The sequence below is a fragment of the Vibrio phycocola genome (assembly GCF_054404255.1).
Map to the genome: position 1 here is coordinate 173015 of NZ_JBTAMQ010000009.1, position 57671 is coordinate 230685.

Annotated in this window: 54 protein-coding genes (2 of these 54 running past the window's edge); 24 read left to right on the top strand and 30 right to left on the bottom strand. The window is 42.2% G+C overall.

Annotation, left to right across the window (positions count from 1 at the left end):
• From pfkA to ACXJY6_RS13745, 3 genes are all read right to left on the bottom strand, one after another.
• A protein-coding gene (gene pfkA / locus ACXJY6_RS13735; RefSeq protein ID WP_458768666.1) for a 6-phosphofructokinase crosses the window boundary here: on the bottom strand, nt 1-18 show its 5' end (the start). The gene continues 945 nt to the left of window position 1, outside the view; the window shows 18 of its 963 coding nt (coding positions 1-18); the start codon lies at nt 16-18; the stop codon falls past the left edge of the window.
• A 252-nt stretch (nt 19-270) separates the two neighbouring features.
• Nucleotides 271-1188, bottom strand: a complete 918-nt coding sequence (gene fieF / locus ACXJY6_RS13740; protein ID WP_456051594.1) for a CDF family cation-efflux transporter FieF — start codon at nt 1186-1188, stop codon at nt 271-273.
• Nucleotides 1189-1361: 173 nt separating this feature from the next.
• Entirely contained in the window at nt 1362-1868 is a 507-nt protein-coding gene (locus tag ACXJY6_RS13745; protein ID WP_458768667.1) for a CpxP family protein, read from the bottom strand.
• A gap of 196 nt (nt 1869-2064) precedes the next feature.
• Between ACXJY6_RS13745 and ACXJY6_RS13750 the strand changes: the two genes are divergently transcribed.
• The 3 genes from ACXJY6_RS13750 to trmL all read left to right on the top strand — a co-directional run bounded on the left by ACXJY6_RS13750 (nt 2065) and on the right by trmL (nt 4717).
• Nucleotides 2065-2751 (top strand): response regulator, encoded by a 687-nt coding sequence (locus ACXJY6_RS13750; protein ID WP_456051592.1) that lies wholly within the window; start codon nt 2065-2067, stop codon nt 2749-2751.
• Nucleotides 2751-4163 (top strand): envelope stress sensor histidine kinase CpxA, encoded by a 1413-nt coding sequence (cpxA, locus tag ACXJY6_RS13755; RefSeq protein WP_458768668.1) that lies wholly within the window; start codon nt 2751-2753, stop codon nt 4161-4163. Before ACXJY6_RS13750 ends, cpxA begins: the two co-directional genes overlap by 1 nt.
• Nucleotides 4164-4240: 77 nt before the next feature.
• Nucleotides 4241-4717, top strand: coding sequence for a tRNA (uridine(34)/cytosine(34)/5-carboxymethylaminomethyluridine(34)-2'-O)-methyltransferase TrmL (gene trmL, locus ACXJY6_RS13760; protein ID WP_458768689.1), 477 nt, complete (start codon nt 4241-4243; stop codon nt 4715-4717).
• 36 nt (nt 4718-4753) lie between these two features.
• Here the strand turns inward: trmL and ACXJY6_RS13765 are convergent, their stop codons facing one another.
• On the bottom strand, nt 4754-5242 hold the full coding sequence (locus tag ACXJY6_RS13765; RefSeq protein ID WP_458768690.1) for an FxsA family protein: 489 nt from the start codon (nt 5240-5242) through the stop codon (nt 4754-4756).
• Between the two features lie 325 nt (nt 5243-5567).
• On the opposite strand from ACXJY6_RS13765, the gene ACXJY6_RS13770 reads away from it, so the two are divergent.
• The 4 genes from ACXJY6_RS13770 (at nt 5568) to ACXJY6_RS13785 (ending at nt 10359) form a co-directional block, all read left to right on the top strand.
• Nucleotides 5568-7361, top strand: a complete 1794-nt coding sequence (locus ACXJY6_RS13770) for a protein-disulfide reductase DsbD (RefSeq protein WP_458768669.1) — start codon at nt 5568-5570, stop codon at nt 7359-7361.
• 125 nt (nt 7362-7486) lie between these two features.
• Nucleotides 7487-8116: a response regulator gene (locus ACXJY6_RS13775; RefSeq protein WP_456051588.1), complete on the top strand. Its 630-nt coding sequence runs from the start codon at nt 7487-7489 to the stop codon at nt 8114-8116.
• Nucleotides 8117-8376: 260 nt separating this feature from the next.
• Entirely contained in the window at nt 8377-8643 is a 267-nt protein-coding gene (locus ACXJY6_RS13780; protein WP_456051587.1) for a DUF4212 domain-containing protein, read from the top strand.
• A 12-nt stretch (nt 8644-8655) separates the two neighbouring features.
• Entirely contained in the window at nt 8656-10359 is a 1704-nt protein-coding gene (locus tag ACXJY6_RS13785) for a sodium:solute symporter family protein (protein WP_456051586.1), read from the top strand.
• A 103-nt stretch (nt 10360-10462) separates the two neighbouring features.
• On the opposite strand, the gene ACXJY6_RS13790 is transcribed toward ACXJY6_RS13785, so the two are convergent.
• The gene (locus ACXJY6_RS13790) at nt 10463-11131 is read right to left on the bottom strand and encodes a 7-cyano-7-deazaguanine/7-aminomethyl-7-deazaguanine transporter (protein WP_456051585.1); all 669 of its coding nucleotides are present in this window, start codon (nt 11129-11131) and stop codon (nt 10463-10465) included.
• A 314-nt stretch (nt 11132-11445) separates the two neighbouring features.
• Here ACXJY6_RS13790 and gmk point away from each other — a divergent pair, with 314 nt between their 5' ends.
• The 5 genes from gmk (at nt 11446) to recG (ending at nt 17599) form a co-directional block, all read left to right on the top strand.
• A complete protein-coding gene (gene gmk, locus ACXJY6_RS13795; RefSeq protein ID WP_456051764.1) occupies nt 11446-12066 on the top strand; it encodes a guanylate kinase in 621 nt (206 codons plus the stop codon).
• A 112-nt stretch (nt 12067-12178) separates the two neighbouring features.
• The gene (gene rpoZ / locus ACXJY6_RS13800; protein WP_456051584.1) at nt 12179-12451 is read left to right on the top strand and encodes a DNA-directed RNA polymerase subunit omega; all 273 of its coding nucleotides are present in this window, start codon (nt 12179-12181) and stop codon (nt 12449-12451) included.
• Between the two features lie 56 nt (nt 12452-12507).
• On the top strand, nt 12508-14622 hold the full coding sequence (gene spoT / locus ACXJY6_RS13805; protein ID WP_456051583.1) for a bifunctional GTP diphosphokinase/guanosine-3',5'-bis pyrophosphate 3'-pyrophosphohydrolase: 2115 nt from the start codon (nt 12508-12510) through the stop codon (nt 14620-14622).
• A gap of 130 nt (nt 14623-14752) precedes the next feature.
• Nucleotides 14753-15439, top strand: coding sequence for a tRNA (guanosine(18)-2'-O)-methyltransferase TrmH (trmH, locus tag ACXJY6_RS13810; protein ID WP_458768670.1), 687 nt, complete (start codon nt 14753-14755; stop codon nt 15437-15439).
• A 78-nt stretch (nt 15440-15517) separates the two neighbouring features.
• Nucleotides 15518-17599: an ATP-dependent DNA helicase RecG gene (recG, locus tag ACXJY6_RS13815; protein WP_458768671.1), complete on the top strand. Its 2082-nt coding sequence runs from the start codon at nt 15518-15520 to the stop codon at nt 17597-17599.
• A gap of 1 nt (nt 17600) precedes the next feature.
• On the opposite strand, the gene envZ is transcribed toward recG, so the two are convergent.
• From envZ to ACXJY6_RS13840, 5 genes are all read right to left on the bottom strand, one after another.
• Nucleotides 17601-18908 (bottom strand): two-component system sensor histidine kinase EnvZ, encoded by a 1308-nt coding sequence (gene envZ / locus ACXJY6_RS13820; protein WP_456051580.1) that lies wholly within the window; start codon nt 18906-18908, stop codon nt 17601-17603.
• 53 nt (nt 18909-18961) lie between these two features.
• Complete coding sequence (gene ompR, locus ACXJY6_RS13825) at nt 18962-19681, bottom strand: osmolarity response regulator transcription factor OmpR (protein WP_456051579.1); 720 nt, start codon at nt 19679-19681, stop codon at nt 18962-18964.
• A 232-nt stretch (nt 19682-19913) separates the two neighbouring features.
• Nucleotides 19914-21107 carry an amino acid aminotransferase gene (locus tag ACXJY6_RS13830; protein ID WP_458768672.1) on the bottom strand — a complete coding sequence of 398 codons (1194 nt, stop codon included), beginning with the start codon at nt 21105-21107 and terminating at the stop codon, nt 19914-19916.
• A 14-nt stretch (nt 21108-21121) separates the two neighbouring features.
• Nucleotides 21122-21745 carry a YitT family protein gene (locus ACXJY6_RS13835; RefSeq protein WP_458768673.1) on the bottom strand — a complete coding sequence of 208 codons (624 nt, stop codon included), beginning with the start codon at nt 21743-21745 and terminating at the stop codon, nt 21122-21124.
• Nucleotides 21746-21945: 200 nt separating this feature from the next.
• Nucleotides 21946-22404 (bottom strand): Lrp/AsnC family transcriptional regulator, encoded by a 459-nt coding sequence (locus ACXJY6_RS13840; protein WP_456051576.1) that lies wholly within the window; start codon nt 22402-22404, stop codon nt 21946-21948.
• Between the two features lie 243 nt (nt 22405-22647).
• Between ACXJY6_RS13840 and ACXJY6_RS13845 the strand changes: the two genes are divergently transcribed.
• Nucleotides 22648-24597, top strand: coding sequence for a HAMP domain-containing methyl-accepting chemotaxis protein (locus tag ACXJY6_RS13845; RefSeq protein ID WP_458768674.1), 1950 nt, complete (start codon nt 22648-22650; stop codon nt 24595-24597).
• Between the two features lie 394 nt (nt 24598-24991).
• Here the strand turns inward: ACXJY6_RS13845 and ACXJY6_RS13850 are convergent, their stop codons facing one another.
• Nucleotides 24992-26872: a methyl-accepting chemotaxis protein gene (locus tag ACXJY6_RS13850; RefSeq protein WP_458768675.1), complete on the bottom strand. Its 1881-nt coding sequence runs from the start codon at nt 26870-26872 to the stop codon at nt 24992-24994.
• A 340-nt stretch (nt 26873-27212) separates the two neighbouring features.
• Complete coding sequence (gene greB / locus ACXJY6_RS13855; RefSeq protein ID WP_456051573.1) at nt 27213-27692, bottom strand: transcription elongation factor GreB; 480 nt, start codon at nt 27690-27692, stop codon at nt 27213-27215.
• A gap of 496 nt (nt 27693-28188) precedes the next feature.
• On the opposite strand from greB, the gene ACXJY6_RS13860 reads away from it, so the two are divergent.
• Entirely contained in the window at nt 28189-30513 is a 2325-nt protein-coding gene (locus tag ACXJY6_RS13860) for a Tex family protein (protein WP_458768676.1), read from the top strand.
• A 52-nt stretch (nt 30514-30565) separates the two neighbouring features.
• Here the strand turns inward: ACXJY6_RS13860 and ACXJY6_RS13865 are convergent, their stop codons facing one another.
• Both ACXJY6_RS13865 and bioH read right to left on the bottom strand, forming a co-directional pair.
• Nucleotides 30566-31036, bottom strand: a complete 471-nt coding sequence (locus ACXJY6_RS13865) for an ATP-dependent Lon protease (protein WP_456051571.1) — start codon at nt 31034-31036, stop codon at nt 30566-30568.
• A gap of 158 nt (nt 31037-31194) precedes the next feature.
• Nucleotides 31195-31953 carry a pimeloyl-ACP methyl ester esterase BioH gene (bioH, locus tag ACXJY6_RS13870; RefSeq protein WP_458768691.1) on the bottom strand — a complete coding sequence of 253 codons (759 nt, stop codon included), beginning with the start codon at nt 31951-31953 and terminating at the stop codon, nt 31195-31197.
• 94 nt (nt 31954-32047) lie between these two features.
• Between bioH and ACXJY6_RS13875 the strand changes: the two genes are divergently transcribed.
• The 4 genes from ACXJY6_RS13875 to cysQ all read left to right on the top strand — a co-directional run bounded on the left by ACXJY6_RS13875 (nt 32048) and on the right by cysQ (nt 34966).
• Complete coding sequence (locus ACXJY6_RS13875) at nt 32048-32755, top strand: phosphoribosyltransferase family protein (protein WP_456051569.1); 708 nt, start codon at nt 32048-32050, stop codon at nt 32753-32755.
• Nucleotides 32756-32848: 93 nt separating this feature from the next.
• Entirely contained in the window at nt 32849-33436 is a 588-nt protein-coding gene (gene nfuA, locus ACXJY6_RS13880; protein ID WP_456051568.1) for a Fe-S biogenesis protein NfuA, read from the top strand.
• Between the two features lie 137 nt (nt 33437-33573).
• Nucleotides 33574-34119 (top strand): ADP compounds hydrolase NudE, encoded by a 546-nt coding sequence (gene nudE, locus ACXJY6_RS13885; protein WP_458768677.1) that lies wholly within the window; start codon nt 33574-33576, stop codon nt 34117-34119.
• Between the two features lie 25 nt (nt 34120-34144).
• Complete coding sequence (cysQ, locus tag ACXJY6_RS13890) at nt 34145-34966, top strand: 3'(2'),5'-bisphosphate nucleotidase CysQ (protein WP_456051566.1); 822 nt, start codon at nt 34145-34147, stop codon at nt 34964-34966.
• Between the two features lie 45 nt (nt 34967-35011).
• On the opposite strand, the gene ACXJY6_RS13895 is transcribed toward cysQ, so the two are convergent.
• The 12 genes from ACXJY6_RS13895 to gspC are packed head-to-tail and all read right to left on the bottom strand — an operon-like array spanning nt 35012 to nt 46256.
• Nucleotides 35012-35773: a type II secretion system protein N gene (locus ACXJY6_RS13895; protein WP_456051565.1), complete on the bottom strand. Its 762-nt coding sequence runs from the start codon at nt 35771-35773 to the stop codon at nt 35012-35014.
• Between the two features lie 9 nt (nt 35774-35782).
• Nucleotides 35783-36271, bottom strand: coding sequence for a type II secretion system protein M (gene gspM, locus ACXJY6_RS13900; protein ID WP_456051564.1), 489 nt, complete (start codon nt 36269-36271; stop codon nt 35783-35785).
• A 2-nt stretch (nt 36272-36273) separates the two neighbouring features.
• Entirely contained in the window at nt 36274-37479 is a 1206-nt protein-coding gene (gene gspL, locus ACXJY6_RS13905) for a type II secretion system protein GspL (protein WP_458768678.1), read from the bottom strand.
• Nucleotides 37448-38470: a type II secretion system minor pseudopilin GspK gene (gene gspK, locus ACXJY6_RS13910; RefSeq protein ID WP_456051562.1), complete on the bottom strand. Its 1023-nt coding sequence runs from the start codon at nt 38468-38470 to the stop codon at nt 37448-37450. The genes gspL and gspK overlap by 32 nt, the downstream gene beginning before the upstream one ends.
• Nucleotides 38467-39126 (bottom strand): type II secretion system minor pseudopilin GspJ, encoded by a 660-nt coding sequence (gene gspJ, locus ACXJY6_RS13915; protein WP_456051561.1) that lies wholly within the window; start codon nt 39124-39126, stop codon nt 38467-38469. The genes gspK and gspJ overlap by 4 nt, the downstream gene beginning before the upstream one ends.
• A complete protein-coding gene (gene gspI, locus ACXJY6_RS13920; protein WP_456051560.1) occupies nt 39123-39479 on the bottom strand; it encodes a type II secretion system minor pseudopilin GspI in 357 nt (118 codons plus the stop codon). The genes gspJ and gspI overlap by 4 nt, the downstream gene beginning before the upstream one ends.
• Entirely contained in the window at nt 39472-40056 is a 585-nt protein-coding gene (gene gspH / locus ACXJY6_RS13925; protein WP_456051559.1) for a type II secretion system minor pseudopilin GspH, read from the bottom strand. Before gspH ends, gspI begins: the two co-directional genes overlap by 8 nt.
• Nucleotides 40057-40080: 24 nt before the next feature.
• Complete coding sequence (gene gspG / locus ACXJY6_RS13930; protein ID WP_458768679.1) at nt 40081-40518, bottom strand: type II secretion system major pseudopilin GspG; 438 nt, start codon at nt 40516-40518, stop codon at nt 40081-40083.
• Between the two features lie 36 nt (nt 40519-40554).
• Nucleotides 40555-41772, bottom strand: a complete 1218-nt coding sequence (gene gspF, locus ACXJY6_RS13935) for a type II secretion system inner membrane protein GspF (protein WP_456051557.1) — start codon at nt 41770-41772, stop codon at nt 40555-40557.
• Nucleotides 41772-43244 carry a type II secretion system ATPase GspE gene (gene gspE, locus ACXJY6_RS13940; protein WP_456051556.1) on the bottom strand — a complete coding sequence of 491 codons (1473 nt, stop codon included), beginning with the start codon at nt 43242-43244 and terminating at the stop codon, nt 41772-41774. Before gspE ends, gspF begins: the two co-directional genes overlap by 1 nt.
• The gene (gene gspD / locus ACXJY6_RS13945) at nt 43244-45271 is read right to left on the bottom strand and encodes a type II secretion system secretin GspD (RefSeq protein ID WP_456051555.1); all 2028 of its coding nucleotides are present in this window, start codon (nt 45269-45271) and stop codon (nt 43244-43246) included. The genes gspE and gspD overlap by 1 nt, the downstream gene beginning before the upstream one ends.
• A gap of 40 nt (nt 45272-45311) precedes the next feature.
• On the bottom strand, nt 45312-46256 hold the full coding sequence (gene gspC, locus ACXJY6_RS13950; protein WP_456051554.1) for a type II secretion system protein GspC: 945 nt from the start codon (nt 46254-46256) through the stop codon (nt 45312-45314).
• A 200-nt stretch (nt 46257-46456) separates the two neighbouring features.
• Here gspC and hslR point away from each other — a divergent pair, with 200 nt between their 5' ends.
• The 4 genes from hslR (at nt 46457) to ACXJY6_RS13970 (ending at nt 51692) form a co-directional block, all read left to right on the top strand.
• Nucleotides 46457-46843 (top strand): ribosome-associated heat shock protein Hsp15, encoded by a 387-nt coding sequence (hslR, locus tag ACXJY6_RS13955; RefSeq protein ID WP_456051553.1) that lies wholly within the window; start codon nt 46457-46459, stop codon nt 46841-46843.
• Nucleotides 46844-46865: 22 nt separating this feature from the next.
• Nucleotides 46866-47741 (top strand): Hsp33 family molecular chaperone HslO, encoded by an 876-nt coding sequence (hslO, locus tag ACXJY6_RS13960; protein ID WP_458768680.1) that lies wholly within the window; start codon nt 46866-46868, stop codon nt 47739-47741.
• A 345-nt stretch (nt 47742-48086) separates the two neighbouring features.
• Entirely contained in the window at nt 48087-49715 is a 1629-nt protein-coding gene (gene pckA / locus ACXJY6_RS13965) for a phosphoenolpyruvate carboxykinase (ATP) (protein ID WP_458768681.1), read from the top strand.
• Between the two features lie 117 nt (nt 49716-49832).
• Complete coding sequence (locus ACXJY6_RS13970) at nt 49833-51692, top strand: AsmA family protein (RefSeq protein ID WP_458768682.1); 1860 nt, start codon at nt 49833-49835, stop codon at nt 51690-51692.
• Here ACXJY6_RS13970 and ACXJY6_RS13975 read toward each other — a convergent pair.
• From ACXJY6_RS13975 to ACXJY6_RS13985, 3 genes are read right to left on the bottom strand one after another with little or no spacing between them, the layout of a single operon-like run.
• Nucleotides 51682-52599 carry a bifunctional GNAT family N-acetyltransferase/hotdog fold thioesterase gene (locus ACXJY6_RS13975; RefSeq protein WP_456051549.1) on the bottom strand — a complete coding sequence of 306 codons (918 nt, stop codon included), beginning with the start codon at nt 52597-52599 and terminating at the stop codon, nt 51682-51684. The two genes, ACXJY6_RS13970 and ACXJY6_RS13975, sit on opposite strands and share 11 nt — an antisense overlap.
• A 42-nt stretch (nt 52600-52641) precedes the next feature.
• Complete coding sequence (gene dtd / locus ACXJY6_RS13980) at nt 52642-53076, bottom strand: D-aminoacyl-tRNA deacylase (RefSeq protein ID WP_456051548.1); 435 nt, start codon at nt 53074-53076, stop codon at nt 52642-52644.
• The gene (locus ACXJY6_RS13985) at nt 53051-53965 is read right to left on the bottom strand and encodes a virulence factor BrkB family protein (protein ID WP_458768683.1); all 915 of its coding nucleotides are present in this window, start codon (nt 53963-53965) and stop codon (nt 53051-53053) included. Before ACXJY6_RS13985 ends, dtd begins: the two co-directional genes overlap by 26 nt.
• A 169-nt stretch (nt 53966-54134) precedes the next feature.
• On the opposite strand from ACXJY6_RS13985, the gene ACXJY6_RS13990 reads away from it, so the two are divergent.
• A complete protein-coding gene (locus ACXJY6_RS13990) occupies nt 54135-54776 on the top strand; it encodes a DUF2959 domain-containing protein (protein WP_458768684.1) in 642 nt (213 codons plus the stop codon).
• 116 nt (nt 54777-54892) lie between these two features.
• Here the strand turns inward: ACXJY6_RS13990 and typA are convergent, their stop codons facing one another.
• A complete protein-coding gene (typA, locus tag ACXJY6_RS13995; RefSeq protein ID WP_456051544.1) occupies nt 54893-56722 on the bottom strand; it encodes a translational GTPase TypA in 1830 nt (609 codons plus the stop codon).
• Nucleotides 56723-57249: 527 nt separating this feature from the next.
• On the opposite strand from typA, the gene glnA reads away from it, so the two are divergent.
• Nucleotides 57250-57671: the 5' end (the start) of a glutamate--ammonia ligase gene (gene glnA, locus ACXJY6_RS14000; RefSeq protein WP_458768685.1), read on the top strand. 988 nt of this gene lie beyond the right edge of the window; only the first 422 of its 1410 coding nucleotides appear in the window; its start codon is at nt 57250-57252; the stop codon falls past the right edge of the window.

Genomic DNA, 57671 nt, shown 5'->3' on the forward strand with positions numbered 1-57671 from the left:
CCCGATTTTCTTAATCATGCTCACCCTCGATTTTGGGAAACCCAAAAAAAATAATAATTTTTTATCTACTCGTTGGTTGCAAACGAGTGGAGAACTATCCTGTTCATTCGCGTATGTTACCTTGCTAGAGCAGAATTTCCACTCTTATTTCGCATCGATGAATAAGTTCTCAATTTGGAACGAAGTATGGCAATATTATAGTAGGTTTTTGTTGATTCATATCAGAAATCGGGGCTATTTCTGATAAAAAAGACAATGAGCAGAACTTAATTAAGCTTTTGGCTCATTAAGTTCAACAGCTCTTTCGGGGCCCAAAATAACTGAATAAGGGTCGTGATGCACCAAGACATCAGAACTTGGGAAGCGTTCTAGGAGTAAATTTTCTACTTCTTCGGAAATATCATGCGCTTCAATTAACGGCATATCGTCGTCGAGCTCTAAATGCATTTGAATAAACCGAACAGGGCCTGATAATCGAGTTCTTAAATCATGAACACCAAGAACTTTATCTACGGATAAGCAAATTTGACGAATCTCCGCTATCTCCTCATCTGGCAGTTTTTTATCAAGCAGTACATTAACCGCTTCTTTAGCCATATCATAAGCGCTATAGAGGATATAAATACCAATCCCCATGGCAAAAACCGCATCAGCTTGACCAATTCCTACCCAGCTTAAACAAAGTGCAACCATGATAGCTGCATTCATATAGAGGTCAGTCTGGTAATGCAAAGAGTCTGCAGCTATCGCCTGACTACCGGTTTGTTTAACGACCTTCTTTTGAAATATAACTAACCCACCAGTCAAAAGTATGGCAATCATACTTACGCCAACACCGAACTCAGGTGAGGTTAACTCCTGGGGGCGAAAAAATCGTTCAACACCATTCAACATCAAGAAAACGGCGGAACCAGAAATAAACATAGCTTGAGCTAACGCGGCGATAGACTCTGCCTTACCATGTCCAAAAGCATGCTCACGATCAGCAGGTTGTAATGAATAGCGTACGACAATTAAATTGACCACTGATGCGGCGATATCAAGCATAGAGTCAACTAAAGAAGCGAGCATACTTACTGACCCTGTAAACCACCAAGCCACTACTTTTATAATCAATAGCAAAGAGGCAACCACCGTGGCTGTCCATGCCGCCAATGTCACCAAACGACCGTATTCATTCTGATTCATTTTTGAATTCCTTTTATATTTCGAACCATTATAGAAAGATCTACAGCACAACTTCATCAATTAATTGGTAAAAAAAACGAATTAAATTAACTCATTGATCAAGCTCAATAAAAACAAAAAGCAGCCACTCGGGCTGCTTAATATCGGTCACTTCTTACATTCGGGATTCAACGTTAGTTTGAACCTTTATTACCTTTATGTTTATGTCCGCCTTTTTTACCGTCCATATCGCAGCTGCCCATCTGATCTTGTTGCAGCTCTACAAGTTTTTCTTTCTGTTCGGGCGTTAAAATACTCATCATTTCAAAACGTTTTTTCAACTGTTCAACTCGTTTTTCAGCTTGGTCATCTACCATTTTTTTAGCAAGCTCTTGGGCAGCAGCTTCATCAAAGTCCGCCGCCATTACGATTTGCTTCTCTTGCGCACGCATTGCTTGCATCTCAGCTTGTCGTTCATTGCGATCTTTTGCCATATTGTCACGGCCCGCTTTACGAAGCTCGTCCATTTTTGCTTGTTGTTCAGATGTCAAATCAAGCTTTTTCATTAATGACTTCTCGGAACCATGTCTGCAGTTATCATCACGCCCTTCTTTACCTCCACCTTTTGCCATTACCGCAGTAGTGCTAAGTAGAATAGGAAGAACTGTTGCGCCTAGGATTACTTTTGTCATCTTTTTCATTTTGAATTCCTCAATTGTCATTATGTATTCTGTTTGCACGTTATCGTTATTGATTAGCGTATGGACTTAGAATACATAACACTGAGTCAAGCAACGTATAGCCATCGTAAACTTTCGTAAAGAGCAGAAAAAAGGTCAGTTTCACATTCGGTTTATGCGTAAACTAAGGGCATAAAGAAACACTAGGAGCGAGTCAATGCCGAATATATTACTTATAGATGATGACATCGAACTCACTTCGTTATTAAAAGAAGTCCTCTCTTTTGAAGGCTTCGAGGTAACGGAAGCGAATGACGGTGAAGCTGGATTAGCCGCTTTCAACGAGAGCATTGATCTGATTCTACTCGATGTCATGATGCCGAAACTAAATGGAATGGAAACATTAAAACGCCTGCGTGAGTTTTCCCACGTTCCCGTCCTGATGCTCACAGCAAAAGGAGAAGAGATTGACCGAGTCATTGGGTTAGAACTTGGAGCGGACGATTATCTACCTAAGCCGTTTAGTGATCGTGAGCTCATGGCAAGAATTCGAGCAATACTGCGTCGCTCTCAAGCTCTTGGAACAACGAAGCCATCGGATACTTTCGAATATCAAGAGATAAAGCTTCATCCTGGTAAACAAGAAGCCTATTTTAATGGCGAACTTCTGGACCTCACCACAACCGAATTTGCACTGCTTAGCCACTTTGTTAAAAACCCGGGGGAAACCCTAACGAAAGAGGCGCTCAGTCTGGATGTTTTGGGAAAACGTTTAGCGGCTTTTGACCGAGCCATCGATATGCATGTATCGAACCTGCGAAAAAAACTCCCTGAACGCGCTGATGGTAAACCTAGAATCAAAACTCTGCGTGGCCGTGGTTATATGATGATTTTGGAGGACTAATGACAATTATGTCGAGGCTCAACAGTCTTAATGGACGTATTTTCGCGATCTTCTGGCTCACGATTTGTATTGTTTTAGTTTCTGCTATCTACTTTACTCATCTCGACCCTCGTAAATCTCGCCCACTCGCTCAACATAAAATTGAGCGGTTAGAGTCGATCAAATACAGACTTGAGGAGCGCTTTAAAGGGGAGAATTTATCCACCATTACAGATCAACTCAACCTATCACTGCAAAAACGCCACAATAATGATGAAAGACCAAAAGACAAAGACCGACCAAGAGTCGTACTCTATTTAGCCAACGAACATGGGCAGATCATAAATAGCGTCGATAATAATGACTTCAAACTGCGTTTTATTCGCAACTTTATCACTAGTATCGATGATGTTAACCATCCTCAAGAACGACAGTATGGAAAGTACCAAATAACGGGTCCAGTTAAATTAAACCTAGCAGGTCAACCATTAACCCTTTACTCAAGTGCAAGAGGGAATGAACCATCGGTATTGTTGATTGGATTATTCGATCATCCAATTAGCTTATTTCTGACAATGATGCTCGTGAGTACTCCTTTTCTACTTTGGCTTTCGTGGGCCTTAAGTCAACCAGCGAAACGACTGGCTAGTGCTGCACAACGAGTAGCTCAAGGTGAGTTCCAAGTAGATGAAAAACTCGAGCAAGGTCCTAATGAGTTTCGTCAGGCTGGACGCAGTTTCAATCAAATGGTTGAGGCGGTAAATGGCATGATTTCGGGACAACAGCGCCTACTCTCTGATATTTCTCATGAACTGAGATCCCCTCTTACTCGCTTACGCATGGCCAATGGGTTAGCAAAACGTAAAACGGGTGAATCATCTGAGCTAGAACGCATTGATACCGAAGCACAACGCCTCGAGCAGATGATTGGCGAGCTACTCGAGCTTTCACGAATGCAAGTAAACAGTCATAGTGTTCGAGAAGAACAACCACTTGGCAGTTTATGGCAAGAGATGTTAGAAGATGCAGAATTTGAAGCCGAGCAAAGAAACAAGAAACTTAGCTTCTCACCTGTTCCAGATCGCATTATCTCAGGCACGCCAAAATTGTTAATGAGCGCGGTTGAGAATATTGTTCGCAACGCTATCTATTATGGGAAAGATCAAATCGTGGTTAATCTTGAGGCAAAAGAGAACACGATTCAGATATCTGTTGATGACAATGGTGAAGGCGTTCCCGAGACGGAACTTGACCAGATATTTCGTCCATTTTACCGCGTCTCTACCGCTCGAGATCGCCACAGTGGTGGAACGGGGCTAGGGCTTACGATAACCGAAAGCGCTGTCCGTCAACATAGTGGAACAATCACGGCCAATCGCAGTCACCTTGGCGGCTTGAAAGTCACCATGACGCTTCCAATAAAACCCGAGTAATTCAGTGCCAACTTGTGCTCAACAGGTTGGCACCTTTATACTTCGCTCTAATCTTTCTTCAATAGACATTAATGCCCATGTTTGATATCGCTTTATATGAGCCAGAAATTGCCCCAAATACCGGAAATATTATCCGCTTATGCGCGAATTGCGGCGCGAACCTCCATCTAATTGAACCGTTAGGGTTTGATTTAACAGAGAAGAAGGTGCGTAGAGCTGGCTTGGATTATCACGATTTAGCACGCGTCACTCGCCACGCAAACTATCAAGCATTTATCGAGCATTTAGAGCAGCGGGAACAAGACTATCGTCTCTTTGCCTGCACTACAAAAACCACAGGTCATCATGTCGATGCACGTTTCCAACAAGGAGATGTGTTGTTATTTGGCCCTGAGACTCGAGGGCTTCCAGCAGATGTGATTGAAAGTTTGCCGATGGAACAGCGAATTCGGATTCCGATGATGGCCGATGCGAGGAGTTTAAATCTCTCTAATGCGGTGGCAATTATTGCGTATGAAGCGTGGAGACAATTCGATTTTAATGGTTCGCTTTAACGAACCATTATTTTATTTCAGGGTTGTAGTAGGGATCTATTTGAGGCGATGTTGAGGATCATCATCGTCGTCATTTTTGCGCTCGTACTCTCCATCAAAGGTGTTACCGCCTGCATTTTGCTCAAAGCCTGAAGTTCTATGAGATTGAAAGCCGGATTGGAAATTCGTTCTCACTACCATTTTTGTCATTAAGTATTTTGCAATGTGGGCACGTGGAACAGGAAGCAGAACCAACATTCCCGCCAAATCAGTCATAAATCCTGGTGTTAACAATAACACGCCAGCCACTGCTAACATTACCCCTTCCAAGATTTGTTGAGCGGGTAATTCGCCTTGCTGCATGCGCTGTTGAACAGACATAAGTGTCATTAAGCCTTGGCTTCGAACTAATGATGCACCAGCAAACGCGGTAATAAGAACTAACGCAATCGTCGGCCATAAACCAAGAAAGCCACCGACCTGAATAAACAACGCAATCTCAATAATCGGGACAGCAATAAATGCGAGTAATAGAATAGGAAACACGTTCACCTCCAAATTTGTCTGCATTGAGTGTACCGCAAACCGTTTGCCTTGCGAATTAGATTACATAACTTTACTTGGGTTGTAACAATTTTAGCCTTCGCGATACTCACCAATAATATATGGAACTTATATACCCAAGTGACCTCTAAATGCAGGATTCAGAACAAGCTCATAAAATGACACACTTTAGTTATCCCACAAGGTGAGCAAATCATCACATTACACATTTTTGCGTTATGATACGCGTTCAAGTTGGTTAGTTCATTAAATGAGTTAATAAGGGAAACAACTTGTCACTGTTATTAAATGATTGGAAAAGGGTCATATGCGAACACTGTTAACCTTATTACTCAGCGTATATTGTTTTACATTGCCTGTTTGGGCTGCTTTCGAGAATACCAACAATGCTGACTTCTCTAATCAAACCAATCAATTTGTGCCTGTTGATCAAGCATTTCCGTTCGAGTATGAACAAACTAAAAATCAATTAAGCTTAGGTTGGCAAATCAAGCCCGGCTATTACCTCTATCAAGATCGTTTCGCGATTAAAGGTGAAGGTATAGACATCAGTTATACTTTGCCAAAAGGAATCGACTATCACGATCAGTACTTTGGCGATGTTGTCATCTACACCGAGCCTCTTCTATTTAATGCTCAGCTCAACTCTGTTCCAAATGATGCGACGCTTACAATCGAATATCAAGGGTGTGCCAAAGCTGGCTTATGTTACCCGCCAGAGCGTAAGATAATTCAAATTTCAGCAGTGACTCCTGAGAGTGATTCTGACTTGTCACAACTAACGCAGCCCGTAACTCAAAAAAAGAGCGAGCAACAAGGCTTTGCGGATTCACTTAACGATCACTCTTGGGCACTGTTGCTGTTTTTTGTTCTCGGAATCGGCCTTGCTTTCACACCTTGTGTTCTTCCGATGTACCCAATCATTACCAGTATTGTCCTTGGTTCTAAGTCTCTCACAAAAACTAAAGCGCTATGGCTCTCGTTTATCTACGTTCAGGGAATGGCAATAACCTATTCAATATTAGGATTGGTAGTTGCATCGGCTGGGTTAAAATTCCAAGCATTGCTGCAAAGCCCAGTCATTTTAATTGGTATATCACTCCTCTTTGTGGCTCTATCTTTATCGATGTTTGGCCTTTTCACCTTGCAGATGCCAAGCAGTATTCAAGTTCGCCTCTCAAATTGGAGCGCTAAACGTCAAGGTGGTGAGTCAATCAGTGTCTTTATCATGGGCGCGATTTCTGGCTTAATTTGCTCTCCTTGCACAACGGCTCCCCTTTCTGGTGCCTTGCTTTATGTGGCGCAGTCTGGTGATCTCGTTACCGGCGCTTCTGCTCTCTACTTACTCTCCTTAGGTATGGGCATTCCACTGATTATCGTCGCAGTATTTGGTCAACATCTGCTTCCTCGTTCAGGTGAATGGATGGATAAAGTAAAAACCGTGTTTGGCTTTGTACTTCTCGCGGCGCCTATTTTCCTTATCGAGAGGATTACCCCAACCTGGGTATCTGCATCACTCTGGTCTCTGCTTGGGTTAAGTGCGTTTGGCTGGCTTTATTGGCAGAAAAATCGCCTTCCTTTTGGTGGTTGGAAACAAACCGCATTGGGCGTTATTGCAGTACTCGGCATTATCGCATCAATCAAACCTATCTTGCCGTTTTTCATTGAGCCAGAATCGACATCCGTTGAACATCAATCATCTGCTCTCGCACCCTCTTTGGTGAGTTTCGTTTCAATAAAAACCATTGATGATTTACAGCGCGAGCTTGCGTTGGCGAAACAAAATCAACAACCGGTGATGCTGGATCTCTATGCAGATTGGTGTGTTGCATGTAAAGAGTTCGAGCACAAAACCTTTGCCGATAACGCAGTGGCAAAAGAGCTCGAAAACGTTCTCCTCCTGCAAGCTGATGTGACTAAAAACCAACCAGAAGATTTCGATTTACTCGCATCTTTAAAGGTACTTGGCTTACCAACAATCATATTTTGGGATGCTGAAGGGAAACAAATAGATGCTGCTCGTATTACAGGATTTATGGATGCTCCAAACTTTATCGAGCATATACAACAAGTTTTACCTGTCCAACCATCTTCTGATTAACTCAATTATGGAAAAATTGAGGGCGAAAAGGGGATAGAGTTCAGACTTTTTAGCCAACCCTATTGTCGGAAGCACTATCTAGGACAATACTTTAGTTAAACAAAATGTTAAAAGTGTAAAAACAAATGGATTCGAACTACACCATTATCATTGCTGATGATCATCCGCTCTTTCGTAATGCACTATTTCAATCGGTGCACATGGCGATCAGTGGCGCTAATTTATTAGAAGCCGATTCATTGGCTGCGTTGCTCGATCTCTTAACAAAAGATGCCGATCCTGATTTATTACTCCTCGATCTCAAAATGCCAGGTGCTAACGGGATGTCTGGGTTGATTCAGCTGCGAAATGAATATCCTGATCTTCCTATTGTTGTTATCTCAGCCAGTGAAGAAACCTCTGTCGTATCTCAAGTAAAACGTCACGGTGCGTTTGGGTTTATTCCAAAATCAAGTGATATGCGCACATTAATCAGCGCACTGAACCAAGTTCTTGCGGGTGACCCTTATTTCCCTGAAGGATTAAATGACATTAACGATGATGGCAACGATCTATCGGAGAAAATAGCCTCCCTAACCCCGCAGCAATATAAAGTGCTAAATATGCTGTCCGATGGACTGCTCAACAAACAAATTGCGTATGAACTGAATGTATCTGAAGCGACCATTAAAGCTCATATGACCGCTATTTTTCGCAAATTAGGGGTTAACAACCGAACCCAAGCCGTTATTCTATTAAATGGAATGCATGAGTAGTCTTTTGCTACTCATCATTTCCCCTACAACTCTCCTTATTTATTAAATAGATCATTTTATTTACATTATACTTTTGGCTAATAGGTAATATTATCTACCTCTCATCTTTCTCCTAAAATACCACCCAACAAATTAAACCACTGATTTATATAAATTTTAATTCAAGACTAAAGTTGGACAGATATTAGCCAACTAGGTTGGTATTCTTGTTTGGTAACATTCAGTTAACAAACAAATAACAAAAACGAAAGGAGACAGCCATGTCCTTCGAGTCAACCGAAAAGGCGCAGGCCTACTGGAAAGAGAACCTAAGCACTATGGGTACCCTACTCTCAATCTGGTTCATCGTATCTTATGGAGCAGGAATTCTATTTGTAGACGCTTTGAATAACATCCACTTAGGTGGTTTTAAACTAGGCTTTTGGTTTTCACAACAAGGTGCAATCTACACCTTTGTCGTGCTGATCTTTGTTTACGTTTGGCGTATGAACGCGCTAGACAAAAAATATAACGTACAAGAAGATTAAGAGGCGTAGCGAATGGATATTCAAACTTGGACCTTTATTCTCGTCGGCATTACCTTCGCTCTCTATATAGGGATTGCGATATGGGCACGTGCCGGCTCAACGAGTGAATTCTATGTTGCCGGTGGTGGTGTACACCCAGTTGCGAATGGAATGGCAACCGCTGCTGACTGGATGTCTGCGGCATCATTTATTTCGATGGCAGGTATCATCTCATTTATTGGTTATGATGGTGGTGTTTACCTAATGGGTTGGACCGGTGGGTACGTGTTACTTGCTCTTTGTTTAGCACCTTATCTGCGTAAGTTTGGCCAGTTTACGGTGCCAGATTTCATCGGTGAGCGTTACTACTCAAAAACAGCTCGTATGGTAGCGGTATTCTGTGCAATTTTCGTATCGTTTACTTATGTAGCTGGCCAAATGCGTGGCGTCGGTGTTGTATTCTCTCGTTTCCTTGAGGTTGACATCAACTTAGGCATTATCATTGGTATGGGTATCGTGTTCTTCTACGCGGTTCTTGGTGGCATGAAAGGCATCACTTATACGCAGGTTGCGCAATTCTGTGTTCTCATTTTCGCCTTCCTTGTTCCAGCGATCTTTACTTCAATCATGATGACGGGCAATCCATTACCACAAATAGGTATGGGTTCAACCATATCAGGTTCTGATGTCTACTTACTTGATAAGCTTGATGGATTAACAGAGGAACTCGGATTTACCGCCTATACCGAAGGTAATAAGAGCATGGTCGATGTATTCTTCATCTGTGCAGCTCTAATGGTAGGTACTGCGGGTCTTCCACATGTAATCATTCGTTTCTTCACTGTACCTAAAGTGCGTGACGCGCGTATCTCTGCAGGTTGGGCACTACTATTTATCTCTTTGCTATACACAACAGCACCAGGTGTTGCGGCGTTTGCTCGAGTAAATATGATTGAAACCATCAATGGTCCAGATATGCAAGGTGTCGCCGCTGAGGAAGCACCAAGCTGGTATAAAAACTGGGAAAGCACTGGTCTAGTTGGTTGGGAAGATAAGAACGGCGACGGCAAAATGTTCTACTCTGGCGATGATCGCAACGAGATGAGTATTAACCGTGACATTATCGTACTTGCCTCCCCTGAGTTGGCTCAACTTCCAAACTGGGTAGTTGCATTGCTTGCTGCTGGTGGCCTTGCTGCTGCACTATCTACCGCTGCTGGTCTACTACTGGTTATCTCAACGTCGATTTCACATGACTTGTTGAAGAAAGGCTTCAGACCTAATATGACCGATAAGCAAGAGTTGCTTGCAGCTCGACTTGCAGCCATGGTGGCCATCGTTGGTGCTGGTTATTTAGGTATCAACCCTCCTGGCTTCGTAGCACAGGTAGTGGCCTTCGCCTTCGGATTAGCGGCAGCATCGTTCTTCCCGGCAATCATCCTTGGTATTTTCTACAAGAAGATGAATAAAGAAGGGGCTATCGCAGGTATGTTGGCAGGTATTGCCTTCACCGCAAGTTACATCATCTACTTCAAGTTCATTAACCCAGCTGCAAGCACACCAGATAACTGGTGGTTTGGTATCAGCCCTGAAGGCATCGGTACACTGGGTATGTGTCTAAACTTTGTTGTCTCAATTGTTGTCAACAAGTTCACAGCTGAAGTACCAGAAGATGTGCAAGATATGGTGGAATCGATTCGTTTCCCTAAAGGTGCTGGAGAAGCTCACGATCACTAAGTCACTTATTCTTAAGTAACTAACGAGCTTTAACAGAAACAACAAAGCCCAAGTAAGAGATTTCTTACTTGGGCTTTTTATTGTTCTCTAAATAGTATGACTCTTAGTTTACGCCAGCAACTTTAAAATCTGCGTTCGTCGAGGTGATCTTTTTAACCAAATAATTAAGCAACACACCATAGATTGGAACAAATAAACCAATGCTGATGACCACTTTAAATCCAAAATCAACCCACGCGATTTCTTGCCAATTCGCCGCCATAAATGGATCGGGACTTTGATAAAAAGCAATAGCAAAAAACGCAAGTGTGTCTATCGCATTGCCGAAAAAAGTGGAACATAACGGTGCAATCCACCACTGTTTCATTTGGCGCAAACGGTTAAACACGTGCACATCTAAAATCTGCCCTAACATGTAAGCCATAAAGCTTGCGACAGCAATACGAGCAACAAACCAATTCATTTCAGATAAGGCAGCAAATCCTTGGAATTGAGCTTCGTAAAAAATGACCGACAAAACATACGACACAACCAGAGCCGGTAACATAACGAAGAAAATGATCTTTCTTGCCAATTGAGCACCAAAAATACGTACCGTTAAATCCGTTGCTAAGAAAACGAAAGGAAAAGTAAATGCACCCCATGTGGTATGAAAACCAAACACGGTAAAGGGGACTTGAACCAGATAGTTACTAGAGGTAATCACAACAATGTGAAATAAAACGAGATAGCTTAAAGCTTTGCGCATTTGTACGGAGGTAAAACTAGACATATTGTACCTTTTTAGTTTGATTTGGGGGTGAGGGAACCCAAATGTATAAAGAGTGTTAAGTATAATTTTGATGTCTAAACATCGAGGGCAGCGATTATACGTATTTCTTTTGCGTATGCAACGGATTCACAAAACATAATAAATTGGACAAATCCATTATTCTCACCCTAGTTTAATCCCTAATGTGCTTGAGAAGATCATCAAGATCATGCTACTCTTCGCGTCCATTTTTCCACCAATAGGTTGGGGAAATCATATTTTTTCGTCAAACCTTCTTTTGACATTCATCCAATTAGCATTGTGGAAGAGAAATGATAGGTAAAGGTACTCTTTATATTGTCTCTGCTCCTAGTGGCGCAGGTAAATCGAGCTTAATTGCAGCATTATTGGAAACCAATCCAACATACGCAATGAAAGTCTCTGTCTCTCACACCACGCGTGGCCCACGCCCAGGTGAAGAAGATGGCGTTCACTACCACTTTGTTGAAAAGGCAAACTTTGAAGCCTTAATCGAGAAAGGTGAATTTCTTGAATACGCAGAAGTATTCGGAAATTACTATGGTACATCGCGAGCTTGGATTGAAGAAAACTTGGAGAAAGGGATAGATATCTTTTTGGACATAGACTGGCAAGGTGCGCAACAAATTCGCCCACAAATGCCGTTAGCAAAAAGTGTCTTTATTTTACCGCCTTCAAAAGAAGAGTTAGAACGCCGACTAAATGCTCGTGGGCAAGATAATGAAGAAGTGATAGCCAAACGAATGAGTGAAGCTCAATCTGAGATATCGCACTATTCTGAATACGATTATGTCATTGTAAATGATGATTTTGATGTCGCATTAATGGACTTCAAAGCTATTATTCGAGCTGAACGTGTTCAACAAAGTAAGCAAGCTGCTAAATACAGCAGCATGATTAATGAACTTCTACGCTAATTAATTAGTCGTAAGAGGTTTTCCGATAGAGTCTACACCTAGTCACACATAGAGTTAGGTTGTATACTTTCTATTCATACATTGAAATATTGATAAATTATTTGGAGTTCTCATGGCACGCGTAACTGTTCAAGACGCCGTTGAAAAAGTTGGCAACCGCTTCGATCTCGTTCTTATTGCGGCTCGCCGCGCTCGTCAAATGCAAACTGGCGGTAAAGATTCTCTAGTGCCAGAAGAGAACGATAAGCCTACGGTTATTGCTCTTCGTGAAATTGAAGATGGTCTAATTACAAAAGATGTATTAGATGCTCGCGAACGCCAAGAGCAACAAGAGCAAGAAGCAGCAGAATTAGCCGCGGTTAGCAGTATTACTCATACCCGCTAACTTTTAGCTAATTTACAGCTAACAAGAATAACACGACGATTTTACGGGCCTAGAATTTGTATCTATTTGATAGTCTCAAAGAGGTCGCCCAAGAATACTTAACAGAGCCTCAAATTGAGGCTCTGCGTCACTCTTACGTAGTTGCACGAGATGCACACGAAGGGCAGACACGTTCAAGTGGTGAACCTTACATTATCCATCCAGTTGCGGTAGCTAGAATTCTTGCAGAAATGCGTTTAGATCTAGAGACTCTACAGGCAGCTCTGCTTCATGACGTCATTGAGGATACGCAAGTCAGCAAAGCCTCTCTTGAAACTCAATTTGGCAGTGCGGTTGCTGAATTGGTTGATGGTGTTTCAAAGCTCGATAAACTCAAATTTCGTGACCGTAAAGAAGCACAAGCAGAAAACTTTCGCAAAATGGTTCTTGCGATGGTTCAAGACATCCGTGTTATTTTAATCAAGCTCTCTGACCGTACCCATAACATGCGTACGCTTGGTGCCTTACGTCCAGATAAACGACGACGTATCGCACGAGAAACTCTTGAGATCTATGCACCATTAGCCCACCGACTGGGTATCCATAATATCAAGTCCGAGCTTGAAGAGTTAGGTTTTGAAGCACTTTATCCGAATCGCTTTCGTGTCTTAAAAAATGTCGTAAAATCCGCTCGCGGAAATCGCCGAGAAATTATCCAACGTATCCATGACGATCTTGAAGGTCGTTTGGTTGACTTTGGTCTCGATGCCCGAGTCTATGGACGCGAGAAAAACCTCTACTCCATCTACAAAAAAATGAAAACAAAAGAACAGCGTTTCCATACCATTATGGATATTTACGCGTTCCGCATTATTGTAGATTCTGCCGACAGTTGCTATCGCGCCCTTGGCCAAGTTCACGGTCTTTTTAAGCCTCGTCCGGGACGTATGAAAGATTATATCGCGGTACCGAAAGCCAATGGCTATCAATCGATCCATACTTCAATGGTTGGGCCTCATGGTGTCCCTGTTGAAGTACAGATTCGTACCGAAGATATGGATCAGATGGCGGATAAAGGAATTGCGGCCCATTGGTCGTATAAAACCAACGGTGAGCGAACAGGCACAACAGCACAAGTGAAAGCACAACGTTGGATGCAAAGTTTACTAGAACTTCAACAAAGTGCGGGAACTTCGTTCGAGTTTATCGAAAACGTTAAGTCTGATCTCTTTCCCGACGAAATTTACGTCTTTACACCGAAAGGACGTATTGTTGAACTGCCTGCTGATGCAACCGCCGTCGACTTTGCGTATGCAGTACATACCGATGTTGGTAACACCTGTGTTGGTGCTCGTGTCGATCGCAACCCATACCCTCTGAGCAAAGCACTGAAAAATGGCCAAACTGTAGAAATTATAAGTGCTCCAGGTGCACGCCCTAATGCGGCTTGGCTCAACTACGTTGTGACCTCTCGAGCCAGAACTAAGATTCGCCAAGTATTGAAAACAATGCGCCGAGAAGAATCGATAAGTTTAGGTCGTCGTTTATTAAATCATGCTCTTGGCGAACTATCGGTAAACGATATCGCTGAAGATACCATCCATATGGTTCTTACTGATCTTAAACTAGAGAGCGTTGACGATTTACTAGCATCGATTGGTCTTGGTGAATTAATGAGTATCGTCATTGCCCGACGCTTACTCGGTAACGACGAAGGCATCGTTGTACAGGATAATGGCTCACCTAAACGTAAGCTTCCGATACGTGGCGCTGAAGGTATTCTTCTTAACTTTGCCAACTGTTGTCACCCGATCCCTGATGATCATATCGTTGCTCATATTTCTCCAGGTAAAGGGCTTGTCGTCCACCGTGAAACATGCGCCAATGTTCGAGGCTATCAACGCGAACCTGATAAATATATGGCCGTTGAATGGTCAGATGATTACGACCAAGAATTTATCACCGAACTGTCTGTTGATATGATGAATAATCAAGGCGCCTTGGCGTCATTAACTAATGTGATATCCAAAACAGGTTCGAATATTCACGGACTTTCTACCGAAGAGAAAGACGGTCGTCTGTACACCATATCGGTATTACTTTCGACTAAAGATCGAGTGCACTTGGCTAAGATTATGAAAAGAATAAAGACAATGCCTCAAGCGCTAAAGGTAAAACGGAAGAGAAGTTAATAACGACGTTGGGAGAAATCTCAAATCATATTAATGCTAACAATATATTGTAAGCCCTTGATATAAAACGGTATCAAGGGCTTATATTTTAACTAACTCAATTAAATGAAACGTCATTGCTGCCACTGTTATGAATATTGAACGCTACAATCGTATCCAAGAAGTACTAAAAGCTCGCCAAGCTGACCTTACTCTGTGTTTAGAGGAAGTCCACAAACCCAATAATGTATCGGCAATAGTTCGTACTGCCGATGCTGTCGGTCTTCATAAAATCCACGCAGTTTGGCCAAATGGAAAAATGAAAACGTTAACTCATACCTCTGCAGGCGCTCGAAATTGGGTAGAAGTTGAGACCTATGAAGATACAGGCTCTGCGTTAACGGAGCTTAAGCAACAAAATATGCAGCTATTGGTGACCAACTTATCGGACACCGCAGTCGACTTTCGAGACATTGATTACACCAAACCCACAGCGGTGATCCTTGGCGGAGAAAAATTTGGCGTATCAAAACAAGCGTTAGAAATGGCTGATCAAGATATCATTATACCTATGGTTGGTATGGTTCAATCACTCAATGTTTCGGTAGCTAGCGCGCTGATCCTTTATGAAGCACAGCGCCAACGTCAACTTGCTGGAATGTATCAACAAGAGAAAAGCCCACTCAGTGATGAAGAGATCAACCGAATTTTATTTGAACGCGGCCATCCAGTACTCGCTAATGTTGCCAAGAAGAAAGGCCTACCTTTTCCCTTGCTCGACCAAGAAGGGCAAATCATTGCAAGCCCAGAATGGTGGAGTGCGATGCAGAGCAAATAACTCACTAAAAAGTCCTGTACAAAAAAACAGTTAAGTGCTTGAATAATTGCTACACCTATACGCTACAAGAGTCCGATTATGTCCCAACTGCTTTCTGCTGTCCCACTAACCTCTTTAGCTGGAGTTGGGGCTAAAGTCGCTGAAAAGCTAGCAAAAATCGGACTAAATTCGGTGCAAGACTTACTCTTTCACCTACCACTACGTTATGAAGATCGTACTCGCGTTTACCCTATTGCGAAGCTCCACCCTGGAATGTGGGGAGCAGCGCAAGGAAAGGTCATGGCCGTCGATACTCTGTTTGGGCGACGCAAAATGCTCGCCGTGAAAATTAGTGATGGAAATGGCTCACTCACGTTACGGTTTTTTAACTTTAATGCGGGAATGAAAAACAACTTTAGCGAAGGTAAAACGGTTCACGCCTACGGTGAAATTAAACGAGGTATGGGTGGGTTAGAAATTATTCATCCAGATTACAAGTTTCAGACCCAAGATAAGGCGGTTTCTGAAACGCCGACAACCTTGACGGCAGTTTATCCCACCACGGAAGGATTACGCCAAATAACGTTACGTAACCTGACTGATCAAGCTCTAACCCTTTTGCAAAAGTCGGCAGTACGAGAACTCATTCCAGAAGGGTTGCAACCGAATCAACTCACCCTAGAGCAAGCGCTCGCGATCATTCATCATCCACCTGCAACAATTGATCTAGAATTGTTTGACCAAGGGCGCCATCCAGCACAATTGCGCTTAATTACCGAAGAACTGCTCGCTCAGAATCTCTCGATGCTTGCGGTACGCAGTCAGGGACATCAGGATACCGCCAAAGCACTGCCCTGTTCTAAAAATCTCAAAGCTTCATTTTTGCAGCAGCTTCCTTTTAGTCCAACTAATGCTCAAAATCGTGTGTCTAAAGAAATCGAACACGACCTTCAACAACCTCACCCAATGATGCGTTTAGTTCAAGGAGATGTCGGTTCTGGTAAAACCCTTGTTGCGGCATTGGCAGCACTCAATGCGCTTGAACAAGGTCACCAAGTCGCGCTCATGGCACCAACTGAATTGCTTGCCGAGCAACATGCTTTAAACTTTTCAACATGGCTTGAACCACTTGGCATAAAAGTAGGTTGGTTAGCAGGGAAACTAAAAGGGAAAGCTCGCGATGCTTCGTTAACCGATATTGCAAGTGGCGAAGCGCAAATGGTGGTGGGAACTCATGCGCTATTTCAAGAGCAGGTTGAATTCAACCAATTGGCTCTGGTTATTATTGATGAACAACACCGATTTGGGGTCCACCAGCGACTGGAGCTTAGAGAAAAAGGGGCCAAGCAAGGCTACTATCCTCATCAATTAATTATGACCGCGACTCCGATACCTAGAACGTTAGCAATGACCGCCTATGCCGATCTCGATACCTCTATTATTGATGAACTCCCACCGGGACGCACCCCAATCCAAACCGTGGCAATTCCAGACACTAAGCGTGATGACATTGTAGAGCGAATTCGCCGAGCTTGTCTTGACGAAGGCAAACAAGTCTACTGGGTTTGTACCTTAATCGATGAATCAGAAGTCTTAGAAGCTCAAGCAGCCGAAGAAATCGCTCAAGAATTACGAACTCGTTTACCTGAAATACACATTGGACTGGTTCATGGCCGAATGAAATCGAAAGAAAAACAAGAGGTAATGAGTCAATTTAAAGCGAATCAACTGCAACTGCTGGTCGCAACTACGGTTATTGAAGTTGGAGTAGATGTCCCTAATGCAAGCTTAATGGTTATCGAAAACCCTGAGCGCTTGGGGTTAGCTCAACTTCATCAATTACGGGGTCGAGTCGGTCGAGGCTCCGTCGCCAGCCACTGTGTATTGCTCTACCATGCACCATTATCAAAAACCGCACAAAAACGATTAGGGGTACTGCGAGAAAGTAATGACGGATTTGTTATCGCTCAGCGCGATCTTGAGATTCGTGGCCCCGGTGAACTGCTTGGCACCAAACAAACAGGGCTGGCTGATTTTAAGATCGCCGATCTGGTTCGCGACCAACGTCTGATTCCCGATGTTCAAAAGCTGTCGCATCACATTCATCAGCAATACCCCGAACAGGCAAAAGCGATTATCGAACGTTGGCTAGGCAATCGCGACCTCTACGCTAAAGCATAACCTACCGCTTTTCTTTAGTAGGAAAACTCAGTTGTACTTTTAACCCGCCCGCACTGCGATTAGTAAGTGTAATTGCTCCATGATGCTGACCTACGATCCGCTTTACTATTGCTAAACCTAGACCGGTTCCTTCACTGCCACGCGCAGTATCACCTCGGGTAAATGGTTGGAATACTTTTCTGATCTGGCTTGCTTCAATCCCGGGCCCATTATCTTCTACCGTCACCCAAACCAATTCATTATCAGCGGTTATTCCGGTGGACACTTTCACCCAACCGTTTCCATATCGAATCGCATTGATGACAATATTGGTTACGGCGCGTTTTATCGCGATCGAGTTTCCGCATACCACTCTAAGCGACTTCGCCAATTCGGTTTCAATCTCTATCTCATAACCGCCTTCAGCACTCGAGACCTCATTAACGATCTCATTGATATTAACATCTTCAAAAGATTGGCTATCCAATGGCTTTAAGAAATCCATAAACTGGCTGATGATTTCGTTACATTCTTCCGTATCGCTATTTATACCTTCCGCAAGATAGTCGTCTTGTGGTGACATCATCTCTGTGGCTAAACGGATTCTCGTCAGTGGCGTTCGTAAATCATGACTAATACCAGCCATCAATAATGCTCGATCTTCCTCTAGCTCTTGGATCCCTTTTGCCATTTGATTGAAAGCACTGGTCACAGAGCGAATATCTGAAGAACCTTTCTCTTGAACAGGTTGTGGGTTTTCTCCCCGACCGACTGCGTTTGCTGCTCTTTCCAGTGCTTTTAATGGTCTATTCTGTAATCGTATAAATAACCAGCCTCCAAAGATAATCAGCAGAGACATTAATAAGCTATTGCGAAATAAAGGAGCAAAGTCTTCTTCTTGCAATTCAGACAACGGAATTCGAATCAATGTGTCTGGTACCGCCTCCATTTTAAGCCATAGCACGTAACTTTCCTTCCCGAGATAAAGACGAACATCTGTTGGAGTCTCTAGCTCTCTCGTCATCTGTTCACTCATCAAACTAATACTAATACCGTGTTCGTACTCTTTTGAAAATTCACTTTTATCAGAATGAACTGTCACTCCTAGTTTTGCCAACATCTTCTGTCGCATAGGAGCATATAGCTCTTGCTCATTGGTATCAGGATCATCGAGCATAAAACTAATTTCATGACCAATAATCTTATTAACCTGCTGGAGGCTCGGCAACAACGCATAATTGTAAACGGCGTAGTAGGAATACACCTGATTTGCGATCAGCAAAATCAAAAACAGCACAATGGTCTGAGTAAAAGAACTACGAACTCGCATACTGGACTCACAATGATAAAAAAAGCTCCTGATAGTCAGGAGCTCAATATAAGTTAAACAGACTCACCATCAGGAACAAAAACATAACCGAGTCCCCATACGGTTTGAATATAACGAGGTTTACTTGGATCAATCTCCAACATACGTCGCAAACGAGATACCTGAACATCGATAGAACGTTCCATCGCAGAATACTCCCGCCCTCTTGCCATATTCATCAGTTTATCCCGAGACATAGGTTCACGTGGGTTACTAACTAGGGTTTTCAATACCGCAAATTCACCGGACGTTAATGGCATCGGTTCATCACCGCGGAACATTTCTCGTGTCCCAAGATTTAGTTTAAACTCGCCAAACTCCACGACTGACTCTTCAGCACTTGGCGCTCCAGGAGCCTCGATGACTTGGCGACGCAATACGGCTTTAATTCGAGCAAGTAACTCACGAGGGTTAAACGGCTTCGGTAGATAGTCATCCGCTCCGACTTCTAACCCAACAATCCGGTCAATTTCATCCCCTTTTGCCGTTAACATTAAAATAGGGAGATTATTATTCGCATTGCGTAAACGGCGACAAATCGACAATCCATCTTCACCTGGCAACATTAAATCTAGAACCATTAAATGAAAGTTCTCCCGAGTGAGTAAACGATCCATCTGCTCACTATTCGCAACACTGCGTACCTGGAACCCTTGCTCAGATAAATAACGCTCCAATAAAGAACGCAATCGAACATCATCATCAACGACTAAGATTTTGGCATTATCAACCATGGTTAACCTCATTGAATTTAGGTTTGGATTTCTCGACAACTCACAGTATAACGCACTTCGTATGCATCGTGATTCGTCAGATCGACATTATGATACGACTGTAACATTACCGAGAACACTCTACCCAAAATAATTGTTAATGAGTATTTCTCTATTGTTTCCGTAAATAAAGGGCAAAAAAATAGCAAGCGAATAAGAACCCGCTTGCTATCCATTGTCTCGAACAGGAGAACTAAATTACGGCGAAAGCCTGCGCCACTTTATCAACGTTCTGATAATTTAATCCAGCCAGGCACATACGGCCACTGGCGATTAGATAAATGCCATGCACATCTCGTAGCTCATCCACTTGCTGCTCGCTAAAACCGGTGTAGCTAAACATCCCTTTTTGGTCGACAATAAAATCAAAATTCTTTGTCGGAGCTAACTGCTTCAACTGCTGATGCAAATGTTGACGCATACTGCGAATTCGCATTCGCATCTCTTCTAGCTCGTCCATCCATTGTTGGATTAATTCATCATCATTAAGCACTTTAGATACCAACATCGCACCGTGCTTAGCTGGGCTAGAATAATTACGACGAACCGTCGCTTTTAACTGTCCTAGAATTCGCGTCGCCATCTCTTCGTTTTCACACACAAACGAAAGCCCACCGACACGTTCCCCATAGAGTGAGAATGTCTTCGAAAAAGAGTTTGCGGCAAGGAAAGAGATTTTGTTACGTTTCGCCAATTCAGCAATCACATAAGCGTCTCGCTCAATATCATCACCAAACCCTTGATACGCCATATCAAAGAAAGGAATTAACTCATTTTTCTCTAGGACTTCAATGACCGAATCCCATTGTTCATTAGTTAAATCAACCCCTGTTGGGTTATGACAACAGGGGTGGAGCAATACAATATCTTGTTTTGGAAGAGCAGATAGTGCACTTAACATACCGTCAAAATCGAGTGAACAGGTTGTCGAATCGAAATACGGGTAATTCCCGACTTCAAAGCCAGCACCAGAAAATATCGCAATATGGTTTTCCCAAGTTGGATTGCTCACCCAGACTTTTGAATTTGGGAAATAATAATTAAGAAAATCAGCGCCAATCATAAGCGCACCAGAACCACCCAGTGTTTGAATGGTCGCAACTCGGTTTTCCTTCAATGCGTCATGGTCTGCTCCAAAAACTAACCGTTGCACTGCAGTACGATAAGGCGCTAAGCCTTCCATTGGTAAATAGAGACAAGGCTCATTTGAGGCATTAAAAAGCTGTTGATCAGCTTGTTGTACGCATTCCAAGGTCGGGATCTTTCCCGCTTTATCATAATAAAGGCCGATACTAAGGTTTACTTTATCAGCACGCTCATCACCGATAAAAGTTTCCATCAGCGATAAAATTGGGTCGCCAGCGTACGAGGTAACATGACTAAACACTAAATTTTCTCCTGTTAAACGCTATATCGGTCGCTTCTATGATTCAGTGCGATAATAAGATTCAGCACCAAACCACAAACGATTGAAAGTAATAACTTATCTGGTGTCACGACGGAGAGTGAAATCAACATAATCGTGACATCGACTCCCATTAACAACCATCCTGCTTTTATACCGAATCTATCTTGTAAGTAAAGCGCAAGAATATTAAACCCACCTAAACTGGCTTTATGGCGAAACAAAATGATAAACCCAACACCAAATAAAAATGCGCCAAAGATAGCCGCATAAATAGGGTCTAGATGCTGAATGTCGATGAATTGGCCGTGCAATTTCGAGAATGTTGACACCAAAAATACCGCGGCAAACGTTTTTAAGGCAAATCCCCACCCCATACGTCGAATCGCAAAATAGTAAAAAGGCAAGTTTATCAAGAAGAAAACAATGCCAAATTCAATGCCTGTCTTATAGTGAAAAAATAGTGATAATCCAGCGGTTCCGCCCGTTAACAATCCTGCTTGCTTAAGAAACACAACCCCAAACGCGACAATGCTGGTCCCCATGAGTAGCGCCATTGCATCTTCAAACCAACGATGCTTTGGTATCACTTTTTCTTCTGTTAATGCCGTATCGGACATAACTCTTAATCCTATCGTAATTATTTATATCGACTCAATTATCACATAACGCTTATTTTGTGCAATCATATCACTATAAATATAAATATCATGCAAAAAATAACAAAAATCGCTAAAAACAAGCACGAGAGATATAAGAAGGATAAAAACAAAAAAATCCCCAAGAGTGGGGACTTTCTAAAATTCGTAGCTAAGGTGCTCTAAGACGTCACAATGCCATTTTCTTTTATGCGTTCTAAAACAATCGATGTTTTAATATGAGAAATAAGCTTAGTTTGAAACAAGCGAGATATCAGTTCATTAAGACTAGCAAGGTCTGCCACCACCATTTTCAAAGAATAGTCGGCATCACCTGTCGTCTTATACGCATCAATGATCGTCGGTTCAGTTGATACCATGTCATGAAACTTCGAAGAATTGATTTCTTCATGGCTCGATAATTTCACTTCAACCGTCGCCATAATTTCTTGTTTCAGAGCTTTTGGCGCGAGGCGAGCATGATACCCAAGTATCAATTGTTGCTGCTCGAGACTAATACGGCGTCGTGAACATTGCGATGGCGACAAGCCGACTAAATCACTTAACTCTTGATTGGTCAAACGTCCATTCTCATGCAAGAGCGTAAGAATTTTCACATCGTACTCATCGATATTAGACATAGATTCCACTTCCTTTGATGATAATGACGAATTCTAACAAACAAGTATTTCTCTTGCCTGAAACTTTTCAGTCCCTACCTTTATTTTTTGAGGCCAAAATATCAATCCGAAAATACTTGCCAATATATTCATGATCCATATCAATTATTATTTAACTATCCAGTAATTAAAAAACAAGGCTCATATATGCACGTTATATTTTTAAATGTCATTGGCTAAAAATAAAAATAGGTCACAACCATCATGTTTAATAATTTAAAACTCGCAAAAAAAATCGGCTTAGGATTTGCGCTCGTTTTAGTACTCTTAACTGCCGTTGCATTTGTCGGAATCTCAGGTCTAGACAAAGCTGACCAGGGAATGAACACCTATCGTTCATCGGTGACAGATACCGATTTAATGAGTCTTGTTCAGGCTGACATGTTAATGGTACGTTTAGCAGTCAAAGGGTTTCTTGATAGCGCAAATGAGAGTGATGTTACGCTCTACAAAACGCACCTTTCCAAGTTGCAACAACACTTGAGTACGAGTGAATCTCAAATAACAAACCCCGAACGAAAAAATATTATTACCACAATCAGCCGTTCCATTTCAAACTATGATACTGCCTTTTTAGAGGTCATTACCAAAGCTTACAAGATCGATGAAATTTATAACCAAAGCTTGGTCCCTCATGGAGAACAGATGCGAATAGCGGTGAATGGTCTGATTACCAAACTAGGTGATAGTAGCAATCATTCAGCTCTACTCGACACCATTGAACTACAGCGTCAAATGTTGGTAGGCCGACTCTTTGTTGTAAAATATTACGAATCAAATAAAGAATCCGATTACCTTACTGCAATTGAAAATATAGACGATGCAGTAACCGCACAGCTAAGTGTTCTATCTAGAAAAATTTACAATCCCGATAACAAGGCTCTACTCAATACCTTTAGTCAAAATCAAAAAAATTATGTCAACGATATGGCCAACATTTATCAAGTGGTCAATCAACGCAATGCACTAGTTACCGAACAACTGATTGTCCTTGGTCCTCAAGTTGCGGAATTAGCTAAGCAAGTAAAAGCGATGGTATTAACCGAGCAAAACACATTGGGGGATGATCTAAAAGCACTTATCCATCAAAATATGCTCTATTCAATGACTCTTTCTGCTATTGCAATTGTCCTTGGCATAGGAGTATCGGTGTTTCTTGCTCGACGAATCACTCAACCAATCAGTCAAGCGGTTGGGCTTGCCAATCAACTAGCCGACGGCGATCTCACTATAAAAGTTCCTCCTCACTCAAAAGATGAAACCGGCATGTTACTGGATGCCGTAGACAACACGGCAAATAAACTGCGCGCTATGATAGGCACTATTTCTCAATCGAGTATGGAACTGGCTTCAGCCTCTGACGAACTGGCTGTCGTAACAGAGCAATCATCAAAAGGCATTATGCAGCAAGAAACCGAAAGTGACTTGGTTGCAACCGCAATGAACGAGATGGCAACAACAGTTCATGATGTGGCAAATAATGCGAGTAAAGCCTCTGAAGCTGCGACTCAAGCCGACCAGGAATCTATGGCAGGGTCAAACGTTGTTAACCTCACGATTCAATCAATTAATGAATTACACGACAACGTGAATAACTCATCAAGCAAGTTACAAGAAGTTGAAAAGCAAGTCGAAAATATCAGCAACATTCTTAATGTGATTAAAGAAATTGCAGACCAAACCAATCTACTTGCACTTAACGCTGCGATTGAAGCCGCACGAGCAGGTGAACAAGGTCGGGGCTTTGCGGTGGTCGCGGATGAAGTACGCTCACTTGCTGCTCGTACTCAAACTTCCACCGGAGAGATTCAGCAAATCATTACCCAACTCCAAACTGGCACAAAATTGACTGTTGAAGCAATGACGGAAGGAAAGGCTCATGCATTGACCTGTGTTGACCGAGCTGAGCAAACCAATGAAGCACTATCAGCCATAACAAATGCGATCTCACTGATCAATGAGATGAACTTCCAAATCGCGAGTGCTTCTGAACAACAAAGCACGGTTGCTGAAACCATTAACCAGAACGTCGAAAATGTTAGACGCATAGCACAAGAAAATGCCGCTGGAGCAAGCCAAACGCTCAGCTCTAGCCGAGAAATCGCCCAACTGGCGGATAATTTGAACCAGATGGTTGTCCAGTTCAAAGTGTAATTTTATCGATATTGTCTAAAGCTCCAACTAAGTAGCATAAAAGCCAGCGAACTTGCTGGCTTTTTATTGAATGTACTAATGACAACGAACAGTCTTTATCACTATTATTCTCTTGTTAACCTTATGAGCTATTTTAAGTAAGAAGTTACTGCTGTCTGTCGAGTTCAAGGCTAATTGATTTACTCTCCCCTTCGCAACGCTACTGCCCTACTGCTGTTTCGATATATCAGGCCACTGAACGTTATCTACATCTACGCGTTTTAATGACATTCAGGCCTTATTTTTCTGACTCATTCCTATCAACCTTAGAACGAAAAAAAAGCTTTACCGACCATTGGGTAAAGCTTTCTATATAATTAATGTCCAGATCTAGCAGTTACCCGCAACGATTAAATCAACCAGAGCTGAGTTTGAACAGCGCGGTGATACTTGAAAGTCTTTCAACCACTTGAGTCAGATCTTTGGTTGAACGCTCGGTACTATCGGCACCTTCATTAGTTGTCTTTGCAAGTTCATTCACTTCAACAATCGACTGGTTAATTTCTTGAGCAACCGCCGACTGCTCCTCAGAAGCGGTCGCAATTTGCAGATTCGATGCCTGAATTTCTTCTACTGACGTTAAAACGGCAGTAATGGCATCGTTTGCTTGAGAAGCGTGCTCAATAGTTTCTTGAGTATTTTCTAAACTACACGTCATAGATTGAACCGCAGTCTCCGCAACCTGTTGTAAAGTAGTAATCGTGTTGTCAATTTGTCCAACACTGTCTTGAGTTCTACTTGCCAATTGGCGAACTTCATCTGCCACAACAGCGAATCCACGTCCTTGTTCACCAGCTCGGGCTGCTTCAATCGCTGCATTAAGAGCAAGAAGGTTGGTTTGATCGGCAATATCTCGAATGACTTTTAAGACATCAGAGACATTGACCACTTCAGTCTTCAGATTATTAATCTCACCAGAGACTGAACTGATATCACTACCTAACTTTTGAATACTTTGAGACGTCAAATCCGTAATATTTGCTCCCTCCTTCGCTTGGCTCAATGCCATATCAGCTAAAGTAGAGGCTTGTTGAGCATTCCTAGAGACCTCGTCAACCGTTGAAACCATCTCGCTCATTGCGGTTGCAGTCATTTCCATTTGGGATATTTGGTTATCTGAGCTTTGCTTCGTAACATCAACCAAAGACTTAAGCTGTTGTGATGTTGTATCAACTGAAGATGACTCTCGATTAATATCCCCCACCATAGCTTTTAACCCTTCGAGCATCATCACGGTTGATGCATAAATACCTGTGGCATTTGCTGATCCCGCGGTTTCGACAGTTAAATCACGATCGGCAATTCGCTCAATGATTCCTTGGATCTGCTGAGGCTCGCCTCCAATTGGTTTATAAATTAATTTAACGATAATTGTATAAACTAAGAATAAACTAATAGTGATGAAAATTACGGCAATGAAGCTCGATTCTTTTAACATATCTAAACTAGGCGCAAGGATGATAGAGCGATCCTCATACGTGTATACATTAATACCGTACTGAGAAGCACTTTGCTTTGTAGCAACATAGGCGGAGTCATCATCTAGCTGATACTCAATGTAGTCACCACTAAAGTTTTTGTACATGGGTCTAATCTGGTAAAAGTCCTTCCCTAGATATTCTTCACTTTGAGCATAAAGCACTTTTGCTGAAGAGTCGGTCACAAATACTTGTCCATCAGCAACATTTCCTAGCACTAACTGCTTAAAGGTATCAGAAGTGATATCAAGGCCAATAATAGCCACCACTTCTCCTTGGCGCATAATTGGTACAACATACGACGAGACAAGCTTTTTTAAAGTCTCATCATAATAAGGAGGGATAATTGTGAATTTTTTATTTTGTGCGGGCCCTGCATACCAAGAGGCCGTTGTATCAACACCGGAACCAATGACATCATCACTCCTCACTTCATTCCCGGAAGAGGCAACGAGATAAGTTAAAAAACCATTGCTAGATGTTGTTAGCGCTTTAAGTTGAGTCATCACCATCTCTGGGTTCGAAATCACCCCATCTTCAATAGTGACAATATCCCCGAGCATTTTAAGCTTGAATTCAACACCGCTAATATACTGATCAATTTGACTTGATACCGAAATACCTTGTTGCTTTCGAATATCAACCGCTTCTTTGTAATTGAATGCTTTAAACGCAAGATAGCTTTGCAGCACAATAACGACAACAAGTAAAAACAGCAAACCGCCAATTAGACTCGTCAATAATTTTTTTAAGCTCATATTTTTCAATACAGTACCCTCGTACCCAAAAGTTAAAGCTCATCATTTGACAGGTTCGATAATCGATCGAACTATCAAAAACTCGCTTTAATGTACATAATCACTTCGTCTATAAACTATAGGATGTGAATGGGTATTTTTCTGTTTAGAAATAACATTTATTTTTAACAGAATAAGATAATCTTGCTTACCTTAATGATTCATAGAGTGAATTATGCTAGTAGTAACTAAGAGCAGGCAACTTCGGCTTAGAGAACTGGTTCAATGGATTTTGGGCTGAGATACAATAGAGAATAAAGGTATCGAGAGGTTCGTTTTCTAGAAAGCCGAATCATCGGCTTTATGTTTGACAATATTCAATTGAGTTAATGAACCATTCTTTTTCTCCGTCAGGTGTCATTACAGTAAACTCATCGTCGACTTCTTTCTTTAGCAATGCTCTTGCCATCGGCGAATCAATAGAAATGTAGTCTTTTGCATCGCCATAAATCTCTTCAGGGCCAACGATACGAAATTTTTTACTATCACCAGCATCATTTTCGATCTCTACCCATGCTCCAAAAAACACTTTACCCTCTTGCTGAGGTGAATAATCGACAATAGTCACCTCCGGTAAGAATTTTCTTAAAAACCGAACGCGCCGGTCTATTTGTCTGAGTAAACGCTTATTAAATGTGTAATCTGCATTCTCTGAACGATCGCCTAAACCTGCAGCCCAAGTAACTATTTTTGTTATTTCTGGACGTTTTTCATTCCATAAATAGTCATGTTCTGCTTTTAATTTGTCGTAGCCTTCTCGGGTTATCAGCTTGGTTTTCACGTCAACTATCCAACTTATCTATAAGAACTGTAATGTCTTTTTAACCTATTCTACCGCTAAACTGACTTATTTGTATCGGATAAGACTATACTGCTAATTTGCCTAAGCCCCAATTGATTACAATATATAAGTCTGGTGAAGAAGAGCGCATCATTTTTGGGTAGAAAGAAACGATTTTTTTCAAATAAAATAATAAGATACTAGATATTATGAGGGAATCACATAGAATTGTGGTCACGTTCTTTTTGAACACAATGCAATAGTATGACAATTTTCTCGGACGAATATCAATACACTAATCACTACCTTGCCAACAGTGGTAGAAAGGTTAAAAAGATGACGAGTTTACCGTTATGATGCCTAAAGATGAGAGAATGGTGTGTGAATACCATTTTTTACAAAACAGTACACACCAGAATAAACCTCAGTAATTATCCCCTAATAACAATTCGATGATCGTCAATACAATCATCGAATTAAACAAGAGAAACCAAGAATGAGCCAAGCTATCACCACACTAATTGCCAATGAACTCAACGTGCGCCTAGAGCAAGTCACCGCGGCTGTTGGCCTAATTGATGATGGTAATACCGTTCCTTTTATCGCTCGTTATCGGAAGGAAGTCACTGGTGGCTTAGATGATACACAGTTGCGTAATTTAGACAGTCGTCTCTCCTACCTGCGAGAGCTGGACGAACGTCGTCAAACTATCCTTAAGTCAATTGATGAACAAGGCAAACTCACAACCGAGCTCACTAAAGATATAGAAAACGCCGACAGTAAAACACGCCTTGAAGATCTCTATCTACCCTACAAACCCAAACGCCGAACCAAAGGGCAAATCGCAATAGAAGCGGGACTCGAACCACTTGCCGATCGTTTGTGGGAACAAGCTGATTGTGAACCCGAAGCTGAAGCTCAGAAATACCTCAATAGCGAACATAACATCAATGACACCAAAGCCGCGCTAGATGGTGCTCGAGTCATCATCATGGAGCGCATCGCTGAAGATGCAAACTTGCTAGAAAAGGTTCGCCATCATTTAAATCGCAATGCACATATTGTGTCACGAGTGATTACAGGGAAAGAGCAAGCCGGTGAAAAGTTCAAAGATTACTTTGAGCATCAAGAGCCAATCAGCAAAGCACCATCACATCGTGCTTTAGCGATGCTGCGAGGTCGCAACGAAGGGTTTCTATCGATAAACCTCAATGCTGATCCCGCTCAAGATGAAGGAATACGAGAGTCTTATTGCGAAACCATTATTGCACAACATTACGGCCTGCATTTAAGTCAAGCGCCTGCTGACAAATGGCGTAAGCAAGTGATCAGTTGGGCATGGCGAATCAAGGTTTCAATGCACATGGAAACCGAATTAATGGGCTTGCTAAAAGAGCGTTCTGAAATCGAAGCAATTGACGTTTTTGCCACCAACCTAAAAGACTTATTAATGGCCGCCCCTGCTGGACCACGCGCAACATTAGGGCTCGACCCTGGTTTGCGTACCGGTTGTAAGATAGCGGTCGTTGATGCCACAGGTAAGGTATTGGACACCGGTGTTATTTACCCTCATCAGCCACAAAAGCAATACGATCGCTCAATGCAAATCATTGATTCCCTTATCCGCAAACACAACGTAGATTTAATCGCGATTGGTAACGGTACCGCCTCACGTGAAAGCGATAACTTTGCAGCAGATTTAATTAAACGCGGCAACTTAAAGGTTCAAAAAGTAGTTGTTAGCGAAGCGGGTGCATCGGTATACTCCGCTTCAGAGTTAGCTGCAAACGAATTCCCTGATATGGATGTGTCACTCCGTGGCGCGGTTTCGATTGCTCGCCGCTTACAAGATCCACTTGCTGAATTGGTTAAGATTGATCCGAAGTCGATTGGTGTTGGCCAATACCAGCACGACGTCAATCAATCCATGCTAGCAAAGCGTCTCGATGCGATTGTTGAAGACTGTGTTAACGCCGTGGGTGTCGATGTAAACACCGCTTCTGCAGCACTTCTAACGCGCGTTGCAGGGCTTTCCACTGTGTTGGCGCAAAATATCGTTAACTACCGTGATGAGAATGGTCGATTTAATTCACGCACTACGTTGAAGAAAGTCGCTCGCTTAGGGCCAAAAGCTTTTGAGCAGTGTGCCGGTTTCCTTCGGATCATGGGTGGAAAAAACCCTTTAGATGCCTCAGCAGTGCACCCAGAAGCCTACCCGGTTGTGAAATCTATTGCGGAAAAGAATCAGAAAAAAATTGATACGTTAATCGGCAACAGTGACTTTCTGAGAAATTTAAAAGCTGTCGATTACACTGATGACAATTTCGGTATTCCAACCATCAGCGACATCATCAAGGAACTCGACAAACCCGGGCGCGATCCTCGTCCAGAATTCAAAACCGCTACTTTTGCAGAAGGTGTCACCGAAGTGTCTGATCTTGAGGTAGGAATGGTTTTGGAAGGTGTTGTATCTAACGTCGCCAACTTTGGTGCATTTATTGACATCGGCGTCCACCAAGATGGTTTAGTTCATATCTCGGCACTTACCGACCATTACGTCTCAGACCCACGAGAAGTGGTCAAAGCGGGAGACATTGTTAAGGTGAAAGTGATGGAAGTGGATGCGCAGCGCAAACGAATTAGCCTGACGATGCGGCTAAGTGATGAACCTGGACAAGAGTCTCGATCTCGCTCTAGCGCGCCAAAGGAACATCGCCAAAACTCTCAAAGAAGCTCTCAACAGAAGCCTCGATCCACACCAGCAGAAAATGGCGCTATGGGTGGTGCATTTGCAGCCGCTTTTGCCAAAGCCAAGCGATAAAAAACCCACCAGCGTTATTGGGTGGGTTAGCAAAATGTGCTTGTCGTTGTCTTTATAAAACGGCAAGCACCTCTGATGGAGTATGAGGACATACTGCTTGACCATAGTGATATTTAATCACTGTCCGACGACGGGCCATTCGCCCCTGCGTGATCGCTTCATCAATAATGTGCTTAGGAAGTCGAAACCGAATCGTATAACCAGTACCTTGCTCTTCACTGTAAGAAGAAAGCGCTAATAAATCGAACAGTCGATCCAATTCACTTTTTTCAACTTGCTGCTCAGAGGTAGCAATATCAGCGTCACCCTCAATATCATACTCAGGATGTTCAGCGGGATCCCACGCGGCACTTTTACGTCGTTTATCTTCTGGTTTTACCTTACGTTCTGCATTGGTTTTCTGCAATTGAGTTGTCGGAGCAATTGGTTCGCGAGTTCGATTATCTCGGGCAGCTTGTTCTGTTTGCACATTAACAGAAGGCGCAATAAGTGGCACACTCATATTATTTGCTGACACAATCATAATCGGAACCTCCTCGACACCCTACCTAGACTTCTAACAAATCACACAGAAACGCTAGAGTAAATACTATATCGACCCATGATTGTTTAATTTTAGTCCTAATTGTCTATTTTTTCCTCACCCAGGTGGCATTTCAGCTTCATGATACAAAAACGCCTCTAGCGACAAAACTGAAGTACCTGCTGGCAAAACTCTTCACCCTCGGTAATAAAAGGGGCGTGAGAGGAGCCAGTGAAAATATATTTATGACTCGCGCTCGCCAGAGAATCCATATCACTGGCGACTTTAATCGGGACTAACCCATCTAAACGGCCATAGAGCCGAAGAAATGGCACTGATATTTCCATTAATTTTGGGCGAAGATCTTCTTCTGCCAACAACGATAACCCTGCGACTAACGACTTTAAATTCGGTTCCGGACGAGAGAGTACCGCTTGTTTTAACGATTTTACATCTTGCCTAGCGGTAGGACTCCCCATTGCTTGCAACGCCATAAAACGCTCAATTGTTAATTGGAAGTCACTCAGTAACTGATCCGTAAAATCAATCAAAACCTGCGACTGAATACCACGCCACGGTTTATCTGCTGAAAACTTAGGTGAACTCGCAACCGTGATTAATTTACTCACATATTCCTTGTGGTACAGCGCCATATACGTTGCCACTAATCCACCCAATGACCACCCAATCCAGATCGCATTCTTTGGCGCTAGTTCAATAAGTTGCGACGCTATCTCTTCCAGTGTTTCTGCATCACAATGCGCACTATGCCCATAGCCGGGTAGGTCCACTACATGAACTCGGTGATGGTCTTGTAACTGCTCAACCGTTTTATTCCAAACTGCGCCGTTCATCCCCCAACCATGGACAAGGACAATATCGCTTCCATTACCGGATACTTGCCAATGTAATTTTATCTGCTTGCTCGAATTTTCTACCACTTTTTGCCAACCCTAAACATCGTATCAACTGAGACACTGGAGTGTATTAACCTGAAAAAACCAATTTGCTATGTTAGCCGAGAAACTAAAAAATGCCATCACTCCTTATCTGCACCGATTATGTAACACCTGTGAATTACCACTCAATCTAGATGAAGAAGTATGGTGCAACTACTGCAGTCGTCACTTCCTTTTTCCGCCATGCTGCCAATGCTGTGGTTTACCATTACCCAAAAGCCAACCTCATTGTGGCGAGTGTCTCTCCCACCCTCCCAATTGGCAACGCCTATACTGCTTAGGTGATTATCAATTCCCTATAAGTCAGGAAATACACAAGATAAAATATCAACGACAAGATTGGCGTCTGCCTCGCTTGGTTAATAAGCTCGTACCAATCATTGACGACATACCTGAAATGATAACTTCAGTTCCACTTCATTGGCGACGTCGGTGGCATCGTGGCTTTAATCAAAGTGAATTAATGGCCAGTCGAATGGCAAGCCAGTTAAATACCCATTATCAACCAAATATATTCAAGCGTATAAAAGCCACGCCGTTCCAAAGAGGCTTAAATCGTCGTCAACGGCAACAAAATATGAAACGCGCTTTTGTCTTACAACCCCACCAACTCCGTTCATGTGAACATATTGCGATTTGCGACGATGTGGTCACCACGGGAAGTACGGTCAATCAATTGTGCAATTTGCTATTGGATGCTGGTATCAAGCGAGTAGATATCTATTGCTTATGTCGAACTGCGAGTAACGGACTTGATTAACACTTTCTAATTCAGATAGAGAAAGAACTGGATTCATATCGCCACAAGAGTAAAATAACCGCAATAGCCTACATAAATACTCAGGTACTCGTCGTGTCAAATTCAATTACAATTACTGAAAATGCTCAAGAACATTTTTCTAAACTACTCGCACAACAACCGGATGGCACCAATATCCGAGTGTTTGTCGTGAACCCAGGAACTCCAAACGCAGAATGTGGTGTTTCATATTGCCCAACCGATGCGGTTGAAGCTACAGATACTGAAATCACTTATGATGCTTTTTCTGCTTACATAGATGAACTCAGTCTTCCATTTCTAGAAGATGCAATGATTGACTATGTCACCGATAAAATGGGTTCTCAACTTACACTTAAAGCGCCAAATGCAAAAATGCGTAAAGTGTCAGATGATGCATCCTTGATGGAGCGACTTGAGTATGCAATTCAGACTCAAGTTAACCCACAATTAGCCAGCCATGGTGGTCACATCGAATTAATCGACATCACCGAAGATGGTATCGCATTGATCCAATTTGGCGGCGGTTGTAACGGATGTTCGATGGTTGATGTAACGTTAAAAGATGGTGTTGAAAAAGAACTCCTGGCTCAATTTGAAGGTGAATTAACCGCTGTTCGTGATGCAACAGAACATGCTCGTGGTGATCATTCGTTCTATTAATCTTTCTCACTTTACATAATCGAGTGTTTAACATTCGATTATGTAACCTTTAATTACATAACTCTCTGTACAAAACTTTCCAATCCCACGTTTTTTTTCATATAGTTAGAGTAACGTTAAAGCTTAGGGAAGCGGCCATGTCGATCAAAAAAAATCCTGAGATTCTAAATATTCAAACGGTTGCTTCATCGCAACTTTTTTCCATCGAAGCAATGGATTTACGCTTTTCCAATGGTGAACAACGAACCTATGAAAGAATGAAACCTAGTGGACGAAATGCCGTCATGATGGTGCCTATTACTTCACAAGGTGATCTGCTTTTAGTGCGAGAGTATGCAGCCGGTACTGAGCGCTATGAACTGGGCTTTCCCAAAGGCCTCATTGACGCTGGTGAATCCCCTGAGCAAGCTGCAAATCGAGAACTCAAAGAAGAAGTTGGCTTTGGCAGTCATCAATTAACATTTCTAAAAGAAGTCGTTCTAGCCCCCTCATACTTTTCCAGTCGTATGACTCTATTCATTGCTCAAGATCTTTACCCAGAACAACTGGAAGGTGACGAACCCGAGCCTCTAGAGCTGGTACGTTGGCCACTATCACAAGCCGAAGAATTGCTTACTCATCTCGACTTTTGCGAAGCTCGAACGATTTTAGCGCTCATGCTGACTCTACGTCATTTGCAATAAAAAATAATAATAAAGGAAAGCAACCATGACAAAAGACTTATCTTCGTTACTCCCTGAAGTCATTGAGATTGCTCGAGAAGCCGGGGCTGTAATCCTAGAACACTATCAAAACCGTACCTACGATGCTTTCATAAAAGATGATTCGACCCCCGTAACTTGCGCTGATATTGCCGCACATCACGTCATCTATGATCGACTCTCAGCCCTTACACCTGATATTCCAGTGTTGTCTGAAGAAGCCGCCGATATCAGCCTAGAGAAACGTTCTCAATGGTCGACATATTGGTTAGTCGACCCACTAGATGGAACTCAAGAGTTTATTGCTCGTAGCGGCGATTTTGCGACCATTATTGCATTAGTTCAAGATAACCACCCTGTTATGGGCGTCGTTTTTGGCCCAACGTCGGGCGTCACTTATTATGCTTATCAAGGGTATGGCGCATGGAAAATTTTAGAGAACAATGAAAAGTTTGAAATTGGAATCCATCAGCACCAATCATTAAAGCAGCCTATCTCGATTGCTACTAGTCGTCGCCAGAATATCAACTCAATCACGAGTCGCTTAAGTACAAATTGGGATTATGATTTAGTGCCGCTGGGATCCGCAGCGTTGAAAGCTTGTTTGGTCGCAGAAGGAGCCGCAGATTGCTACCTAAGACTTGGACCAACAGGTGAGTGGGATACCGCCGCAACCCAATGCATTGTTGAAGCTGCAGGTGGGCAAATTCTAAGCACGGAACTTGCCGCTCTTTCGTACAATTTACGAGAGTCGTTAGAGAATCCGAATTTTATCGTTCTTGGTGATAAAAGCTTACCTTGGGATGAGATTTTAGTCGATAAACGCTAATTCCAACTCACTCAATAATAACCCTCATTTAATGCATTAAGTGGACTACCAACGTCCACTTAATTTTATTGGGTAACGATTATTCTCATCAGGCTCAATCAACCAAGTAAGTTGTGGCATAAATTCTAGAGGAAACTCGGTATTTGGATGAAGCCAACCAGATACAGAGTACTGATTTGGTGCCGTTAGACGTACATTGAACTCACTGCTTACTTGTTCACTCTCTTGTTTCGGTTGAGCTATCAATTGATTCTGGTCACAACTCAACTCAGCGCTAACCCCACCAAGTAACAGCGGTGTCGACATAATAGAAAGGTGGGTATTTTGCCAGTTTGCCTCTCCGATTAATTCGCGACAAAAGCCTGAGCCGTCATGCTGGTATTCATCCAAGAACAGCGATAGATTTCCCGCAATTTCGACGGGTATCTCGGGTGAAATATAAGGAGAAAGTTCGGAAACGGGGAGCAATACTGAAAACTGTTTGAGGTGTAACGTAGACAGTGATAACCCGATCAAGCCTTTACCACGTATTTGAGTTGTGCTTTGCTCACCAAAACGCACATCAGCCCCAAGCTGCCCAAGGAGTAAACTGCTCGGTTTTGCTTGCCACCTAACTTTCCCTAAGTCGATTGAGTTAACCGTCATACGATCAACCTGGCCGTGTAGCAAAGTTCCGCTCACACCATGCAAAGTGACATTAGTCGGCAATCGAGCCCAATGTATCAATGTCGTGGCCGGCATATGGACAACCGCACTTAACAAGCCAACAATCAATAAACATATAAATACTAACAGCTTAGTTTTCACTACCTACCCTTATCGAAATTGAAGCCGGCGAACGTCAACCATTCCAGGCTTATCTGATCGCTCAATATCTAAAGCAACGACTTGAATGCCAAAATTACGATCTAACGTATTAATCCAATCAAGTAACGTGTCAAACCGAAGTGGCTCTACCCACACTTGCAGTTCTTGATCTCGAGGTTGAATTCGGATCAAAGAGATGTTTAATTTCTTACTTGATGCAGCAATTACCTGATTTAATGGCTCTTGACTCGTACTTTCAATCCCTTTTTCTTTTCTTAACGACTCAATCCTATTTGATTGTGTCATCACGGTTTGAAGGACCGATTTTTCTCGTTCGAGTGCTTGCTTACTCGAAACAAGACTTTGATTCATCGGTTGCCAAAAACCAAAAACAAACAGAACCAATAGCCCAAGTCCTGCCAGTGTCCCCACTAACCATCTCTCACGGCTAGAAATTTGAGACCACCAAGAGCGTAGCCTAACCATAGTGTCTTTCATGATTATTGCCCTCGCTTCAATGTAAATGAGCCAAGTACTAACTCACCATTTCGATTTAAAGGCCCAGATTCAACATCAAAGTCTGTACTTAACTTATTTTTTGCTTGTTCAAAATGTTGAAAATCAACACCTTGAAGGTCAATTCGAATCTCACCACGACTTTCATCATAGTTCAGACGATTCAGTTGAATTCCATCTATTTCGGATATTTGTTTACTCAACTCATCAAGTAATACCAAAATACTATTTTGACTATTTCCACCACTTAAACGTGCAACTTCGTTATCCAATTGCCCCGTCAGATAACTCAATGTTGGAATACGTTGTTTATCAGGAAAAACCGAACGAAAAATACGTTCACTCTCTGCACGAATTGACATGCGTTCTGTTTTTTGCGATTGAACCGTAAAGATAATTTGAGCGCAATAGAGAGCGAATAAAAACACACTAGCAAATAACACTTTTCGCCATACGTTCCATCGAGCACTGCCGCCTTTTTTTAATTTAAACTCACCGCTAAGCAGGGTAAAACGTGAAGCCATAGCGCCTTGGCTAAGTAACACTTCAGGACTTTCAATAACCAACCTCTGCCAATCATCAACTCCAACGATGTTATCCGCCGAATTGGGACTAAGCAAAGTCACAGCTCGCTGATTTGGCTGCCAGTCAGTCTGAATAACACTGCTTAGCCAAGAATCTTCGAGGACATAAGCCGCATTCATTCCATCTCGAACAAGCCACTGTTGCTGCCAAGCCATTAACATAACGCTATCCGAGTCTGGTAACACCAGCACATCAGGAATAACACGAGCTACATCCACGTTATTCTCACGACACAGTTGGCATAAATCACGTAACCACTGAGCATCAATCCCAGAAACTAAGGCTTTATTTCCCTGCTTATGTAGAACCGTTAGGTGGAGCGATTCAATATCTTGTGCGATGTCTTCTTCAACCAAAAATGGCAACATTTTATCTAAATGACGCCCGCTCCCTTTCGGCAGTTCAATCTGCTTCAGCATAAGATCAGCCGAATCGATTAATATCAACGCATTAAGCGATAAGGCATGTTCTGGTAAATCAGGAAGATCATACCAAGTCGGTAATTCTCCTGATTCTATATTTCGCTGTTCAGACTCACTCCAGATCCACCACGGAGCACTCGCTCCTTCTTGGTTACTGATCCGGATGATCAGAGTGTTGTTCACGCATTCCTCCAAATTGGCGGCGAACCACCCAAGTATTCGATTCATCTGGACTGTAAAATAGCGTCCGTATACGTACTTGTGACTTTTCTACAGTCACAGCTGCGTCCAGTTCGTAATAGTTGCTCACGACGTCTAAATATCTTTCTGCGTCATCTAACGTCGATTCATCAATAGATGCTATTTGAGACTCAGTATAAAAGCTTTCAACATCAGCCCAACCATCATAAGGACGAGATGAAATTAACGTTTCTGCATTAGACAAACTTAAATAAGGACTAAACAATGCAACCAACAATGGCGCTTGCTGCTCTGATAACGTATTAATATTAAGAAGCCAGTCTGTTGTTGGTAATGCACAAACAACGGATTTCATCGCTGTCAAAGCAGGGCTCGTCATTTGCTGTACTGCTCTCAATTCACTCGTATCAGCAATCTCACCATCTGGGGGTAAATAACTGGGAGTAAGCGATTCATAGTAACTGTCTTCGACACCATCGGTCACATCAACGTTGTCATCACTATCAAGATACTCACTTAACGATCCCGCTATCACTTCCGCTTCATAATTATCAAGCTCTTGTAAGTCTAGCAAACGAGAAAAAACATCAATAAGAAAAGTGCGCTCACTCCCATCACTGGTTAAAGCGGCATTTGCAAACACATTCATATTAAAACAAGCTTGGCGATCATAAATTCGCCCGACGACCGTACCATAATCCAATGGATAGATTTGTTCCTCAGAGGCCCAAGCCTGACTCAAGTTTGTGGTATCACTATCATCTTCAAAACTCTGTTTTATCACCACTTTGGCGAGTGATTCGACGCCAATAGCATACCAATAAGCTTGCTGATAGTGTTCTCGTTGAGTTGCTCGCTGGAATTGAGTAAATACATTTTCAGCAATAACAGCGGCTAGCGACACCATTAATGACAATGCCAACAAAACAATAATTAATGCAACACCAGACTGTTTACGGGGACCTTTCATCATTCAAGCTCACCGTCTTCTTCCTCTGGCTGCTCAGGCAACAAGTATATGCGACTGATCTCACCAAAGTCCTCGAGTTCCAGCTTTAATGCAATTCCTTCTGGCAATGCACTTTCAACTTCCCAATTATCTAACCACTGATCTTGATAATAAAATTTTGCCGACATCGAAATGACACCATCGAGCAATGGAGATACCACTCCATTATCACCAGCGGCTGTATCCGGATAGCGCCACCACACTCTTTGCAATTGTTTGTTTACAATTTTATACCCAACTTTAACGACTTCACCGCGTGGGAACTGATAATTTGGGTTTGACCAACCTAAGCGGGTAAATAGTATCCCCTTACTGTCAGAGTCAAATAAATAATCTTGCCACAACAGCCAATATTCACTGGCGCTGCCACCATTATTCCGGAATGGACGTCGGGCCATTTGGCGAAAATCCGCATCCATAATCAATATTGCTTTTTGTAATTGATTGAGTCGAGATGTGGATTCACGAGTCATTAATTCACTTCGCTGAACCTGATTGAGAACTTGATATACCCCGAAACTCAGCCCGACAAATATAACCAAAGAAACCATCACTTCAATCAAAGTGAAACCTCGTTGAGACCGAGAAGCGCTGAATGATGATTTAGAATATTTCATCATTGTGGTTCCTGATAGGTTCGAACAGAGATAAGAGGCTCTCCGCCTTCTTTACGAGAGACCTCGACATCGAACGCTGCCAATAAACTGCTTTCCGTTTCGACTGGTTTTAGTGTCCAGTACCAAGTCACGCCAGCTAACTCTTCTTTGCCTGACTTAGTCTCTACTGTTGCCCCAGAGAGCATAACCAAAGCTATTTGATTATCTGCTACCCAACTAGCAAAACTCTTCTCTTCCATATAGGAGATCGAATCAACTTGCTGACTGACCGCTTTAATAACACTTAATGATGCCGTTGCGAATATCGCCAAAGCCAGCATCACTTCTAAAAGTGTCATGCCTCGATGTTTATTCATCAGAGACCTCGGAAATCGCCGTCAGCTTTAACGTTCCATTTTCCGAAACATGAGTAATCCAACCACTACTTTTATTATTTTTTTCCTCAAAACGTAAGGAGAACGCCGTGATCTCACCACTCGACATAATTAGGATCTGTGGGTCAAATTTAGGTTCTTCATCACTTTCCTTCTCTTCTTCAAATAAAGAGGTATCACTATCGAATGATTGAGGAATATATAGACGGTCGTTGTCTTTCCAGACACCAGAGGCGAGAGAAAAATCGAGAACAACATTATCGGCGATGGCGATTTCACTCTTCATTTTTGCCCACTCAAGAGGCTTCCAACCTGACTGAGTCATCCCAAGAAGTGTTAACTTATCTTGTTCAGCACTGACTTGAACCGCAAACTCTTGACCACTAAGCAATGCTTCATCTTGTATTAACGAGATCCGATGGTACAACTGGCGAGCTTGTTGCTCTGCTTCATCTTGAGCAGATGCAGGTATACTGATAACGACGACAAACGAAGTTAGGGCAATGATGGCTAAAACTAATAGCACCTCAATTAATGTAAAGCCCTGTTGAGATTTCATATTATCGTCGCTCGATTCACTGAATTAATTAATGTCCAATAAATTCCAGTTCCCTATATCTTTACTGGATTCTTCGCCACCTTCTTCCCCATCAGCGCCTAATGTAAAGATATCAATCACACCATGATTGCCAGGGCTAATATATTGATACTCACGTCCCCATGGGTCATTTGGAAGGCGCTTAATATAGCCCCCTTCACGGTATTTACGAGGTTCTGGATTATTTGGTTTTGTTACTAGAGCTTCTAAGCCTTGGTCTGTGCTTGGGTAAACGCTATTGTCGAGCTTATACATATCAAGCGCATTTTCGATCGCAACAATATCGGCTAACGCTTTATCCTGATCGGCACTCTCTTTATTCCCCAACACATTTGGCAGTACAAAGGTAGCGAGTAGGGCCAGAATCGCCATTACAGCCATCACTTCGATTAACGTAAAGCCCGTTTGTTTATTTCTTTTCATATTAAATCCAACCTCAAAAAAACGACTCTCGCTCAATTAGCGAGTCATTAAATTATTCATTTCTAAAATAGGCATTAGTGTTGCCATCACAATAAACAACACAACCCCAGCCATTAACGTAATCAGCACCGGTGTAAAAATACCTAACGCGATATTCACAGTCGATTCAAACTGGTTGTCTTGATTATCAGCAGCATTTATTAGCATTTTTTCAAGTTCGCCACTCTGCTCTCCGCTGGCAATCATATGAAGCATCATTGGTGGGAACAAGCCCGTCGATTGCAAGGCTTTACGCAAACTGATACCTTCACGAACCGCCTCTGCCGCCTCCTGCACTTTCTGTTTCATATATAAATTGGTGACAACATCCCGAGCAACCATCATTCCATCTAAAATCGGAATATTACTGGACGAACAGATGGCTAAAGTACGAGCAAAACGTGCAGTATTCAGCCCTTTTATCACCTTCCCTAATAGAGGGAAAAACAGCAAACGTTGATGTACTTTGAAAGCAAAGTTAGGTACTTGCATGGCATACCGAAACACAACAACGAGTGAAAAGGTAAGTATCGCGACGAGGATCCCCCACTCTTGCATAAACCCGCTCATTGTCATTAATGCTTCAGTAGAGCCTGGGAGCTTTTGCCCCATATGAATGAATTGCTCGATCAACTTAGGAACAACACTCGATACTAAGAATGTGACCACTGCAAACGCCACCACCACAAGTATGATCGGATAAAGCAGAGCTTGGAGTAATTTACTGTTCATTTTCTGACGATGTTCGGTGTAAGTCGCCAAACGATCTAAGATCAAGTCGAGATGACCGGAACGCTCTCCAGCCACCACCATCGAACGATATAAAACATCAAAAATATGACCTTGCTCGCCAAGGCTTTCGCCCAGTGTATAGCCTTCCGTGACTTTGGAGCGTACTGAAGTAATCACACTACGAATCGTATTTTTTTCGGTTTGCTCTGCTACAGCTTGCAAACTCGATTCTATCGGCATTCCAGATTGCAAAAGAGTAGAGAGCTGGCGCGTAATTAATGCTAAATCCATCGCACCAATTCCACGTCGAAATGAAAACGCCGAATCTTTATTTTTACTGCGTTGCTGCGACAGCTTAACCTCGATAACGGTTAGCCCTTTCTCCTTAAGCTTTTGTCTAGCTTGACGGGTACTATCGCCTTCTAAAGAGCCTTTCTTGCTCCGGCCTCGAGCATCCAGAGCTTGATATTCAAAAACTGCCATCAAGCCTCCTCAGTCACCCGTAATACTTCTTCAAGCGTCGTAATGCCTTGTTGTACCTTTAGCAAGCCATCAGAACGTATACTCGGAGTATAGGTGCGAATGCTATCTTCGATCTCTTGTTCACTCACATCAGTGTGAATCAAGTTTTTGACCTTATCATCCACCGTCAATAACTCATGGATACCGGTTCGACCACGGTAACCTTTGTGTAGGCAGTGCGGACATCCGGTTGCTCGGTGCAACGTTAAAGAGTGGCTATGATCCAATCCGAAGAGTTGTTTCTGCTCAGGCGTTGCTTCATAAGGTTGTTTGCACTCTGAACACAATACACGCACTAAACGCTGTGCGAGTACCCCAATGACAGAAGACGAAATAAGGAATGACTCAATTCCCATATCCTTCAAACGCGTAATTGCGCCTATAGCCGTATTGGTGTGTAAGGTCGACATAACTAAGTGACCAGTCAACGAAGCTTGAATACCAATTTGCGCCGTTTCAAGGTCACGAATTTCTCCGACCATCACAACATCAGGATCTTGACGTAAAATTGCTCGTAATCCTCTCGCAAACGTCATATCAACTTTTGGGTTAACTTGAGTTTGACCTATGCCATCGATATCAAATTCGATAGGGTCTTCAACTGTAAGAATGTTTTTCTCTGTGCGATCGAGCTCTTGCAGTCCAGCGTATAACGTTGTGGATTTACCCGAACCTGTCGGCCCAGTTACCAATAAAATCCCGTGTGGATTTGAGATTAGATTAACAAAAGCAGTGTGGTTTTCATCGGTCATGCCTAAACTGTGCAAATCTAAACGGGTCGCATTTTTATCTAAAATACGCATCACCACGCGCTCACCATGAGATGACGGCATGGTTGAGACACGAACATCAACGGCTCGCCCACCAATTCGTAGAGAAATACGACCATCTTGCGGGATGCGTTTTTCCGCAATATCCAGTTTTGCCATGACCTTGACGCGAGATACCAATAGAGGCGCTAATTTACGGCTAGGTGCTAGAACCTCCCTCAGCACTCCATCCACTCGAAAACGAATCGACAATGTCGTTTCAAACGTCTCAATATGAATATCCGATGCCGCTTCTTTAATTGCCTCGCTTAGCATTGCATTAATCAATTTAATGATTGGCGCGTCGTCGTCAGAGTCGAGTAGGTCTTGGTGGTTCGGAAGCTCTTCTGCTAATGAGAAAAAGTCATCATCCGACCCTAAGTCTTCCATTAACTGACGCGTTTCTGAAGAGTCTCTTTGATACAATTGGGTTAACTTCGTATCAAATTCCTCTCCTTCTAATGCGACCAATTCAAACTGACATTTTAATACTCGTTTAGCTTCGACGAGAGCATCAATAGACATCGGCTCGATAAAATAAAGCTTAGATAGGCCATCGCTATTGTGCTCATAAGCGACCTTAAATCGAGTCGCAAAACTAAATGGTAATTGCGTCACCGACATTAAGACTCCGTATCAAACTGGTTTAAGAAAGCTTGAATTTCTGGTGGATGCTGAATGTCATGACCAAACTCAGGTAATATTGTTGGCTTCTTGTCATCACCCAGGAGCTTCAGCGCATCTTGCGACTTATAAAGCTGCTCTGCACGGATGTAATTATATTTACGCTGAGTAATGCCATCAGCAGTGAGTCCATCTCGAATAATCGTTGGTTTAAGGAAAATCATCAGATTTCTTTTCTCGACTTTATTAGATGTCGAACGGAAAAGTGCTCCAAGCCAAGGAATATCTCCAAGTAATGGGACTTTTGAAACACTTTCTTGTGTGGTTTCGTTGATCAAGCCTCCCAACACTATCATCTGCCCATCATCGACCAACACTTCTGTATTTAATTGACGCTTAGCAAAACGAACATCAACCGCTCCGTCAGCTGCTGTCACATCTGAGACTTCTTGCTCAATAGCAAGCTGAACTGAATCACCTTCATTAATTTGCGGGACGACTTTTAGCTTAATTCCCACTTCTTTGCGATCGACGGTTTGGAATGGATTGGAATTATCTGAACTTGATGTCGAACCTGTGATAACAGGCACTTCTTCGCCGACAACAAAAGATGCCTCTCCATTATCTAAAACCGTAATGCTAGGCGAAGATAAAATATTGGAGTTCGAATTACTTTCAACAGCACTAATTAATGATGTCCAGTCACCAAGGCTGACGCTTACTGCAGACCCCGTAGCAGCAGACAACACACTAGCTAGAGTGTCGTAATCGCCAGATTCGGTTGTGGTGTAGGTTTGAATATTTCCATCATCATCAAAATAAGTGCCCGTTCCGGTCTGATTGCCCGCTTCTTCTAAGCCGACAAGAACCTCACCAATTGGTGTCGCCGTATTATTGAACTGAACAACAGAACCAGATTCTAGCGATCCCCATTGCACACCTAAGTTAACGCCATCACCTTCTGTCATTTCAACAATCAAGGCTTCGATCAATACTTGTGCGCGACGAATATCGAGCTGATCAATCACATTGACCATCGCATTCATCACATCTTGTGGAGCATTTAGAACTAATGAGTTAGTCGGAACATGAGCACTAATTAAAACTTGGTCTCGAGATGAGGTTGACGTTGTTTTTCCATCGGAGCTTTTACCCTTCGTTGCATTTTCCGCGACCCCTTTTAGAACTTCAACCAACTCTTCCGCTTTGGCATATTTAAGGTACACAACTTGATTATTACTCTTGCTTGCCATCTCAACATCGAGCTGTCTAATCAAGCGAGAAAGACGTTTACGAACATTCGGTTCACCAGATAATAATATTGAATTAGTTCGTTCATCAGCGACCAATTGAGGTTGTAATTGATCAGGTGCATTCTTTGCTTCAGTTGTTCGACTTAATGCATCAACAATACGTACAATTTCTGAGGCCGATGCATTCCTTAAAGGAATGACCTCAATATCTTTATTTCCTGCTTGGTCAACTCTCTTGATAATGCTCACTAAACGGTCAACAACGGCAGAACGCCCTGTGATTAAAATGATATTTGCAGGGTCATAATGAACAACATTACCAGCACCGGCATTATCGACCAATTGTCGAAGTAATGGAGACAACTCTTTAACAGAAACATTGTGTACAGGAACAACACGAGTAATCACGCTGTCTCCAGCACTGTTTTCACTATCCCCCAATACAGGCACGGCAGATGTCTTTGCTGATTTAGCTTTAATGACTTTAAGAATACCGTTTTCCATATCAATAACGGCAAATCCATAGACTTCAAGAACATTTAAAAAGAAGCTGTAATACTGTTCTTCATTCAATGGTTCATAACTGCGAACATCGATTTTACCGCGAACTGCAGGATCGATAATCACTGTTTTCTCAAGGTTGCGGCCAACAATATTGATAAACTCTTGTATGTCCGTTCCTTTAAAACTGACATTATATTCATTTGCAAAAACAAACGGCGAAAGCAACATACTTCCTAATAGCCAAATATTTCTTACTAACCAATGCTTCACGCTATTACTCCCGAGCCCTCGATGAGCACTCTTTTTTAATCTAAAGTTGTATGTAAATATCATAGGGTTGTCCATCGCGCTCAACGATAATACTGAGTTCTCCAATATCATCCAATGATGCTGTCAAATGAGACAGAGCGCCGTCCTCTGATAAATCAATTCCATTTATTTGTGTCACGATATCACCGTTCAGAAAGCCCAAAGATTCAAATAAATCCGGGGAACCTTTAGGTCGTAACCGATAACCAACAACGCTACCATCACGCTTTAATTTCGACATTCTTATATACTGTAATAAGCGAGAAGGTTTCTCTGCGATTTTTTCTTTTAGCTCAGCCAATTTATCTTCATTTGCTTGAGAGGGTGCATCGGCACTGTAGTCCACCGCGGGTTTGTTCTCTCTTCTTGTACGCTCAGAATTTACTCTTGAGATACGACTGTCGCTTTTCTCAGTCAGCAGTAATGTTTCACTGCGTCCGGCATTATCCAATACCACACGGTCACTATATACTGCAGAAAGTGTGGCTCGGGTACCTTCTATTTTTTGGTCAATCCCATAAGTGTCTTGATTATTTTTATTTGCAATAATGGCTAAACTCAGTTCCGATGGTTCAACAACAACAACACCGACTAAATTTAACGACAAGCTCGTTTTCGGAGCTTCCTTTATTGACGGAGTGACCACTTTGGGCTTTGCATTTTTAACAAATTGACCGAATAAGTTGTGTCTTTTTATCGATTCAACGCCTACGCGTGATATCGGACTCTCATTTAACTCACTGATTTGAGCACGCCAAGGGACAATGGAATTAGGAGTGAATGGCAGCCATACCATTTTACCCAATAGCCAAGCACTACACACAAGCAACAACAAAGTGATTCCACGACTTATAGTAACCTGATTACGTTGAAACATTGTCTGTATCGAAAGTAAAAAAGCAGTTAATTTATAAACAAATTTATGTTTGAAGGTCACGCCTTCCATCAAAGCCATATCCTTTTTAGCTGTTCCAAAGAGAAAAAATCGAGGAATAATTATGCATTAAGGTAATCCAATTAAATACTGCCTTATCTTTCTTTATGTACATAGGTTCAAGAAACACCTTGAAAATATCAACATCTATCACCATGTTCTTATTCTATTATAAGACACTATTTAGATTCTGTTAGAGGGTTGAGTTGCCAATGAGTTCCCAAGAAGGTTCAGTTCGACTCGATAAATGGTTGTGGGCAGCCAGATTTTACAAAACTCGAGCCATCGCTCGCAGCATGGTAGATGGCGGAAAAGTTCATTATAATGGCCAACGCAGTAAACCAAGTAAGATAGTAGAACATGGTGCAATAATTACGTTACGTCAAGGACATAACGACAAAACGATACAAATTGAAAAGATTTCGAGTCAGCGCCGGTCTGCTCCAGAAGCTCAACAATTGTATTCCGAAACAGAAGAAAGCATTAAAAAACGCGAGCATATGGCTATGCAGCGTAAACTCAATGCCCATAATCCAAGTCCAGAGCGCCGTCCTGATAAAAAACAGCGCCGCGACATTATCAAATTTAAAACTCAATAAGCATCTAGCTGGAGCTTTCTCAATGGCGAATAACACATTAAGCCGCTACTTATTTGACGATATGTCAGTACGTGGCGAACTAGTACAATTAGATGAAACCTACCAACGCATCATTTCGAGCAAAGAATACCCTGCTGCCATTGAAAAATTGTTAGGGGAACTGCTCGTAGCAACCACATTGTTGACGGCGACGATAAAGTTTGAAGGGTCGATTACGCTGCAGTTACAAGGCGATGGCCCAGTGTCTCTTATTGTTGTAAATGGCGACAACAATCAAAATGTACGTGGTGTCGCACGCTGGCAAGGCGATATTCCATCTGACGCAAATGTTCGCGATCTTATGGGAAAAGGTCATTTAGTGATCAATATTGAGCCGAAAAAAGGCGAGCGTTACCAGGGAATTGTCGGATTAGAAAGCGATAGCTTAAGTGAAATAATCGAAGGCTACTTTGAACGCTCTGAACAACTTAAGACTCGAATTTGGATTCGAACAGGAGTACACCAAGGAGCGCCCCATGCTGCGGGTATGTTACTCCAAGTAATTCCAGATGAAACGGGAAGTGATGACGACTTTGAACATCTAGAACAACTAACCAATACCGTTAAAAGTGAAGAGTTATTTTCTTTAGGCGCACAAGAGTTACTTTATCGCTTATATAACCAAGAAAAGGTTCGTTTGTTTGATCCACAAGAAGTCGCGTTCCACTGCGGTTGCTCTCGAGAAAGAAGTGGAGCCGCGATCATTACAATTGATCCAGCAGAAATTGCAGAAATTCTTGAAGAAGACGGAAAAATCGCAATGCATTGCGATTATTGCGGAAGTAACTATGAATTCAATAAAACTCAAATTGATGAGTTACTAATTGAAGCAAACACCCCCAACAATACCCTTCATTAATTTTCAATTTTTATTAAGTTATTAATACCCTATTAAAATGAAATATATATTCGTTTTAATAGGGAGTTACTCAAAATATAATGCTCCCTCATACACAACTTCTCACTCTGTCACATCAACTTAATTTTTTATTAACAATAATTAATCCTAACTAGTATCTTTTACCACAAATAGTTAACATAGATTTGGCTTTAATATGTGACAAGGCACTTAGAATGCACTGACTGGGTGTGGTCTTTTTTTGAACTATCTCCCTGTTTTAAGTGTACCTCGTTGCTAGCATGGAAGTCAGATAATAATAAAATTCAAATAATCCCTACAATTACTGTCCTAAAAGGAGCACCTATGACCGTTATGGAACATCAAAAGGCTGCACAATTAGATCTTACAAACTACGGAATCTCTGATGCAATAGAAGTCATACGCAACCCGAGCTATGAGATGCTATTTAAAGAAGAGACTCGTGATGACTTAGAAGGTTACGAAAAAGGCATAGTCACAGAGCTTGATGCTGTGGCTGTTGACACAGGTATCTTTACAGGTCGTTCTCCTAAAGATAAGTTCATCGTTAAGGATGAAACGACCGAAAAAAACATGTGGTGGACATCAGAGTTTGCCAAAAATGATAACAAACCTATCACTAAAGAAACCTGGGGCGAGCTTAAAGTTCTGACAACTAACCAGTTATCCGGGAAACGCCTATTTGTTCTCGATTGTTACTGTGGTGCGAATAAAGACAGTCGAATTTCCATCCGTTTTATTACCGAAGTTGCTTGGCAGGTTCACTTTGTTAAGAACATGTTCCTTCGACCAACAGAAGAGGAACTCGCAACATTTGAACCAGACTTCGTTGTAATGAACGCAGCGAAAACGGTAAACCCTGATTGGGAAAAGCAAGGTCTTAACTCAGAAGTCTATACCGTATTCAACCTAACAGAAAAAATGCAATTAATCGGTGGTACTTGGTACGGCGGTGAGATGAAAAAAGGTATGTTCGCAATGATGAACTACTTCCTTCCGTTAAAAGGCATCGCATCAATGCACTGCTCTGCAAACGTGGGTAAAGAAGGCGATGTCGCTATCTTCTTCGGCCTCTCTGGTACAGGGAAAACCACGTTATCAACCGATCCTAAACGTGCACTCATTGGTGATGATGAGCATGGTTGGGATGACGATGGCGTATTTAATTTTGAAGGGGGTTGCTACGCCAAAACAATCCGTTTATCAAAAGAAGCCGAACCCGATATCTTCAATGCGATTCGTCGTGACGCGTTGCTAGAAAACGTGGTTCTGCGTAACGATGGTTCTATTGACTTCGATGACGCATCAAAAACCGAGAATGCTCGTGTTTCTTACCCGATCTACCACATTGATAATATAGTAAAACCTATCTCAAAAGCAGGTCATGCTCAGAAAGTCATTTTCTTAACTGCCGATGCGTTTGGTGTACTTCCTCCGGTGGCTAAACTAACTCCGGAACAAACTAAATACCACTTCCTGTCTGGTTTCACCGCGAAACTCGCAGGTACTGAACGTGGTATTACCGAGCCTTCTCCAACATTCTCTGCTTGTTTCGGTGCGGCATTCCTAACTCTGCACCCAACTAAGTATGCTGAAGTATTAGTGAAACGTATGGAAGCAGCTGGAGCTGAAGCGTATCTCGTCAATACAGGTTGGAATGGTACTGGAAAACGTATTTCTATCCAGGATACCCGCGGCATTATCGATGCCATTTTAGACGGCTCCATCGATAACGCTCCAACCAAGCAAATTCCAGTCTTTAATCTGGAAGTACCGACAGAGCTTCCGGGTGTTGACCCTGCAATACTTGACCCTCGTGATACCTATGTCGATCCACTTCAATGGCAAAGTAAAGCAGACGATCTTGCATCTCGCTTTATTAAGAACTTTGAGAAGTACACAGATAATGATGAAGGTAAAGCGCTAGTAGCTGCTGGACCAAGTTTGGACTAGCATATACTTAGCACTATCATTTATTTGCAGTAAGCCCCTATCTTTAGGGGCTTTTTTATTGAAGAAAACTCTATTTTGCTCCAAGCTATAACTCTTAGATATTGGGGAATTACTAGCATGTTGCGACAGGTCACTCGCTTACTATCCATTGTTTCAATTATCCTGTTACTTGGGTTTATTGCGATTGTCATTATTCTTAATACTTCTTTACTAAAACCGACAACGAATGCTCTCTTGCAGTATTGGTTGGGACCAAACACTCATGTTGAAAATGTCGCCTATACCTCACCAAATCATTTAAAGTTATACGATGTAACATTAGAAAATGGCGATATCATCGAGTCAGTCGATAGCTGGTTAACCCTATATCCTACGCAATTTAAACAACTCGAATTTGATGCCCTGTTGCTGAATGGGCTTACCTTAACCAGCGACGGTTTCAATACTCTGCCTATACGCCAATGGAAAATACATCAGCTTTCACTCGATAACGTCACTCTAAATATTGAACGTTGGAAAGCTGTGCAAGCGGACATTCAGTGGCAAAATCCACAATGGAAACAAGACCAAATATTGCCGAATGGGATATTCCAAGCCCATGCCAACATTCTAGTTTGGGACGATCAACTTCCGCTAAACGATGTGCTGATCAATGGTACCTTCAATGATACACAGCAACGTTTAAGTGGACTTTCATTAAAATGGAAAGACACTCACGTTGAAGCTCAAGCAACACGAGACAGAAACCGCTGGATTATCAATGATGTTACGATAGAAAACCTTCTTATTGAAGAATATGATATTTCTCCAGAATTAAAGCAGCAACTTAAACAATGGGTCGCATCGATAGACTCTATTGAACGATTTGACTTACTACGGGGGCAAATTCAGTGGTACGAGACTACTTTAAACAACCTTGAATTGTCCGCAACAAACTTTGATCCTAATAACCTTCTTATATGGCAACAGTTCGATACTTCGATTTCATTTAAAGCGGACAGTATCGATAACCAAGGAATATTGTGGACTGACCCCAATATAAAACTCACCCTAAAACCAAACAGTATCGATATCGATGATATGAGTATCGGGTTATCCGGTGGAGATATTCACTTATCAGCTCACTTCGAGCCCACCTTAGCGGAAATTTATAAACTTGATATCATTGCCGTTAAACACGCTATTGAACAAGAGCAACCTCACTATTCAGCATTCAGTAACTATATCCAGCAGTTGGATCAATTACATGTCGATAAATTACGCCTACTAAACGGACAACTAATCCAACTTGCACAGAAACCTTACTGGCAATTCTCTGGTGTTAACCTGGAGTTTCTCAATGCCGATCTCGTTCAAGATAACCACTGGGGGTTATGGAATGGGAATTTTTCAGTATCAGTGAATAGTCTCAGTTACGATAGTGTTCTTGCTACGCAAGCCATTATCGAAATGAACAGCAACGGCCAAGATTGGAATATGTCTCGAGCATTTATTCCTTTTACCAAAGGCTATCTTAGTGCTCAAGGTCAGTGGCGATTTGGACAAAATGGCCAACCTTGGAATGTCGTCGTTGAAACTGACAGCTTTCCTCTTCAACTCTTTAAAAACACACCTTTACCTTTAAATGTCGATGGCATTATCGATATGCAGCTCTCTGCAAATGGCCTTTCTGGCGATGAAACAATCTTACGCCATACGTTAACTGGAGAACTGGATCTGTCATTGCGAGATGGGACTTTTGAGCTCAAACAGAAAGGGAAAAATGATACACATTCCTTCGACATAGAACATTGGCACATACAGTCACACAAAGGCGAAGTGACAACTTCTAAAGCAAATGTAGTCGGAGATAGATTTAACGGAGTACTCGAAGGTGAATATGACTTATCAACAGAAAAAGAGAATCAAGGGTTTTCTTTGTCCTTCCGAGAAAATGGACTAAAGAAAACCATCAACGTTTTACACCCTACTGAGTAATCAGTTTTTGGTAATTAGGGATCAGCATATAAGTCCCGACAAAACGTACCGCAGCGTGTCGACCACTTTTAATGGTCACATTAACAACAATTCTTGCTTTTCGACCAGACTCTAATCGGTCTAAGTCCCCACTAATATCATCCAAAGAAGTAGATGCAACCGGAGCATCAATAACGGGTTTGTGATAGCGAACTTGGCTATCAACTAAGACAATATCTCCTCGTAAGTTCCGCTCTTTCATCAACAGCCATGCCATTCCCCACCCAGTCAAGGTCGCCAACGTAAATGCGGCGCCTGCAAACATACTGTTATGAGGGTTAAGATTTGGATTTAGTGGCGCACTACACTCAAATTGAAAACCATTATACTGATTTATCTTAATTCCCATTTTATCGCTAATTGGGATCTGCTGTGCCCAGCGCTCTTGCAGTTCATTACACCACTCTGGCTTACGTTGTACTGTCGCCATAGGGTCTAACGGCTTAACCATCTGTTGATGTCGTACTGGACCTCTCGTATCAGTAAGCGACCCTCGACACTCAAAGCCGTTACGCTCATAAAAAGCAATCGCATCTTCACGAGCATTACAAACCAAACGCTTTGCACCTTCTTGACGAGCGAGTGATTCTAATGTCACAAGAAGAAACGAGCCCATTCCTCTATTACGTCGGTTTGATTTAACCGCCATAAAGCGAATCTGGCCTTCGCAGTCTGGAGTAATGTATAAGCGACCGATAGCCATTGGGCGACCACTACCATCAACAATCATACGATGATGACTCATAATGTCATATTCATCACGCTCAGAGCCGATCGGGAGGTTCCATGGCTCTCTTAGCATTTGCCAACGAAAATGGTAATACTTGTTAATTTGGTTATCTGTCGTCGGTGCTATGATCTTAAACATTCTCTGTACCCTAAATTGTTCATCTAATCGCCCAAAATGTTTTTACACTTGCAACCAAAATGTTACAGGGCCGTCATTAACTAATGACACTTTCATATCGGCAGCAAATTGCCCTGTTTGCGTCGGAACAATGTTACTGCTCAATGTATTAAAATAATCGTAAAGCCGTTCAGCATCAACAGGATCAGCGCCACGAGAAAATCCGGCTCGAGTTCCCTTTTTAGTATCTGCTGGCAAGGTAAATTGAGACACAACTAGGAGTTCTCCTCCAATTTGCTCAACATTGAGATTCATTTTCCCCTGCTCATCTTCAAAAACTCGATACCGAGTAACTCGTTCAACTAAGCGCTTAGCCTTCGCTTCATCATCACCTTTTTCTACACCAAGTAACACCAAAAGACCTTGGCTAATTTTACCAATTACTTCACCATCAACAGTAACGGAAGATTCACTAACCCTTTGAATCAAGGCTATCACACGTAGAACCCTTTTCTTGATTTTGAGAAATTGAAGTAGAGTTTACCATGATATTGGAATCTTCTCTCCATTGTTCCTCCTCACCACTAGAAGCGGTCACTTCAGCACCTAACAATACGATTAACCAAGAGAGGTACACCCAAACAAATAAAATGGGAATCGCTGCTAACGCCCCGTAAATCAATTGATAAGATGGGAAGTTGGTAATATAGAGCGCAAATCCTTTTTTACTCGCTTCAAACAAGATGGCTGCAATTAAAGCTCCAAACATGGCATGTCTAAACTTCACCGACATATTGGGAACCAATAAATATAAACCAGTGAATAAAACCAAAGAGATAAGAAAAGGGAGACCAGCCAACAGCACACTATACGCACCGCTAACTGCCGCATTTTCCAAGAGCTGAGTCGACGTTAGGTATGAGCTCACCGCAAGACTTGCTCCAACAAGCAAAGGCCCTAAAGTAAGTATCATCCAATACATAGAAAGTGATAGGACCCAACTGCGCTTTTCTTTTACTCGCCATATGTAATTTAGGGTCTTATCGATATTAGAGATCAAGGTAACCGCCGCAACAAATAGGAATCCACCACCAACCGCGCTCATTTTTCCAGTGTTTGCGACAAAATTACTTAGAGCATCGCTAACGGCATCCCCTGCCGCTGGCACAAAATTATTAATCACGAATGACTGAATAACGTCACCAGCACCACTGAAAATGGAAAAAGTACTGAGTACCGATAAAAGCACGGTTAACATTGGAACAATCGAAATCAACGTTATATAGGCAAGATAGCCTGCGTTTACGCTAATTCGATCATGTTGCATTCTTCTATATAGGTAGAATAAATAACTTCTCACTCCAAATACCATCCTTTTAAATTTCAACTTGCCTCTCCCCAAGGAGTGGTATACGTTACTGATCTTCAACGTAGAATCGATTACTTCAAATCACTCAACCGATCGATTGGTAATTCATGACCTCTCGCTGTGTTGAACCATAAAGTTACTTGAGGATATATCCTAATATTATCATTCTAATAAAAAGGAATTACTAATGCGCTATTTTCTGGCTCTTCTTTTTTCAATCACATTCTTAACTGGTTGTGAATCCACTTACTATTCGGCACTAGAGCAAGTCGGCGTCCACAAGCGAGACATAATGGTCGATAGAGTAGAAGAAGCAAAAGACTCTCAACAAGATGCACAGGAAGAGTTTTCCAGTGCATTGGAGGCTCTTTCTTCATTAACACAATTTGATGGTGGCGATCTTGAAGCTATGTACAATCAAATCAATGATAAATACGAAGATAGTGAATCTGCAGCCGAAGAGGTAAGTGAACGTATCTCGGCAATTGAAGATGTTTCAGAAGCACTGTTTGAAGAGTGGGAAGAAGAATTAGAACTCTATACCAACACTAAACTTCGCCGTAATAGCGAAGTAAAATTAAAAGAAACCAAATCCTCATATCAAACGATGTTAAAGGCAATGAAAAAAGCTGAAGCGAAAATGGAGCCAGTATTGAACACGCTTCGCGACAATACGCTTTATCTAAAACACAATCTCAATGCCAGTGCCGTCACATCACTTCAAGGTGAGTTTTCCAGTTTAGAAAAAGATATCTCTTTTGCAATTAAAGAGATGGAAGCGGCTATTGCTGAATCTGATAAGTTTCTTAGCAAGTTAAATGCTCAATAGAGCCTGTTTTACTTTCAGGCAATTGAATAACAAAGCTTAAAAAAATCCGTAGAGTTGAAATAAAAAAAGGAGCTGGGAATTTATTCTCAGCTCCTTTCTATTAATATAAGAAGTACTTATTTCGCTGGGCGACTCGCTCGCTTACGATCATTTTCCGTTAAGAGTCTCTTACGAATTCGAATACTCTCTGGAGTTACTTCTACTAGTTCATCATCATCAATAAACTCTAAAGCTTGTTCCAATGTATATTTAATCGCTGGAGAGAGAACTTGAGCTTCATCAGTTCCTGACGCACGAACGTTGGTAAGCTGCTTACCTTTAAGGCAGTTAACGGTTAAATCATTTGAACGGTTATGAATACCGATAATCTGACCTTCATAAACTTCATCAGCGTGCTCTGCAAATAAACGCCCACGCTCTTGAAGGTTAAACAGTGCATAAGTTAACGCTTTACCTGTCGCATTAGAAATTAACACGCCGTTATTACGCTGACCAATAGTGCCACCTTTGTGCGGGCCATAATGTTCAAACGTATGATAAAGCAGACCAGATCCAGACGTTAATGTAAGAAACTCTGTTTGGAAACCAATCAATCCACGTGACGGCATAATAAAGTCGAGACGTACTCGGCCTTTTCCATCAGGCGACATATCTTTTAATTCACCTTTACGGATACCGATATTTTCCATGATTCCACCTTGGTGCTCATCAAGAACATCGATGGTAACAGTCTCAAACGGTTCCATTAATTGGCCATTTTCTTCACGGATGATAACCTCTGGACGAGATACCGCTAACTCAAAGCCTTCACGACGCATGTTTTCAATTAGAATTGAAAGGTGAAGTTCACCACGACCTGATACTCGGAATCTGTCTGGATCATCAGTTTGCTCAACGCGCAGTGCTACGTTGTGAACCAATTCTTTTTCTAATCGCTCTAGAATATTACGCGAAGTAACGAACTTGCCTTCTTTACCAGCGAATGGTGAAGTATTTACTTGGAAAGTCATTGTTACCGTTGGTTCATCAACAGAAAGAGGTTCCATTGCTTCAACTGTATTCTGGTCACAAATGGTATCTGAGATCTTCAGTTCACCTAGACCCGTGACGGCAATAATGTCTCCAGCAGTCGCTTCAGCAACTTCATGACGCTCTAAACCAAGATAGCCAAGAACTGTACCGACTTTACCGTTACGCTTTTTACCATCAGCACTTACGATCGTCACTTGTTGATTCGGTTTGATGCTACCACGAGTCACTCGAGCTACACCAATAACACCTACATATGAGCTGTAATCTAGCTGTGAGATTTGCATTTGCAATGGACCGTCAAGATCAACTTGAGGCGCTTCAACGTTGTCAACAACTGCTTGGAACAGTGGTTCCATATCTTCGCCTTCGACGCTGTCATCAAGTGTTGCCCAGCCATTTAATGCCGATGCGTAAACCACTTGAAAATCGAGTTGGTCATCAGTTGCACCAAGGTTATCAAACAAATCGAAGACTTGGTCCATAACCCATGAAGGACGAGCGCCTGGACGGTCAACCTTATTAATAACAACAATTGGCTTCAAACCATGGTCAAATGCTTTCTGCGTTACAAAACGAGTTTGAGGCATCGGCCCATCAACGGCGTCAACAATCAGCAATACAGAGTCAACCATCGACATAATACGTTCCACTTCACCACCGAAGTCGGCGTGTCCGGGAGTATCTACGATATTAATGCGGTAATCATTCCAGTTGATCGCGGTATTTTTCGCCAGAATGGTGATACCACGTTCTTTCTCAATATCGTTGGAGTCCATAACGCGCTCTTCAACTTCGCCGCGAGACTCTAATGTCCCAGACTGTTGCAAAAGTTTGTCGACAAGAGTGGTCTTGCCGTGGTCAACGTGCGCGATAATCGCGATATTTCTTAGTTTCTCAATCTTAGATGTCGTCATGGATTCTATATCGTTTAGGTGAAAGTCAAAGGCCACTGAGCAAAGTAAAACTCAGCAACGAGACGCTTTTACGTCAAAAGTGGCGAATAATTTACCAGAATTTGAGGAAAAGCCTAGGAATATGTGATCTTACACAAATAAAAGTGCCCATTTCCTCCCAATTAGCCCCAAATCTGCATATTTGAACGATAGCTTGACAAAAATTCATCTTAATTGTGCTCAAATGACGATTGACAAATTAGGGTGGAATAGTGCTGAATAGTAGCAAATATAGCGACCATTTGGTGCAAAACCACCAACAATGCACCCAAGTGGTGCGTATTGTGATCATTTTAGTGCAATGTCAGTGCAGGGTACGACAAATACTCGAAACAACATATTGAATTAAAAGGATTTATAAATATGGCACGAATTTGGCTTTGAAAGTTCCCAGCAATAGTTATGCTCAAAATTACGCATTGAATTGATGCAGCTCTCAAAGGCAAGTCGAGCGTTTACCGATTTTTTAACACTGGAGGTTATCCAAGATGTCAGTAGAAAATGTTTTATCGCTGATCCAAGAAAACGAAGTTAAGTTTGTTGACTTACGATTTACCGATACTAAAGGTAAAGAACAACACATCTCAATCCCTGCACACCAAGTCGATGCAGACTTCTTCGAAGATGGTAAAATGTTCGATGGTTCATCTGTTGCCGGTTGGAAAGGCATTAATGAATCTGACATGGTAATGATGCCTGATGCATCAAGCGCAGTTCTTGACCCGTTCACAGAAGATGCAACTCTAAATGTACGTTGTGACATCCTTGAGCCAGCAACAATGCAAGGTTATGACCGTGACCCACGCTCTATCGCTAAGCGCGCTGAAGATTTCATGCGTTCTACTGGTATTGCAGATACAGTTCTTATCGGTCCAGAACCAGAGTTCTTCCTATTTGACGATGTTAAATA

Excerpts from the sequence above, each read along its gene's own strand:
- ACXJY6_RS13745 (WP_458768667.1), bottom strand. The coding sequence starts at position 1,868 with ATGAAAAAGATGACAAAAGTAATCCTAGGCGCAACAGTTCTTCCTATT.
- ACXJY6_RS13860 (WP_458768676.1), top strand. The coding sequence starts at position 28,189 with ATGAGCCAAGCTATCACCACACTAATTGCCAATGAACTCAACGTGCGC.
- gspH (WP_456051559.1), bottom strand. The coding sequence starts at position 40,056 with ATGAAATCTCAACAGGGCTTTACATTAATTGAGGTGCTATTAGTTTTA.
- ACXJY6_RS13845 (WP_458768674.1), top strand. The coding sequence starts at position 22,648 with ATGTTTAATAATTTAAAACTCGCAAAAAAAATCGGCTTAGGATTTGCG.
- fieF (WP_456051594.1), bottom strand. The coding sequence starts at position 1,188 with ATGAATCAGAATGAATACGGTCGTTTGGTGACATTGGCGGCATGGACA.
- pckA (WP_458768681.1), top strand. The coding sequence starts at position 48,087 with ATGACCGTTATGGAACATCAAAAGGCTGCACAATTAGATCTTACAAAC.
- gspG (WP_458768679.1), bottom strand. The coding sequence starts at position 40,518 with ATGAAAAGAAATAAACAAACGGGCTTTACGTTAATCGAAGTGATGGCT.
- gspE (WP_456051556.1), bottom strand. The coding sequence starts at position 43,244 with ATGTCGGTGACGCAATTACCATTTAGTTTTGCGACTCGATTTAAGGTC.
- gspK (WP_456051562.1), bottom strand. The coding sequence starts at position 38,470 with ATGATGAAAGGTCCCCGTAAACAGTCTGGTGTTGCATTAATTATTGTT.
- ompR (WP_456051579.1), bottom strand. The coding sequence starts at position 19,681 with ATGGTTGATAATGCCAAAATCTTAGTCGTTGATGATGATGTTCGATTG.
- gspI (WP_456051560.1), bottom strand. The coding sequence starts at position 39,479 with ATGAATAAACATCGAGGCATGACACTTTTAGAAGTGATGCTGGCTTTG.
- trmL (WP_458768689.1), top strand. The coding sequence starts at position 4,241 with ATGTTTGATATCGCTTTATATGAGCCAGAAATTGCCCCAAATACCGGA.
- ACXJY6_RS13865 (WP_456051571.1), bottom strand. The coding sequence starts at position 31,036 with ATGATTGTGTCAGCAAATAATATGAGTGTGCCACTTATTGCGCCTTCT.
- ACXJY6_RS13975 (WP_456051549.1), bottom strand. The coding sequence starts at position 52,599 with ATGTTTAAGATCATAGCACCGACGACAGATAACCAAATTAACAAGTAT.
- envZ (WP_456051580.1), bottom strand. The coding sequence starts at position 18,908 with ATGCGAGTTCGTAGTTCTTTTACTCAGACCATTGTGCTGTTTTTGATT.
- ACXJY6_RS13970 (WP_458768682.1), top strand. The coding sequence starts at position 49,833 with ATGTTGCGACAGGTCACTCGCTTACTATCCATTGTTTCAATTATCCTG.
- hslO (WP_458768680.1), top strand. The coding sequence starts at position 46,866 with ATGGCGAATAACACATTAAGCCGCTACTTATTTGACGATATGTCAGTA.
- typA (WP_456051544.1), bottom strand. The coding sequence starts at position 56,722 with ATGACGACATCTAAGATTGAGAAACTAAGAAATATCGCGATTATCGCG.
- ACXJY6_RS13770 (WP_458768669.1), top strand. The coding sequence starts at position 5,568 with ATGCGAACACTGTTAACCTTATTACTCAGCGTATATTGTTTTACATTG.
- ACXJY6_RS13790 (WP_456051585.1), bottom strand. The coding sequence starts at position 11,131 with ATGTCTAGTTTTACCTCCGTACAAATGCGCAAAGCTTTAAGCTATCTC.
- gspC (WP_456051554.1), bottom strand. The coding sequence starts at position 46,256 with ATGGAAGGCGTGACCTTCAAACATAAATTTGTTTATAAATTAACTGCT.
- cysQ (WP_456051566.1), top strand. The coding sequence starts at position 34,145 with ATGACAAAAGACTTATCTTCGTTACTCCCTGAAGTCATTGAGATTGCT.
- cpxA (WP_458768668.1), top strand. The coding sequence starts at position 2,751 with ATGACAATTATGTCGAGGCTCAACAGTCTTAATGGACGTATTTTCGCG.
- gspJ (WP_456051561.1), bottom strand. The coding sequence starts at position 39,126 with ATGATGAAATATTCTAAATCATCATTCAGCGCTTCTCGGTCTCAACGA.
- ACXJY6_RS13785 (WP_456051586.1), top strand. The coding sequence starts at position 8,656 with ATGGATATTCAAACTTGGACCTTTATTCTCGTCGGCATTACCTTCGCT.
- nudE (WP_458768677.1), top strand. The coding sequence starts at position 33,574 with ATGTCGATCAAAAAAAATCCTGAGATTCTAAATATTCAAACGGTTGCT.
- hslR (WP_456051553.1), top strand. The coding sequence starts at position 46,457 with ATGAGTTCCCAAGAAGGTTCAGTTCGACTCGATAAATGGTTGTGGGCA.
- ACXJY6_RS13775 (WP_456051588.1), top strand. The coding sequence starts at position 7,487 with ATGGATTCGAACTACACCATTATCATTGCTGATGATCATCCGCTCTTT.
- ACXJY6_RS13850 (WP_458768675.1), bottom strand. The coding sequence starts at position 26,872 with ATGAGCTTAAAAAAATTATTGACGAGTCTAATTGGCGGTTTGCTGTTT.
- ACXJY6_RS13835 (WP_458768673.1), bottom strand. The coding sequence starts at position 21,745 with ATGTCCGATACGGCATTAACAGAAGAAAAAGTGATACCAAAGCATCGT.
- ACXJY6_RS13840 (WP_456051576.1), bottom strand. The coding sequence starts at position 22,404 with ATGTCTAATATCGATGAGTACGATGTGAAAATTCTTACGCTCTTGCAT.
- recG (WP_458768671.1), top strand. The coding sequence starts at position 15,518 with ATGTCCCAACTGCTTTCTGCTGTCCCACTAACCTCTTTAGCTGGAGTT.
- ACXJY6_RS13780 (WP_456051587.1), top strand. The coding sequence starts at position 8,377 with ATGTCCTTCGAGTCAACCGAAAAGGCGCAGGCCTACTGGAAAGAGAAC.
- trmH (WP_458768670.1), top strand. The coding sequence starts at position 14,753 with ATGAATATTGAACGCTACAATCGTATCCAAGAAGTACTAAAAGCTCGC.
- gspM (WP_456051564.1), bottom strand. The coding sequence starts at position 36,271 with ATGAAAGACACTATGGTTAGGCTACGCTCTTGGTGGTCTCAAATTTCT.
- ACXJY6_RS13750 (WP_456051592.1), top strand. The coding sequence starts at position 2,065 with ATGCCGAATATATTACTTATAGATGATGACATCGAACTCACTTCGTTA.
- ACXJY6_RS13990 (WP_458768684.1), top strand. The coding sequence starts at position 54,135 with ATGCGCTATTTTCTGGCTCTTCTTTTTTCAATCACATTCTTAACTGGT.
- rpoZ (WP_456051584.1), top strand. The coding sequence starts at position 12,179 with ATGGCACGCGTAACTGTTCAAGACGCCGTTGAAAAAGTTGGCAACCGC.
- gspF (WP_456051557.1), bottom strand. The coding sequence starts at position 41,772 with ATGGCAGTTTTTGAATATCAAGCTCTGGATGCTCGAGGCCGGAGCAAG.
- ACXJY6_RS13875 (WP_456051569.1), top strand. The coding sequence starts at position 32,048 with ATGTTAGCCGAGAAACTAAAAAATGCCATCACTCCTTATCTGCACCGA.